Origin of the sequence: Candidatus Blochmannia vicinus (assembly GCF_023586525.1) — a bacterium.
GTDB classification, from domain to species: domain Bacteria; phylum Pseudomonadota; class Gammaproteobacteria; order Enterobacterales; family Enterobacteriaceae; genus Blochmanniella; species Blochmanniella vicinus.
Genome location: NZ_CP097763.1, coordinates 288,357 through 346,027 on the forward strand (window position 1 = coordinate 288,357; position 57,671 = coordinate 346,027).

Genomic DNA, 57,671 nt, shown 5'->3' on the forward strand with positions numbered 1-57,671 from the left:
TAACATTGCTTGCACTCCTTTATTTTTGAAAGCAGATCCGCATGTTACTAGTATAATTTCATTATTTAATACTCTTCGACGTAATGCTTGTTTAATTTCTTGTTCTGTCAATTGATGTCTGTCTGACAAATATTTGTCCATCAACTCTTCAGATTCTTCAACAGCAGATTCTATTAAATGTTTATGCCATATATTTGATAGTTCTATTAAATTTTCAGGTATTTTGCTATAAATAAAAGTGACTCCTTGATCAGCTTCATTCCAATGAATTGCTTTCATTTTGATTAAATCGATAATTCCAGTAAATTTGTCTTCTGAGCCTACAGCTAATTGAAGAGGTACAGGATTAGCAAACAATCTGGTTTTTAGTTGCTCTACAACTCGTAGATAATCTGCACCTATTCGATCCATTTTATTTATAAACGCAATACGTGGTACTTTATATTTATTTGCTTGACGCCACACAGTTTCAGATTGAGGTTGGACTCCACCTACGGCACAATAAATCATTACTGCACCGTCAAGTATACGCATAGAGCGTTCTACTTCAATGGTAAAATCAACATGTCCAGGAGTATCTATTATATTAATACGGTGCGAGTCGAATTGATTAGCCATACCTGACCAAAAACATGTAGTAGCTGCAGAAGTAATTGTTATTCCTCGTTCTTGTTCTTGTTCCATCCAGTCCATAGTTGCAGAACCAGTATGTACTTCTCCAAGTTTATGATTCACACCTGTATAAAACAAAATTCGTTCAGTTGTAGTAGTTTTTCCGGCGTCAATATGCGCGCTTATTCCAATATTACGATACCGTACAATCGGTGTTACACGAGTCATTAATATCCTCAATAATATTTGTTATTATTTCAACAGTAATGTCTATTATGTTTGAAAAATACTATTTTTAAGCAATTCTAAGTATATTCAAAAGATAAACAAAACTTAATAGTTGAATAATTGTTAAGAGTTTTTAAAAATTAAATGATATCATATTTTATGTGTATTAGTATGATTGAGATGCAATTACCAACGATAATGAGCAAAAGCCTTATTGGATTCTGCGATACGATGTATTTCTTCACGTTTTTTAATAGCGTGTCCTTTGCCTTCTATAGCATCTAAAAATTCATTTGCTAAACGTAACTCCATAGAGTGATCATTTCTTTTACGAGCAGCTTCAATAATCCACCTCATTGCTAAGGTATTTCTACGTATAAGACGAACTTCTACTGGTACTTGATAGGTAGAACCTCCAACACGCCTAGATTTTACTTCTACAATTGGACGTACATTATTTATAGCTATTTCGAATGTTTCTAAACAATCTTTATTAGATCGTTTGAATAGAATATCTAACGCGGAATATACTATTGTTTCTGCAATAGATTTTTTCCCGTTTAACATTAATAGATTGATAAATTTTGCTAATAGATCAGATCCAAATTTTGGATCTGGGAGAATATTTCGTTTTATAACAACGCGACGGCGTGGCATGAATTATAATTCCTCTTTAATTAATTGATATCATGTTTAAATATAAAATTAATTATTATATTAATTACAATTACGGTTAATTAATTGTGTCTTATGTTTGAAATTTAACTTAAATCAGAAATAAAAAATAGAACCGTCATATCTTTTGGTATATTATTATTTTGGTTTTTTTGTTCCATATTTAGAACGACTTTTCTTACGAGAGTTAACTCCTGCGCAGTCAAGAGTTCCACGGATAACATGATATCGGACGCCGGGTAGGTCTTTAACACGTCCACCTCGAATTAAAATTGAAGCATGTTCCTGTAAATTATGGCCTTCTCCTCCAATATAGGAAGTTACTTCTAATCCATTAGTCAAGCGAACACGACATACTTTTCGTAATGCAGAATTTGGTTTTTTTGGGGTAGTAGTGTATACGCGCATACATACACCTCTTTTTTGTGGACAAGATTCTAATGCTGGCACGTTACTTTTAAAAGTTTTTGCAGTTCGCGCCTTACGAACAAGTTGATTAATTGTTGTCATGTTAATATCTCCGATATTTTTATGATCGAAATTATTTTAAATATACGTAACTTAAATATTGATTAACTATAACAATAGCGCGTAATGCTGTTATTTTTAAGTTACTAAGTTAGAACAAAATTATATCATATTTACTAGGATTATTCACTCAGTTTAACATCTAAATATAGAATCATTTAAATATGAAAATGTATAACAATACATTTATTTTTTAATTTGACCATTAAGAAATTAATGTACAATAGTTTTTATTATTTATAATAAGTCAAAGAGAAAATTGTTATCATCAATAGCGATAATAAAGTTTATTTAATTACATGGAATAGTAACAGTACAATATTTGATTCCAATATTATTCTATTTTGGGTTTAAACTAAGTATCTCTTATCGTAGATAAGAGATACTTAGTTGTTTTTTATTTTTATTTATAAATCTTATTATGGCTATTATATGGACAGAAATTAGTAGATTCAATAAATTACAGTTTTGTTAATTTTTATCTGATATATAAAACGAAAATCAGGATAATTTATATAATAGAAGTGTAAACATATATGCGACTTGAAGTACATTATATATTGCAAGTATTATCTTCTCGGTGTCTAGCAGATAATGCCGGTAAGAGCAAGGGAAACAATGGAAATAAACAAAATAAATTTGATAAATAACGATTTCATAGCTTCTTACCTTTTAAAGATAATTTAATTTTAATACGATGATAGTATATTGCATGATTATTAATTTTTTAATACACATAATTTTTAGAGTTATCTTAAAAATTTTACATTAAATGTAATTTTATCAGAAAGGTTTATAAATAATAATAGTAAAAAATAAAATACTTAAAAATAAATATTAATTATTTTAATATAAATAGACGAGATTTAAATTAGAGTAGTGTAATTTAAATTAAATTTAATAATTCTAATTTTGATTTTTTATACAATTTTGTATTTACTATTATTCAAATTTTGAAATATTTTTATTAAAGTATTATGTATTTTATGTATACACAATATTTTATTGAAATTAGTAATTAATATACTTTTTTGTTGCTTAATACTTACGATATTTTTATACATAATATTTATAATTAATTTAATCTTTATAGATTAAATTAATTAGTAAAGACAATTAGTAAGTTTAATATTGAAGATTAGTGTAGTTTAATAGTATATGAATAGATTTTAGAATAAAATATATAAATTTTTTATATGGGACCAATAATTTAAAATAAAATATTATGTTGTGTATCATAAAAGTATAACGTATAAAATTATAATAAATAAAAATTAATTTTATTTTAATTTATAATCAAAAAATATTTAATCTAATTAAGAGTTGTTTTATCTTTTATTAATCACAAACTTTAATAAAAGCAAGATTTTTAACATTTACCAATGTATTCGTCATGCTATGTTAGCATATAAAGACATATGTGGTTGTTGTACGTTGTATGTATTTTTAAAATTATTGCTGTTTACTTTATAATGTGTAGGATTTAATGCGTTTATGCTTTATTGCTCAGAATAGATATAAATTATTCGAACTTAAATTTTTTAATAAAACTAATTATAGAATAAATATTTTATTTTCATGTATAAATAATAACAAAAGCAAAGATATGTTTGTTATTTTGTAACATGTTTTTATTTTATATTATATAAAGAGAGTAGAAGAAAATTTCTATGGTTGTAATAATGAGGTTTTTGTAAAAACTATAAAATTAATTAAAAATTTTTTTATATATAATTATATGTAAAATTACAAACAATTTTTTTAATGGTTGATGATTAATTGTTTTATACAAATTAAATAAGCAATGAAATATCTTTAAAATTATATGATATGTATCAATGTTCGATATATATTTATTTGAAAAAAATAAAATAACCATTTTTAATTTTTTATTTTTAATAAATTTACTTAATTTTTTAATTTAATATTTCATGAAATTAGCCAGGATGCGATGTCCTTGTTCACTTAATATGCTTTCTGGATGAAACTGCACACCTTCTATAGCTAATTTACGATGGCGTATTCCCATAATTTCACTATATTGATTATGATCGGTATGTGTAGTATTATTGCTCCATGCGGTTACTTCTAAGCAATTTGGAACAGTATTTGAATCTATTACTAAGGAATGATATCGTACTACATTTAAAGGTTGTATGATTTTAGTAAATATCCCGCTTTCGTTGTGATGAATTAAAGAAGTTTTACCGTGCATTATTTTTTGTGCAGATTTTAACTTAGCTCCGAAAAATTGGGCTATAGCTTGATGACCAAGGCATACTCCAAGGATAGGTATTTTATTGTGAAAATAATAAATAGCATCCAAAGAAATACCAGCATCATCCGGGGTTCCAGGTCCAGGAGAAATCACTAAACGTTCAGGAGATAACCGTTCAATATCTATAATACTTAAAGCATCGTGTCTTTTGACTTCTACTATACCACCCATTTCTTGAAAGTATTGATAAAGATTCCAAGTGAAGGAATCATAATTATCAATAATAAGAATTTTATTCATTATAAATTTATCATGGTATTTTATTTTTCAATGAATTATATACAAAAATTTTTTATTATTTTATAATCAATGCAATATTCAATAATATTATTAAATATTATGCGTGTTTTGATTATAAATTAAAATAAAATTTTTGTTATTATAAAATAATAACTTTAATAAATGTAAGAATTAATTATTTCTTAATTAATATTGTTGAGTAAATCCCATCGCTTTATGTACCTTTTTTAAGGTAGTATTAGCTTGTTTTTGTGCTTTTTTTGCTCCCATGTGCAATATATAGCGTAATTTATCTTCATTAATACGTTCAGTGTAATAACGATTTTGTAGTTTTATCAACATCGATGATATTGATTGAATAATTTCGTTTTTTAAATAAAAATATGTTTTCTTTTTAAATAGTTTTTCTAAATATTTTATTGGTTGTTCATTTATTCCAGAAAGAATCTCTAGTAAATTAGAAATACCAGGTTTGTTAATAGGATCATATTTAATCGTTGGGGGGTTATCAGTATCAGTAACAGCACGTTTAATTTTTTCTGATACTGTATTAATATCGTCTAAAAGAGTAATAATGTTATTAGAATTATAATCTGATTTGGACATTTTTTTATTTGGCTCTGATAAAGACATGATACGAGAGCCATATGTAGGAATAAATATTTCTGGAATCGCAAAAATTGCGCCATACTTATAATTAAAACGTTTAGCGATATTACGTGTTAATTCTAAATGTTGTTTTTGATCTGATCCTACTGGAACTAAATTAGTTTGATATAATAGAATGTCTGATGCCATTAGTACTGGATAGTTAAATAAACCGATATTAATACTTTCTTTTTGTTGTGCCAATTTTTCTTTGAATTGATTCATACGATGTAGTTCTCCGAAATATGTATGACAATTTAATAACCAGTTTAATTGACTATGTTCTGGAACATGGGACTGAAGAAATATAGTACTATTATTTGGGTCAATCCCACATGCTAAATATAAAGCTAGTGTATCTAATGATGCTTTATTTAACTGATGTAAATTACTGCAATTTGTAGCTGAATGTAAATCTACTATGCAATATATGCATTGGTAATCATGTTGCATTTTTACCCATTGACGTATTGCACCGATGTAGTTTCCAATAGTAAGTTGACCTGATGGTTGAGCTCCACTAAACACAATCGGTTTGTTTATATGACTATTTTCCATAGTTTTTAAAATAAAATAAGCAATATATTATTATTTTAAGATTTGTATTATACAATAATATATTGATGTGGGTTCGTAATCATATGAAAAGTACAATTTTAAAATAAAACTATTCTAGTATATCATAGTATCAAATAATACTTGCCTTAAATAGAGCAACTATTTAATAAATATAATATATTTTTAATTTTTTGTTTAATGCAATATAATTTGATCAATGTTTTTATTATTAATTTGATAGAACAGAGCGAATCATGTGTATGGTGTCGTAGTAATTTGGAGACCCAAAGATAGCTGATCCCATAATGAATGTGTTTGCGCCAGCTTCTAAAATTGAACGTATATTTTTTATATTAATTCCTCCATCCACTGCTAAATTAATATTATAGTTAGAATTTTCTATTAATTTTCGTGTTTGACTTATTTTTTTTAAAATAATAGGGATAAATGATTGTCCGCTAAATCCAGGATTTACTGACATTAATGTAATCATATCAATTTTATGAATTACATATTCTAAACAACTGAGAGTAGTGCTAGGATTAAAAACTAATCCTGCTTTACATCCGTGTTCTTTAATTAATTGCAATGATCGATCAATATGTTTTGTTGTTTCTGGATGAAAACTGATATATGTTGCTCCAACAGAAGCAAAATCTGATATTAGTCCATCTATTGGCTTCGCCATTAGATGGACGTCAATAGGGATACTAATTCCATAATTACGTAATGATTGTAATACCATGGATCCTATGCTTAGATTAGGAACATAATGATTATCCATAACATCAAAATGTAACAAATCTGCGCCGGCGGATATGACATCAGTTATATCTTCTCCTAATTTGGCAAAATTAGCTGATAAAATAGATGGAGCTATTAAAAAGTGTTTCATTGAAATTTCCAATTAAAAATTGCAACGCTATAAATATAAAGTTTCTTTAAATAAAGAAATTTTATATTTATTAATTTATATTTTAAATGAACTAAATAATAATCCAATTCTGTATTGAAGTTATATTGTTATCTTTATGTCAACAATATATTTAAATACTCATGTACTATATAAATAAAATAAAAATTTTTTAATAGAGTTGATATGTTGTCTAATTTTTAGTGTTAGATTGATTTAGTTATAGTTTGAACTTTATTTAATATTGGATTTATACTATAGATCACATCTATAGTAGTCAAAAATGGTCTGATGAAAATATCAAAACGTACAATTATAATCGTATGTTTTGATATTTTCAAGAATAGTTTTAGCTATAAGTGTCTTCGATAGATAGAGATACTAATTTGTGGTTTACGTTAGAAATAGTCTTTACGCATCCTATGGAGACAGGCAAAACTAAATTAAGTTGTCCTGATATTGATTTTTTATCGCGTGTCATGTATCTTAGATAATTATTGGGTGTCATTTCTTTTGGGCCGTGTATAGGCAGACCAGCACGTATTAATAATTGTTTTATACGTTCTGCGGCGCTGTAATTGAGTTGCTTTAAACGTAAAGCAGTATTTGTTGCTATCATGATACCTGCAGCTACAGCTTCACCATGAGACCATTTTTTGTAATTTAAATAAGATTCGATGGCATGACCATAAGTGTGCCCAAGATTAAGTGAACTTCTAATACCTTGATCGTATTCATCAATTGAAACTATAGATGCTTTTAATTCACAACAACGGCGAATACAATACATTAAAGATGATATATTTAAAATTAATAAGTTTTCTAAATTAGATTCCAACCAATTAAAAAAATCAGAATCCAGAGCAACAGCATACTTAATTATTTCAGCTAATCCAGAAGAAAACTCTTTTACAGTTAATGTACTTAAGACATCTAAATTGATAATAACAGCATTAGGTTGATGAAAGGCTCCAATCATATTTTTCCCAAGCACATGGTTGACACCAGTTTTTCCGCCAATAGATGCGTCTACTTGTGCAAGCAATGTTGTTGGGACTTGAATAAAACGTATCCCACGCTGGTATGTTGCAGCTGCAAATCCAGTGATATCTCCAATAACACCACCACCAAGTGCGATAAGTATCGTACTGCGATCGTAATTTTGCGTTAATAATTTAGTGAATATTTTATTCAGTGTTATTAAAGTTTTATTTTGTTCTCCATCTGGTAAAATTAGTTGGTCAGTGACAATACCTGCATGAGTGAGTAAATTACATAATATATTTAAGTAAATTGGCGCTACTCGATCATTGGTGATTAGTACTACTTTATCACCAGCATGTAGCGACCAAAGAGATGAGAAATGATTAAATAATTTATCTGATATGACAACTGGATAGCTTCGTTTATGTAACTTTATGATAATTTTTTCCATAAGAAAATTATGATAACTTTTAATTAATAATAAATGACTAATATATGATTTGGGCGTTATATAGCATTCTGGTTACGAAAACTAATAATTTTACCAACGACAGTTCTGATGTTTTGTTCGTCAGTGGAAATTTTTATATCGGCGATTTCTTCGTATAGCGGGTTTCGTTCTTTAGATAATATTTCTAACAATTCTCGAATATTTCCTGACATTGATGATGATCTTAGCAATGGGCGTCTCTTATCATGTTGTGTTCGAATTAATTGTTTTTCAATAGTTGTTTCTAAATATATTACTAGCCCACGGGTAGCAAGATTATTTCGTGTTATGCTAGATTTAATAGAACCACCTCCAGTAGCTAATATTATTCCCTGTTTTTTTGTTAGTTCATCGATAATTTTTTCTTCACGATCACGGAACCTAATTTCTCCCTCCACATCAAAAACCCAACTAATATTTGCCCCAGTGCGAGTTTCGATTGCTTGATCAGAATCAAAGAATTTCATATTTAGTTGGTTTGCTAATTGACGCCCAATAGTGCTTTTTCCAGCCCCCATAGGTCCAATTAAAAAAATATTATGTTTTTTTAGTATATTGTTATTATATGAAAATAACTTCTTCATCGTATATATTTCATCGCTTTGTATTAATATTCAACTGATCTAGAAGTATACAATATAAAATATGAAGCATTTTATTACCGTATTTTTATAAATATACGTTTGATATATGATAACACGCTATTATTGTAATACAAATTTTTATTCGGGCGCAATGCAGAAACTTATTTCTTATTACAGGGTATAATAAGAAATAATGATCAATGTATAGAGGTATATATCATATGTAAGTATATGTGTTGCGTTTAGTTTTGTGCTGACAGTACTTATATATAGAAAAAGTAAATACTATTTTTGTTTAGTTTTATAAATAAAATACATATATGATTTTAATGCTATTTTTATAAAGATGGCTTTTATTTAAATTAGTAATTATTATATTTAATATATTAAAAATATAACGGATAATCTTAATAATTATGATCGTTGATATCATATTTTATGTATTTTATATAAAAATATGAAAATCAATATTCATTATTAGCCTACATATTATTGCATCTATAAGCTATAGATATATGTGTTTATTGAATTAAATGTATACTAATAATAGTAAAAATTATTTACATGTTGTGTGCGTTGTACTAACTTGGTATATTTATAATCTTAAAATACATTATTCTAATAATTATAGATAATTCTTAAACATTACAACTAAAGTAGTTTTACTGTCAGTAAGATTAGTTTATATAAAAAAAGAGATAGGATATTATCAAATGTTTAATAATTAGAATTTAACAATTAAAATTAATTTCTTTAATTTTTTTGTTGATTATATATTGTGACATAAGTTTCTATTTATTTAGAATTAATTGATTTTTTAGGGAGCAATTTTATAACGTGCGATGTTTGCATGGCGTTTTATGTCAGTAAAAAATCGTAGTTTATAGCCAAATAATAAAATAATCATAAATTTTATATTAATAAACTTAATGATTTGTAAATATTTTAATTTTTTATTGTTTATATTTTAGATTAATTAATAATTAGATAGTGAAAAGATATAATTGTGCTTTATTTCGTGTTGTTTATTTTGATAGATAGTAAATTATTTAAAAATACTGGATATATAAATATATAGTTATTTAAAAATTTTATATAAATTTTCTGTCTTTATATTATTTGGTGTTTTAAAGTAAATTTGTTAATGCAATTTAAAAATTTATTTATATAATTTAAAATTTTTTTAAGTTCTATTAAATATATAGAGTATATTAATTGTATGTTATATATATATAAATGTAAAATTAATTATCAATAATACAAAAAACAATATATATTGAAAATATATAAAAATACATATAGACTTGATTGAAGTGATTTCGTGCTAAAATAAATTTTTTAGCATTATCTATAATGCAATAATTTTGGTGTATGTCATAAAATGATTAATGTAACTTCTGCCGCGCAAGAACATTTTGTTAGAATTTTAAAGAACAAAACCCCAGGGACTCAGATACGAGTATTTGTAGTTGATCCAGGCACTGTTAATGCAGAATGTGGTATTTGTTTTTGTTCACCAGAAGAATTCAAGTCCAGTGATGTTATCATTGAATTTGAATTGTTTTCTATATATGTAGATCGATCGTGTACTTATTTACTTAAAGATGCACGAATCGATATTATAGTTAATGAATTAGGCCATCAGCTTACTATTAAGGCCCCTAATGTTACTAAAAAATATAATGATACAGAAGAAAGTATGAACAGTGATTCGTTAGAGGATCAAGTAAGACATGTATTACAATTTCGAATTAATCCGCAGTTAGAGATGCATGGCGGTAGCGTATCTTTAGTGCATATTACTAAAGATTTGTTAGCTGTTATTAAATTTTATGGCGGATGCAATGGATGCGCGATGGCTAGCTATACTATAAAAGAAGGTATAGAAACTACTCTAAAGAACTTATTTCCAGAATTAAAAGGAGTGCTAGATATTACTCAACATAAACATGATATACATTCTTATTATTAAATATAAGAATTTTATTGTTTCATTTAAAAATATTGGACTACAGTAGCTGTAATATTTATCATGTAATTATGATCCATTTTTTGGGGTTTTTAATATTTATAGTTTGTTGTTTTATGCTTATTTGAGATCATGTTTGCTCTAATCGTAATAGTAGTAGTACTATATAATTTTATACAAGTTTATAATAGTTGCCGTAACATTCTTCTTAATGGTTCAGCCGCCCCCCAAAGTAATTGGTCACCCACGCTAAAAGCTGCAATATGTTTGTTGCTGGTATGCAATTTGCGTAGTCGACCAATTGGTATTTCAAGCGTTCCGGAAACCATTATAGGAGTTAAATTTTCTAGTGATTGTTTCATATCATTTGGAATAACTTTCACCCATTCATTATGGGACTGAATAAGTTCTTCTATTTCTGTAAGACATATATCTTTCTTAAGTTTTAAGACGAATGCTTGACTATGACAACGTAATGATCCAACACGTACACATAAACTATCTACTGTTATACTTTCGGAAGTATTGAGAATTTTATTAGTTTCTGCTTGACCTTTCCATTCTTCTTGAGTTTGACCGTCGCACATATAATTACCAATCCATGGGATAACGTTGCCTACTAAAGGAACTTTAAAACAATCTACTAATAAAGAATCAGTTTTGCTAAATTTAGTAATTGTATGTTCAATATCTAGAATTGTTGCCGTAGAAGAGGTTAAGAAATCAGTTACTGTATTGTACACTTGACCCATTTGTATTAATAGTTCTCTCATGGCTCGCGCTCCGTATCCAGAAGCTGCTTGATAAGTGGACGCAAAAACCCATTCAATTAAATTTTTAGAAAATAATCCACCTAAAGACATTAACATTAAACTTACAGTACAATTTCCACCTATAAATGTTTTGATGCCATTATTTAGACTTTTTTCTATAAATACTTGGTTGACAGGATCTAAGATAATAATTGCATCATCATTCATTCTTAAAGACGAAGCGCTATCAATCCAATATCCCGCCCATCCGGTTTTTCTTAATTTTGGATAAATAATATTACTATATGTGCTACCTTGACATGTAATGATAATATCTAAGGAATTAAGAAGTTCTATATTATAAGCATCTTGTAAAAATAGTTCCTGTTTTCCTTGAATGCTTGGAGCGTATTTTCCTATTTGGGACGTAGAAAGAAACGTTGAGTGAAAATAGCTAAAATCACGTTCTTCTTGCATACGGTTCATTAATACTGAACCTACCATTCCTCTCCAACCAACAAACCCAATATTTTTCATTATTAATCTCTCAATCATTATTAAATGTTGTCATAAAAACATATGTATTGCAAGTATTGTAAGATATTAAACATTTATTAAAATATGCTGTATATTGTAAAAATTATTTGTACAAGTGTGTGTACGATACATTATGAACAATCTGGCATGATGATATGCTTATGATAATATTTATAATTTACTGTATAACAAGCATGATGTATATAAAATATAAATAACTATTAGGAAAATAATAATGAATGAAATGATATCAGCTACAGTTTTGTTATTTTTAATTATGGATCCTATTGGAAATTTACCAATTTTTATGTCGATATTAAAAGGTTTAGAACCAAAACGGCGCCAAATTATAATAATTCGAGAAATGGTGATTGCTTTATTATTAATGTTAGGATTTTTATTTGTTGGAGAACACATTTTAATTTTTCTTAATTTGCATACAGAAACAGTTTCTATTTCTGGCGGTATTGTTTTATTTTTAATTGCCATAAAAATGATATTTCCTTCAGAAGAGGGAAATAGTACGGGTGTTTCAGAGGGAGAAGAACCTTTTTTAGTTCCGCTTGCTATTCCTTTGGTTGCGGGTCCTTCGATTTTAGCAACCTTATTACTACTATCTCACCAATATCCTCAGCAAATTGATTTGTTAATTTTAGCATTGATTATTGCCTGGGGGTTATCCATGTTAATTTTGATGTTATCTAATATATTTTCTCGTTTATTAGGAAGTAAAGGTATCAGTGCTTTGGAGAGATTAATGGGCTTGTTGTTAGTAATGATTTCTACTCAAATGTTGCTTGATGGAATACATAGTTATTTATGTACATGATTATTAAAAATTATTATGTATTATATAAGTAGATTGTAATATTGGTTCTATTTTTAATAGATTATTTCAAATTCATTGATAATAAATATTTTTAGAAGTTAAACAAAAAATAAAATTTTAAAAAATTAAATTTTATTATATTTATAAAATAATGATTATTATATAAATTTTACAATTTTACATCTTAAATCAATTTTTTAATAAAATATATTATCGCAAAGTATATAATATAATAACCATATGTATATACATTTATATTAGATAAATATAAGTTGGTCATTCTATGTACAAGTCTGTTATGAATTGATAAAATTATAGTTGTTATTTGAATGTAGAATATTATTTTTAACGAAAGAATATAGTTAATATTGTTAATATGAATATAAAGTTATTACATATTTAACATGGCCTTGAAAAAACTAGTGGTTTATAGAGTAAGGATATATACCCCTATGGGTTTGATAAAATGTTGAAAAAATAATTATTTTATCAAAGATATATTAGGTAGTTTATTGAGATAAAGACGTTTTAAATAGTGGGGAACTGCATCATTTTTATTATTTCCAATAATTTCTAGTAATGGAAGTGTATCTTTTAGTCGTTGTTGTGCGTTACTCATTATACACCCTTTTCCTGTCATTGATAACATTTCTTTGTCGTTCATACCATCACCAAATGAGATGCAATCTTTAAGTTGATATCCTAATAATTTAACCACTTGCGCCAAAGCATGGCCTTTAGAAACTCCTCCTGGCATTACTTCAAGGCATGTTGGAAGTGAAAAACTAATATTAACATGATGATTCCATCGTGCGTTTAATTCCTTTTCTAAAGATAATAACCGTTGGCAATTATTACTAGTAAAATATACTTTACAGATCTTATCTAAGGATAATGTATCTTTCTGATAAATACAATAATTAGATTCATATCCGTTAGTAAAATAATTTTGATTTGATACTGATCGATTGATCAACCACTGATCATTGCGGAAAATATTAGTAATAATTTCAGAATCATAATGTGCTACGGATAGTAAGTCAGAGACAATTGCTGTCTCTAAATTATAAGAGGAAATTAATTTTCCATCAGCATTGTGTATTCTGGCTCCATTAGAAGTAATCATGTAGATGTTGATTTTTAAATTATCACGGATGCTCATGACATTTGTGTGATGTCGGCCGGTAGCAAAAATAAAATGAATTTTATGATCAGTTAATAGTTTCAAAATCTTTTTAGTGAAGGGTGTTAATCGGTGATTTGGTGTTAGCAGGGTGCCGTCTAAATCAGACGCAACGATGCGAAACATTTGTACCTCGCTTTATTTTTTATTAAAGTTTGCAATTATAGCGATGATTATACACCAATAATTATAATATAATATCAATAAAATTTTGATATATTATGGATATTATTTTAAATATTGATTTATTGCACGTTATTTTCAGCAACATTGTTATTTGAATAATACAATGTTCTTATATGGAGATATTTTTTAAAAATATTTAAATTTATTGAAATTAATATTTATTTGTAAAATTCTATAAACAGTATTATTGTTGTTATTAATGATTTATAACCAATTTTTATATTTAAAATAGATATACGGAGCTAATCCTGCTAAAATCATTAAAATAATGGCGCTAGGATAACCAAATGACCACTGCAATTCTGGCATAAATTCAAAATTCATTCCATAACTGGATGCTATTAAAGTTGGAGGTAAAAAAACTACTGAAAAAATTTTTATGATTCTATTTTGTTCGATATTAATAAACCCCATCGCTGATTGAGTTAAAGAACTAATCTGATGAAATACGTATTCGTTGTGGGGTAACAATAATGCAATATCGTTCAAAATTTCCTTAGCATATTGTCGTTGTGTTATGGGCAGTTTCACTTTGCGTATTAAAAATTTTATTGCTCTTTCAGAATCTAGTAAATTAACACGAATTTTCCAGCCTATGTTTTCTAATGCAGCTAAATCAGAAAGCGCATGGTCATATTCATCAATTTGTTGTCCATTCATGATGACAAAACTTAATGTTTCTAAAGTGGAGTAAATATGCTCTATTTTGTTTGCTAGATCGTCAATTTTTACTTCAAATAAATTTAATAATAATTCATAGGCGTTTCCATCTATTAACAAATGATTATGCAAGTATTGTTGATATGTATAAAATGCTGGAAATTCTTCTTTTCGTGAAGTGAATAGACATCCATTATATATGGTAAAGGATACAATAGAGTTATTTATTTGTTCTTTTTCGTCATATGAAAAGAAAAAAGAACGGATATGTAGTCCATTTTTATCTTGAAAAAAACGTATAGTTTTATTGATATCTTTTAGTTTAAAAAAATTTATTTTTTGGTGAAGTAATATATTTTGTATATAACTGTATTCATCGTTATTTGGATTTATTACATCTACCCAAACAATATTGTTTAAAAATGATATTTTTTCTTTTTCATCAACGCGGAGTAAATGATTATTTTTTAATTGAAATATGTTAAACATATATCATTTTTCCTTAACGATACAAAACAAGAATACATTAGATCACAATAATTAAGATTAGATAATAAATAGTTATTCTCCTTATATAATTTTTGTAATGATATATTACATAATAGAAAATAATTACAAAAATTGTTGTCAGGTATTAAGTATCAAAATATCTATAACGATTCAAATAATTTGTAGGAATTTATCTATTTGATTATAAATATTATTATCATGATAGTGAATTAAATATTCTTCATTGTGAAAGTATTATAAATTAAATTTAGAGATTGTCTGCGTGTATAGTTATTCCTAAGCATAAAAGGAGATTTGCAAATTTCTAGTTTTTAACGAAAATAAAATAATATAGGTGTGTTTGTATTATATAATAATTCAATAAAATTAGGATATTAACTTTCAGAAAATTTAAATATAATAGAAATATAAATTTATAAAAAATAGTAACATGTATTTCTGATAAGAAATATTAAGACACTTCTAAACAATCTATTGGTAATTCGTTAATAAATCTAGACGGTGATTGAATTATTGTTTCTTTTCCATAGACATGACGGGTTTCTGAATAACTAATTGTTAATTTATGCATAGCGCGTGTGATGCCGACATAAATTAATCTACGCTCTTCTTCTAATAGCTCTTTATTAGTCAAAGCAACATAACTTGGGCAAATTCCTTCTTCTAGTCCTACAATAAATACCTGGGAAAATTCTAATCCTTTTGCAGCATGTAGTGTCATTAATTGAACTGAATCTGTATGTGAATTAGATAAATTTTCTTCGAATTCTAAAGAAATATATGACAAAAATTGTTGTAATGGAGACTCATGTATTGTTGATTCTAATGAATTGTCATATTGTTTGCTCATTATAATTAGCTCTTGAATATTGTGTATATGTTCATGATACGTTGGTATCGACGTTTTTTCTTTATATGTGTTCCATAATCCGACTTGTCTAATAATATGATAAATTTGTTCGTGTAAGGGCAATATAGTTAAAATTTGTTTTTTTAATGAATCTATTAATGTAATAAATTTTTTTAGAGCAATAGCAGATTTTCCTTTAATAATCTTTTTGTTTGAAATAAATAAGCTACTGTCCCATAGACTTAAATGATTTAAATTAGCGTATTTATTTATACTTTCTAAAGTACGTGGCCCAATTCCTCTATTAGGTGTATTAATTATTCGCATATAAGCAATATTATTATTTTGATTAATAATAAATTTTAAATAAGCCATGATATCTTTAATTTCTTTACGTTCAAAAAATTTTATTCCTCCATATATTTGATGAGGCACATTTTTTTTTGATAGAATTTCTTCCAATAAACGAGATTGAAAATTATTGCGATATAAAATAGCGCATTCATTGAGTGAACCATGTTTTTTTTTCCAATTTATTAAATTGTTTGCTACAAATAAAGCTTCATCTGCTGAGTTAAAAGCACAATAAACAGAAATTGCATCCCCTTTGTTTTCGCGTGTCCATAATTTTTTTTTTAGACGTGTGTGATTTTTACAAATAAGAGCGTTGGCAGCTTTCAAAATATTATTAGTAGAACGATAATTTTGTTCTAATGTAATAATTCGTACATTTTTAAAATCTTCTAAAAATCTTTGAAAATTTTTTACTTGTGCCCCTCTCCAACCATAAATAGATTGATCATCATCACCAACAATCATTAAATTATTACTTTCCCTTGACAACAGGCATAACCAATCATATTGTATTTTATTAGTATCTTGAAATTCATCTACTAAAATATTAGTAAATCGTTTTTGATAATAATGCAAAATATTTGGATAATTTAAACATAGCAAATATGCGCGTTCTAATAATTCATTAAAATCTATTAACCCAGAACGGTGACATATATCACGATAAGATTGATAAAGTCGTATCCATGTCGTTTTTATTGAATTATTATTTATATTAGTATTTTGAATGTCTGAAATTTTATTTTTTTCTGTATTGACATAATGCATAGCCTGATGCACGCTGTATTTTTTTTCATTTAAATTAAGAGAACGTATTAATTGTTTTAAAAGTCGAATTTGATCATTCTTGTCAAGGATTTGAAAATCTTTTGGTAAATTTGCATTTATATAATGAGTGCGTAACAAATGATTTGCTAATCCATGAAAAGTACTAATCCATATATCACTTTTTTTTTGAACACCAATTAAAGATTGAACACGATTACGCATAACTAAAGCAGATTTGTTTGTAAAAGTTACCGCCATTATTGACCATGGTGTGCATTTTTTTACTAGTTGCAGCCAAGCAATACGATTCACTAATACCCGAGTTTTTCCGCTTCCGGCTCCAGACAATACCAATATATTTTTGTCATTAGAAGTGACTGCTTCTTTTTGTTTATCATTTAGTTTGCTAAGAATATTAGAAATATTCATAAAGTATTGAAATATATGTTTATAATAATTATTATAAAGTACGTTATTAATGTAATTAATAACATTATAGTAAGTATGTTAATGATGTTAACTTTGAAATTTTCAAATGTGGTAATAATTTTGTACCTATTGAGTAAAATTGATCTGCGTTATATTGATTGATCCAGCAAGCTTGCATTCCAGAACGCATTGCGCCTTTTACATCTGTCTGTAAGTCATCACCTACATGTAAAATATTTTTGCAAGGCAATCCAAAATGTTTTGAAGCTAAATAATACATATCTGTGTATGGTTTGGCTCGGCCATTAATTCCAGCACGTAGTATATATTGAAAATATGGTTTTAAACCACAGGTAACAGGATTTGCATTGCCATTAGTAATTGCAATTAATGGCCACTTAGTATTTAATGCGGATAATGTGTTATGAGTACTAAGAGGTATATCAATTTTATTGCGCCAACGTATAATGATGTCCATAGCATAATCAGCTCCTGCTTGCGCTTCATTTTTATTTAATCCTGCCTGCAGCAAAGTTATCTTTAAGGATTTCCAGCGCCAATAATTTACATCATGATAAATGTCTGGTTCTGCAATTTTTAGTATTTTACGTGACTGATAATAGTCGGTCTTTTTTATTTTAGACAATGCGGGATGATATTTTTGTAAAAATAATACTGATTGTTCTTCAGCTTGATTCATAACCGAGTAATTATTGTACAATGTATTATCTAGATCTAAAGTTATAGCGTAGAAAGGGCGTAACACGCGATAAAAATGCATAAAATTATACCTTTAATATAAATTAAAGTATTAATTGATGAAGTATTTATATTTTTATCAATTAATAAGCACACATATTTGATTGTGCAAACAATATAGTTTATATAGAGCACTCTGAGTTTATAAGTCAATATCTCCATCGTATACGTACGATGTTGGTCCAGTCATATATAATGGATTTCCTATACCTTTCCAGTGTATAGACAAAGTGCCTCCGGGTAATATTACGTCTACTGTTTCACATAACAGCTCTTGCTGAATGCCTATAGCCACAGCCGCACAAGCGGCAGTTCCACAGGCTTGAGTTTCTCCTACCCCCCGTTCGTATATTCGTAATCGGATGTTGCTACGATCAATAATCTGCATAAAACTTACATTGACTTGTTCCGGAAAACAATGATGATTTTTTAATGTTGACCCTAATGAACTAACTTGGACGGTTTCTATTGTTTCAACTAAAATGACACAATGAGGATTACCCATGGATACTATACCACATAATATTGTTTGTGTAGGTAAAAATAAAATATAAGTTTTTTGATATTGTGATGCATAAAATGGGATAAGTTTTGGATCAAATATTGGTGGGCCCATGTTGACAGATATATGATTGTCATCCATTATGGATAGGACTGTATGATGAGTTCGAGTGCTAATGTGAATATTTCGTTTGTTAGTTAATTTTTTTAAGTAAACAAATTGCGCACAACAACGAATACCGTTTCCACATTGATTGACTTCTGTTCCATTTGCATTATAAATTCTGCAATGAAAATCTATTTTTGGATCGTAAGGAGGTTCTACTATTAGCAACTGGTCACATCCAATTCCATAATATCGATTCGATAGATATTTTATATTTTTAGGAGTGAGATGTATATTTTGTGTTATAGCATCTATAATGATAAAATCATTACCTAATCCATTCATTTTTGAAAATCTCATATTTGCCTCATATAATACCAACGAATAAAATTAGATATGTATCGTTAACTTTTTAAAATAGGTTTATTTAACTAAATTATTAATATATTTCCATAATAGTGAATGATATTAATTTAATTTTCATTAAATGAAAATTAAATTAATATCATTGTATCTTAATAATTGATAAAAATATAGGTTTATTAAGAACATTAAAATTAATTTCTAAAAGTACGATGTTTATTTAAAACAGAGCATATTTTATATTTTTAAAATAAGACTAATAATATTTAAAATAATTTAAAAAATTAATTTTAAAAATATTTAAATATTATTTTAATTAATAATTAATAATTAATAATTAAGGTATTACAATATAAATAATTAAATTGGTTTGTACCATATAACATTAATAATGATATAACATGATTTTTATTATAAATTTTTTATAAAAAGAGACATGAATAAAAAATTTAAAATATAAATGTAGCAATATTGAAATATTTTAGGTAATAATCTGAAGAAATAATTTTTTCTACAATTAATTATATTAATTCTTATAATTAATCTATCTTAAAATGTTAAGATTACATAGAATTAAAATTTAAGATCAATATATTATTTTTGTTATTTAATTTTTTAAAATAATTACAAGTATATTAATTAAGTTAGAAGATCATATATTCTGTTTTTAACATAATTATACTGATGAATACTAGAATTTTAAGAATCGCTACGCGAAAAAGTCGACTGGCTATTTGTCAAGCTCAATATGTTTGTAATGAATTAAAGCGTTATCATCCAACTGTACAAATAGAATTGATACCTATTATGACAACAGGAGATAAATTTTTAAATGTTGCTTCAAAGGATAAAATTAAAAGAGGTGCATTTATTAAAGAATTAGAACACGCATTGATAGATTTTCGTGCTGATATTGCTGTTCATTCTATGAAAGATATTACAGTACCTTTACCAGCTGAGTTAATTCTTCCAATTCTATGTGAACGCAATGATCCACGTGATGCCTTTGTTAGTCTAAAATACTCTAATATAGATACGTTACCTATTGGTAGTACAATAGGAACATCAAGTTTACGTAGACAATGTCAAATACGCGCTCAACGTCCAGATTTAATAATAAATAACTTACGAGGCAATATAGATACTAGATTAAAAAAATTACATTATGATCAGTATGATGCAATTATTTTAGCTGTAGCTGGTCTGAATCGATTAAAATTAAATGAATATATTCGTGTTCATATTGATCCATCCGATCTATTACCAGCTATGGGACAAGGTACTATAGCTATAGAATGTCGTTTAGATGATACTGATATTTTATCGTTGTTATCACCTTTATATCATCGGGAAACTTCATTGCGTATTAAAGCAGAACGTGCTGTCACTACTTATTTAGAAAGTTATTGTCAATTACCAATTGCTAGTTATGCTGAAATTGAAGGAGATCAAATATGGCTACGTGCGCTTATTGGATTGCCTGACGGAAGTAAAATTACTCGTATTGAAGGACGAGCACCTTTAGATCAAGCAGAAAATCTGGGATTGATTCTTGCTGAAGATTTATTAATTCAATTTACAAAATGATATATTTTATAATAAATGTATATTAATAAAATTTAATATAGTTAAGTATGAGCATTTTAATCACTCGACCATCTCCATATGGAGAAAAATTAGTAAATAAATTACTTTCTGTCGGTAAATTTGCACATCATTTACCGTTAATTTGTTTTTCTACGGGGAAAACGCTGTCTTTTTTGGAACAACGATTAAATCTACTTTCTACAGGTGATTTATTATGTATTGTATCGCAGAATGCAATTAAGTATGCCCACAGCCAGTTACTTAGTCTAGGAGTATCTTGGCCTACTAAATTAGTATATTATTCCATTGGTCGCGCAACTAGCATAAAGATGTATAAATTATCAGGAATTGCTTCGAAATATCCTAAAGATAAAGAAACAAGTGAAAATTTATTACAACTACCTGAATTAATTGATAGTTATGGGAAACGTGTTCTTATTTTGAGAGGTAGTAATGGACGTACTGTTTTGGACGATACTCTTCAGAAAAGAGGAGCGTTAGTGTTATCTTGTGAATGCTATCGTAGGCAATTGTTGCAATATAATGGAGAGGAACAATCATGTAGGTTGTTAGAATTGAATATTAAAACGGTGGTAGTTACTTCTGGAGAAATACTAAAGCAATTATATTATTTGATTCCTAAATTTTATCGTACATCTTGGTTAATACGATGCAGGCTTATAGTGGTAAGTTTGCGTTTGGCTAAATTAGCTAAAAGTTTGGGTTGGACAGATATTATTATAGCATGTTCGGCAAACAACGATGTGCTAACTCATGTTTTAATTAAAAACTCTTAATCTTATGATATGGATACTAAATTTTATATTAAAATAGTTAAGTTTGATTAAAAATACGAATTTTAAGAAACATAATCGCGGTGGAAATATTTAAAAATTCTCATGTAGTTTATGAAAATCGGCGAGAGAGGATTTGAACCTCTGACTTCCTGGTCCCAAACCAGGAGCGCTACCAAACTGCGCCACTCGCCGATAATTTATTAAATTTTTATCTAGGTTTTGTGCATTTATATTGTCTCTCTATTAATATTTGAGTCTAATAATTAATTGATCAATTGTGTATAATTGATAATTATTTTTGCGAAGGAAGGGGTTTGAACCCTCACGTCTTTATAAAGACACTAACTCCTGAAGTTAATGCGTCTGCCAATTCCGCCACCTTCGCTTTGTAGTGTTTGGTTTTATTTTTAAAATGGGTGATTGATGGGACTCGAACCCACGACTGCTGGAACCACAATCCAGAGCTCTACCGACTGAGCTACAATCACCACGGATCAATCCTCTAATTTTTTCATAAAAATTTTAATGAATCAATGCGTCCGACAGGATTTGAACCTGAACCCTTTGTCTTCGGAGGACAATACTCTATCCAATTGAGTTACGGACGCATTGATTCAGTGTATACATATTTAATTTATCTTTATATCAAATAAGATGCGTTTAATTAATTGCATATAGTTGGTTTTGCATTAAATAATATTTAATTTAATGTTATTAGTCAGAATGACATAAAAAATAAGTATTTTATAAAAAAGTTTATTTTATAAATTTTGTGTGTTTCTTTAAAATTATTTATGCGATATAGTTATATATTATTTAAAAATCTTAATAAGATAAAGCAAAAAATATAAAAGTACTCGCATCCTATATTAGGATAAAATTAATTAAATTTATTATTTATGTATAAATGCATTATTAAAAAATTTATTTTATATTATTGTATGCTATTTTGATACTTTTTTAAAATAATTGATTGCATAAAATGCATATATCTTTGCCCAACATTATATTTATAGTGCATAACATAAAAACATAAATGGATCTTAAATAAATTTATAGTGCAATTTTATTAAACAGATTAGCAATAAAATATTGTGGTAATTTATTTTTTAAACACATTCTAATATAGAAATGATAATTGTTATAATAAATTAACATCGTTTCATCATATCAAAAAATTCATCATTAGTTTTAGTCATAGATAGTTTATTCATCATAAATTCCATTGCGTCAATTTCGCTCATTGGATGAATAATTTTACGTAAAATCCATATTTTTTGTAGTTCATCTTGAGTAGTTAACAATTCTTCTTTTCTAGTTCCAGATCGATTATAATCGATTGCTGGGAAAACACGTTTTTCAGCTATTTTTCTTGATAAATGTAGCTCCATATTTCCAGTTCCTTTAAATTCTTCATAAATTACTTCATCCATTTTTGATCCGGTATCTATTAAAGCAGTAGCTATAATAGTTAAACTTCCTCCTTCTTCCATATTACGAGCAGCTCCAAAAAATCGTTTTGGACGATGTAAAGCGTTGGCATCGACTCCACCTGTTAATACTTTTCCAGATGAAGGTACAATAGTATTATAGGCTCTAGCTAATCGTGTGATAGAATCTAATAAAATAATGACATCTTTTTTATGTTCCACTAGTCGTTTAGCTTTTTCAATTACCATTTCGGATACTTGTACATGACGAGAAGCTGGTTCATCAAAAGTAGACGCAATTACTTCTCCATGCACTAAGCGTTGCATTTCAGTAACTTCTTCTGGGCGTTCATCTATCAAAAGTACTATCAGTACACAGTCTGGATGGTTATGACTAATACTTTGTGCAATATTTTGTAAAAGTATGGTTTTTCCTGCTTTAGGAGGTGCTACGATTAATCCTCGTTGACCACGTCCAATCGGTGATGCTAAATCTAATACTCTTGCGGTTAGATCTTCTGTAGAACCGTTCCCTCGCTCCATACGTAATCGTGAGTTTGCATGCAATGGGGTGAGATTTTCAAATAAAATTTTATTACGGGCATTTTCTGGTTTATCGTAATTTACATCACTTACTTTAAGTAACGCAAAATAACGTTCACCTTCTTTTGGAGGTCTAATTTTCCCAGAAATAGTATCTCCAGTACGTAAATTAAAACGTCGAATTTGGCTAGGAGATACATAAATATCATCTGGACCTGCAAGATAGGAGCTATCACTAGACCTAAGAAACCCGAAACCATCTTGTAAAATCTCTAATACGCCATCCCCAAAAATATCTTCTCCAGTTTTAGCATGCTGTTTAAAAATAGCAAAAATAATATCTTGTTTACGCATACGTGCTAAATTTTCTAGACCCATACTTTCCCCAAGGTGTACTAACTCAGAAACTGGTATGTTTTTTAATTTTGTAAGATTCATAATTATGGATTCTTAAATTGGAGGTATACAATACCGTTGGTATTAAAGAGATGTGGTTTATTTGTATAATACAATATAAGTATCCCCTTTATAGTATGATGGCGCTTAATCGTATACCTATCCCCAACATTGTTGAGAACAGGTATATAACTAAATATCATTTACTTTATTACCGGATTATCATAAAGAAATAGATTTTTTAAAATTCACAGTAAATTTTATAACTATATTAGAAAATACATCTATATTTAATCTAATCTTATTTATATTGTACAATCGCTATCATTATTATTACAATGGTTGCTGTGTGTCTAATTATTATTACAAAATCATATACTTATAATCAATTATGAAACAATAGGTCGTTATTCTACTATAATTTTAAAGATACGTCTACTAACATATAAGATAAATTTTTTTAAAAACTATAAATATTAAAATAAGCGAGAAAATTATATATATTTTTTTAAAAATTCTTGTAAATTTTGTTTAGATAACAATCCTATTTTAGTAGATAATACTTTTCCGTGGTGCATCAACAATAACGTTGGAATACTTCGAATGCCATAGTTTTTAGTAGTTATTGGATTTTTATCTATATTTAATTTTGCTATTTTTAGTTTATCATGAAATTCAGTAGCTATATCTTCTAAAATAGGTGTCATTGCTTTACAAGGATTGCACCATTCAGCCCAAAAATCAATTAAAAATGGTTTATTGTCTTGATTGATAGAGTTTAATACTTTTTCTTTAAAATCAGAATCTGTCAAATGTATTATATAATTCATTTATTCTCCTTATAACCTGTTTTTTGTTAATTATTATATACGTATATAATAATTATTTATTTTAGTGCATATCTTAAATTAATCGGTATTTATTATTATCTACATAATGAGTCATGTAATATCAATTTTTATTATTTTTATTTTACATTATTTATTTTTACTTAGATCATCAGCTAAATGATCCTTCATGATAACAAGATAAACTTGAAATCAACGTATGATCACAGTTTTGGTTTTAATTATTAATAAATGATAAATTTTTCATGTTTTGCATATGACTTCTTAATTTAATTCCAACTTTTTCTATTGCATGATTTCTAATCGTTTCATTAGTATTACGTAAAATAATATTGTCTATTTTAATTTCTTCGGGAGATGTACCTAAATCTCCTTTTTTCAAATTAGGTATTATAGTTTTTTTTAATAAAGGCACTACTGCATTACAAAACAAATAATTTCCATATTCTGCAGTATCGGAAATTACCGTATTCATTTCATATAATTTTTTTCGAGCTATAGTATTTGCAATCAAAGGTAATTCATGTAATGACTCATAGTATGCTGATTCTGGCGCTATACCAGCTTTTGTCATTGTGTCAAAAGATAGCTCTACCCCTGCTTTTATTATAGCCACCATTAATATTCCATGATCAAAATATGTTTGATTCAAAATTTCTTGTTGATAGTTTGGCGCTTTTTCTAATGAAAGTTGACTGGTTTTTTTTCTCCAAGCAAGTAATTTAGAATCATTATTTTTCCAATCCGACATCATTTCTGCAGAAAATGTCCCATTAAGTATATTTTCCATGTGTCTTTCAAAAATTGGTTTTAATATATTTTTTAATTTTTCAGATAATATAAAAGCACGTATTTTAGCAACATTAGACAATCGGTCCATCATCAATGTGATACCTCCGTGTTTTAATGCTTCGGTCATGACTTCCCAACCATATTGAATAAATTTTCCCGAATATCCAGAATCAATACCATTGTTTATCATATAGTCAAAACAAAGAATTGATCCTGCTTGCAACATTCCACATAAAATGGTTTGTTCTCCCATAAGATCTGATTTAACTTCTGCTACAAATGAGGATTCTAACACTCCAGCACGATGGCTGCCAAGCGAAAATGCCCAGGATTTTGCCAATTCCATCCCTATATTATATGCATTGTTTTCTTTATGTACAGCGATTAAGGTAGGCACTCCAAATCCTCGTTGATACTCTTGACGAACTTCTGTACCAGGACATTTTGGAGCAACCATTATGACAGTAATATCTTGACGAATTTTTTCTCCAACCTCTACAATATGAAATCCATGTGAATAACCTAATACAGACCCATGTTTCATTAAAGGCTCTATTTTTTTTACTATTTCTGTGTGATTTTTATCTGGAGTTAAGTTAATAATAACATCTGATTTTGGAATAATTTCTTCATAAGTTCCTATAGTAAATTTATTTTGTGTCGCTCTTAACCAAGATTCTTGTTTGTTAATAATAGATTCTCGACGTAAAACGTATGAAATATTTACACCTGAGTCTCTCATATTTAAACCTTGATTTAATCCTTGAGATCCACAACCTATTATAGCTATTTTTTTAGATAACAAAGCTTGAATTCCTTCAGAAAATTCATTATGACTCATAAATCGACATTTTTTTAAATGTTCTAATTTTTGTATAAAAGTTAATGTATTAAAATAATTAGCCATAAAATACCTTTTTAAATAATGTTAAAATAATTGAATAATTTTGTGTAAAAATAACTTTTAATTTAAAATACTTTGAACACTGGATTAGTTGTGACATCATGCCATTCATATCCTAATTTAGATAGGTATTGTTCAAATTCTTCTTCTTCTTTTTGGTTAGATAATTCAAATCCAGCTAGAACACGTCCGTAATCAGCGCCATGGTTTCTATAATGAAACAGAGAAATATTCCAATTAGTACCTAAAGTATAAAGAAATTTTAATAATGCTCCTGGAGCTTCTGGAAATTCAAAACTGAAAATTCGTTCCTGTAAAGACTGGAATAAATGTGCCCCTACCATATATCTAACATGTAATTTTGCCATTTCGTCATCAGATAAGTCTACGACGTGAAACCCATTAGCGAGTATTTCTTGTATTATTACTTTTCTTTCAGCATGTCCGTTTTTCAAACGTATACCAATAAAGATACAAACTTTTTTAGATCCATTATAACGATAATTAAATTCTGTTACCGATCTGTTGCCTAATATTTTATAGAATTCTAAAAAACTACCTTTTTTTTCTGGGATAGTAATTGCCATTAATGCTTCTCGTTGTTCTCCTAGTTCACAACGTTCTGAAATATAACGTAATTCATGAAAATTTAGATTAGCACCTGAAAGAACATGAGCTAATCTTTCACCCCGTATTGCATATTGTTGAATATATTTCTTCATTCCAGCTAAGGCTAAAGCGCCCGAAGGTTCAGCTATAGCGCGTACGTCTTCAAACAAATCTTTTATTGCAGCACAGATTGCATCATTATCTACTGTAATTACGTCATCTAGATATTTTTTGCACAAACGAAATGTTTCATTTCCAACACATCGTACAGCTACTCCTTCTGCAAATAAACCTACTTTATGTAACCATACTGGTGTTCCGGCTGATAATGCCGCGCATAAAGAAGCTGATTCTGCTGATTCAACTCCTATGACTTTTATTTGGGGCATAAGATGTTTAATTAAAACAGAAATACCTGCAGCTAATCCACCTCCTCCTACTGGAACAAAAATACGGTCTAAATGAGCATCTTGTTGTAACAATTCCATCGCTAATGTTCCTTGGCCTGCTATAACCGTTGGATGGTCGAACGGAGGAATAAAAGTTAATCGATGTTTATCAGCTAGAGACATAGCTTTAATTTTAGCTTCGTCAAAATTAGCTCCGCACAATAATGGTTTTCCACCAAAATTGCGCACTGCGTCTATCTTTATATCCGCAGTGTTTGTAGGCATTACAATTACAGATGTTATACCAAGATGAGTAGCAGAAAAAGCTACTCCCTGAGCATGATTACCTGCTGATGCTGTAATAATTCCAGAAGATTTTTGTGATTCATTAAGACTTGAAATCATGGCATAAGCGCCACGCAGCTTAAAACTATGTACTGGTTGTCTATCTTCGCGTTTTACTAATACTATATTTTCGAAACGTTGTGATAATTTGCTCATCATTTGTAATGGAGTTATTTGAGCTACTTCATACACATGAGAACGCAAGGCAGTTCGTAGATATTCTGCGGGACGGGGCACATTGGAAAAATAATTCAATTTTTTCATTTATAATATTATTCCAGTAACTTAGATTTATCACGAACAGCGCCCTTGTCCGCGCTTGTTACTAAGTGGGCATATGCTTTTAAAGAAGTGGATATATTTCTACTTCTGTTCATTGGAGTCCATGCTTTAATACCTCGAGCAATTTCTAATTTATATCTTGTTTTTAATATATATTCAGGTACTTCTAAAATAATACTACGCGCACTAATATCAATATTAATTATATCTCCGTCATGAACTAAGCCGATTAATCCTTTATTAGCTGCTTCTGGAGATATATGTCCGACAGACAAACCAGATGTTCCGCCTGAAAATCTACCATCTGTAATTAAAGCACAACATAAATCCAAACTCATAGATTTAAGAAAAGATGTTGGATATAACATCTCTTGCATACCTGGCCCTCCTTTTGGTCCTTCATATCGAATTACAATTATATCCCCAGGATGCACATTTTTTGTTAAAATCGCTTGAACAGCTTCTTCTTGACTTTCATAGACTTTAGCTGGCCCATAGAATTTTTGAAGCCTTATATGAACTCCAGCTGTTTTCACAAGACAACCATCTTCCGCAAGATTTCCATATAATACTGCTAAACCGCCATCCTGACTATAAGCATACTCGCGAGAACGAATGCAACCAGAGCAACGATCTATATCCAATGAAGCCCATCTGTTTGTTTGAGTGAATGCTTGTGTAGTACGTACCCCTCCTGGCGCTGCAGCGTACATGTTTTTTGAATCAATATTATCGCAGGAAACAATGTCATATTTTAATAGTGTTTCTGATAAAGATTGATTCAATACATTACGTGTGTTCTTATGTAATAGACCGCAACGATGTAATTCACCAAGTATACCCATTACTCCTCCAGCGCGATGAAAATCTTCCATATGATATTGTTTAGTGTTTGGAGCTACTGTACACAGATGTGGTACTTTTCGAGACAATCTATCAATATCTGCCATAGTAAAATCTATTTCTCCTTCTTGTGCGGCCGCAAGTAAATGCAATACAGTATTGGTGGACCCACCCATTGCAATGTCTAACATCATTGCATTTTCAAAAGAAGATTTATTAGCTATATTACGAGGCAAAACAGAATAATTATTCTTTTCATAATAAGATTTGGCTAAGTGGACGATATATTTACCAGCATTCAAAAATAATTTTTTTCGATCAGAATGGGTAGCTAATAATGACCCATTTCCTGGCTGAGCTAATCCTAACGCTTCTGTTAAACAATTCATAGAATTTGCAGTAAACATTCCTGAGCAAGATCCACATGTTGGACACGCTTCTTCTTCTATGTTTTGTTTATCAATATCAGAAATATTAGGATTTGCGGCGTAAGTTATTGCATCAACTAAATTAAGTTTAATATCTTTATTAGATAGAGTTACTGTACCGGACTCCATTGGGCCACCTGATATAAAGATAGTTGGAATATTTAAACGCAGTGCTGCCATTAACATTCCGGGTGTTATTTTATCGCAATTAGAAATACATACCATAGCATCAACACAATGAGCATTGATCATATATTCTACTGAATCAGCAATAAGATCTCTAGATGGTAAAGAATATAACATACCGCTATGTCCCATAGCAATTCCATCATCTATTGCGATAGTATTAAATTCTCTTGCAACTCCTCCATTAATATTAATTTGTTTAGAAACTAATGTACCTACATTTCGTAAATGTACGTGGCCAGGAACAAATTGGGTAAATGAATTAACTACAGCAATAATCATTTTATCAAAATCTTTGGTGGTCATTCCTGTAGCGCGCCATAATGCTCGAGCACCAGCCATATTACGACCATGTGTAGTAGTAGTAGAGCGATATTGAGGCATATGTATTTAAACTCCAGTATTTTTCTCTATAAATGTTGAGTGTTCAATTGTTAATTAACTGGATCTAACCAGTCCCATAGATCCTCAGTTACTCCAGTAAATAAGTTAAAAAATAAGTCTTGTAACTTTTTAGTAATGGGTCCGGGTCTACCAGTACCTACTTGAATGCCATCTACACTACGTACTGGGGTTATTTCTGCAGCAGTACCTGACATAAATATTTCATCAGCTGTGTACAAAGATTCACGAGACAATACTTGTTCTTGTACTTCTAAACCGATGTTTATTGCTAATTTAATAATAGAATCTCGTGTAACTCCAGGTAAAATAGAAGAAGCACGTGGTGGTGTTAAGATAATTTTATTTTTAACTTCGAATAAGTTTTCACCAGCGCCTTCTGAAATATAACCGTATATATCTAACCCGATTCCTTCACGATAACCATTTCTGCAAGCTTCATTACTGATTAACATAGATGATAAGTAATTTCCGCCAGCTTTAGCTGAGCTCGGAAGAGTATTCGCTGGAACTCTGTTCCAAGAAGATATCATCGCATCAATCCCTTGTGTTAGAGAATCTTCCCCTAAATAAGATGACCAAGAGAAAGCTGCTATAGCAACGTCTGTGGTGTATTCAGGATCCGGATTAATTTTCATTCTTACGTCTCCAATAAATACTATAGGACGAATATATGCATTAATTAAATTATTTTTACGAATAATCATTCTGCATGCTTGCATTAAACTATCGATACTCCAAGAAATGGGTATACGATAAATTTTTGCGGAGTCATGCAATCTTTGTATGTGTTCGCGATGACGAAATATAACAGGCCCCTTATATGAATCATAACATCTCATACCTTCAAACACTGATGATCCATAATGCAGAGAATGAGACATTACATGTATTTTAGCTTCTTGCCATGGTATGATATCTCCATTAAACCAAATAAAATTTGTTGTATTCATTTGATTTCTTCCTCGGTGATATAATTAAATATAATATTAATTTAACAACGATTAAATTTATTGAATTTCAATATGATATATATCTATTAGTTTATTTAATTGAGCAGATAATAAGAATATTGCTCTATTACTGGAAACAGTCAAAAAAATATTTATTTTTTTGTTATCAAATTTGTTATGTGACGACATATTTAATGTGTTCAATTCAAAACCACGATGACGTATGACCCGCAGGATACGTTCAAGTACTTCTGGGCAAAATCTAGCTTTAATACATAACGAATAACATGTCATATTACTGCTCCAACATAGCGTCATTTGAAGCACCGGGCGGAACTAGTGGCCAAACATTTTCATATTCATCGATTAGTACATGCAATAAAAAAGCTTCTGTGTGCATAAATAGTGCATTGATTGCATTTGATATTTGGGATTTATGAGTAATACGTAATCCATGAATGTCAAATGCTTTAGCTAAAACAAGAAAGTTAGGATTATCTGTTAATGTAGTTTCACTATAACGTTTATTAAAAAATAATTGTTGCCATTGACGAACCATTCCTAAACGTTGGTTATCTAATAAAACAATTTTAATGGGTAGATTTTTGCGTTTAATAGTGGCAAGTTCTTGTATATTCATCATAAATGATCCATCACCAGAAATACATATCACCATACAGTTGGGCCGGCCAATTTGAGCACCGATAGCTGCTGGTGTTCCGAATCCCATAGTTCCCAGTCCCCCAGAAGTAATAAAATTTTCTGGACGATTAAATTGCATGTGCTGGGCAGCCCACATCTGATGTTGCCCAACATCTGTAGTAACGATAGTATCGTAAGGGGCATTTTCACTAATTGCTCGTAATAAGGCTGGCGCATAAATTTTGTCATTAGTCGATTGATAACACCAACGGTACTTTAATTTCAAAGATTTTATTTTTATTCTCCATTCATCAATAGATAAGGATTGTGTTAATGAAAATAGTAAATCGCTTAAATTTCCTGACAAAGAAACGTGAGCTAAGCGTAGTTTACCAAATTCTGCAGGATCAATATCTAAATGAATTACTTTTGCTTGTGGAGCAAAAGTATGCAACTGCCCGGTTACTCGATCATCAAAACGAGCTCCAATTGCAATTAGTAAATCACATTTTTGTACTGCTAAATTAGCTGCTTGATTGCCGTGCATTCCTAACATTCCTAAATAACAATCTTCTGTATAATCTGCTGCACCAATTCCTTTTAATGTTACTACAGTAGGTATTTTTGTTTTAGAAATGAATCTACGTAGCGATGTTACTGCTTGCGCCATTCCAACTCCTCCACCTATATAAAGTATTGGTTGGTATGATTGAAGCATTAATACACGAGCTTTTTCTATGTCACCTGTGACGCTACAAACATGTTTTTTATTATTATTAACATAGTATTTAGTAGGTATTATTTTTTCGGTAGATAATTGAATATCTTTTGGTATATCTATTAATACTGGACCTGGTCTTCCTTTAGAAGCAATAAAAAATGCTTCATCAATAATACCAGGTATCATATTTAATGAATGTACTAAAAAGCTATGTTTAGTGCAAGCTAAGGATAATCCTAATACGTCTACTTCTTGAAATGCGTCAGTACCAATAAATTCTAATCCTACTTGTCCAGTAATCGCTACTATCGGAATGGAATCTAACAATGCATCAGCTAGCCCAGTGATAAGATTGGTAGCGCCTGGGCCAGAAGTTGCAAAGCATACCCCAACTTTTCCGGTGGCTCTAGCATATCCTATAGCAGCTATAATCGCTCCTTGTTCATGTCTACATAATAAATGTTTTACTTCAGAATCAAATAATGCATCGTACATTGGCATAATAGCCCCACCTGGGTAACCAAAAATAATATCTACCCCTTTGTCTCTCAGTGCTTTTATTATCCACTGAGCTCCGTTCATATTTATTTCCTCGTGTGATTTGTATGAATTAAACAACAATTAAATTAGATTATTTATAAATAAGTGATCAATTTTTAAAATTAATTGTAACCCATATGGAAATTACATATTTTCTTAGATTTAAGTAGGTTTGAAATATTTATAAAAATATTGCGTATATCATCAAAAACATTTTTATTTTAGGAAAATCCTTATGATATTAATATCTTTGATATCAATATACGCTTCCGTTGTGTATCGATTAAATTATAAAATATAATTGGTTTAAAGTATAATACTGTTATTGATAAAAATTTTTCTATATATTTTAAATAATCAAATAATTATATTAAAAATAATTTTTGTGACATTAATGCTGATATTTAATTGTCAAGAATACTATATTCTATAATATGTTTTATTAAAAACTAGCAGTAATTTTTAAAACAGTAATTTCCATGTGTTTTAAACATAAAAATTTTTATGACAAATATGTATCATCGTCACGCGAACAAAACACAAAGAATTTGATATTCTTAATATTCATAATGGTAAATTCTGTTTTGTTTTAACGTTTTTGTTCTAGTGGATACCTTCAATAAAGCAAAATACATATTTGATTATATATATATGCGTTCTATTTATATTCTTATATGTTATAGATACGGTATTTTAAAAAGTGATGTTTTGTAGATAATATTATTTTTAATAATCATCAGTATATAATTGTTATTTCAGTTTATTGTTATAGGATTGTATATATTTTTTAATTATTTTAGTATATAAATAGCGGCTAACTATTCGTATTTATCAAAAATTTTAATTTGGTATCGTTTACTTATTTTTGAAAAGAACGATATATGATATTAAGATTTTAATTATATTATAGTAAATACTTATAGATTTCAGTTTATACAATTAGTTTTATATTAAAAGTGCTAAAAATCTATAATATATAGGATGATGCTTTTCATTTTTAAAAAATAAATAATAAACATGTAAAAGACACGATATTAAAGCGCACATATTTGATATGTGCGCTTTAAGTTATATTATAATTTTAACTTATGTTATTTTTACACTCTTGTAGATAGACTACAGGGGTGAAGAGACTTGAACTCCTAACACTCGGTTTTGGAGACCGACGTTCTACCTATTTGAACTACACCCCTTATATTATTAATAATTTAATACGGTATGCGGTGCGGACGGGACTTGAACCCGTGACCCTCGGCGTGACAGGCCGATGTTCTAACCATCTGAACTACCGCACCGTTATCAATTAAATGATCATTAAAATTAATGATTAACTACGTATATATCATATTTTATTGATAAATGCTGTGAATTTTGTTCTGCTAGGTTCATTATTTTTAACGGGTTACATTTAAAAATTTGTTTAATATAAAATTACGTTACACATTTAATTATGGAGCTAAGCGGAATCGAACCGCTAACCTTCTGCGTGCAAAACAGATGCTCTCCCAGTTGAGCTATAGCCCCAAACCTATTAAATGTACTACTGTAACAAGTTTAAAATAAAGATGCAAACTAAAATAATATAATTACAAATTTTTATATTTTATTGAATGCAAATAGTTTCTAAAACAATGAGTTTTAATTTTTTAATTACACTAATTTTAAATTATTAATTAATTTTTAATATTAATGTGATTAAGTCAACAATTATTTCTTATAACAATTTTATTGTTATTTGAGATAAATTAATTTACTTCTTATAGAAGTACTAGATCAAAGTTGATAAATGTTTATAAAAATTAGAATTTTTTGATGTTTTGAGTTTATAAAATATTTTTACAGATAAAGTTTAATAGTTAGTTTAATCATTAAGTAATGATTATTATATGTTGAGCACATATTTTATATATATTTATATTTCTTAAGTATAATTAAGTGAATGTTATATATGTGGTAAAAACTTAATAAATATATGCGTTTATAGTAAGAAGTTCAAATTTTTTATAATTTATATTGATAAGATTTCTAAAGAAAAAAAATTATAATTGGACAATAAAATAGATTTTAGTTTAATAACTTTTGTAGTGTCCATAGAACAATAGATTTTGTTTGGTCTGATGGAATAATTAACGTTATTTATAGGATCTTTAATTAGGGTCTCATTACGTTGTAATAAACGTAAACTATATTTAGCGATGGTGCGTCTAGAATCTACTAAATAACTATTTGAAGATAACGTTGTAATTAATTCTTTTTTTAGTAAGGAAAAATGAGTACATCCTAGTACTATAGTATCAGGAGGTTGTTTCATTTCTAACCAGGGGGCTAGAATATTACGAATCATTGATAAAGATATTTTTTCGCCATATATTTTGGATTCAGCTAAGTGTACTAATTCAGATGTGCCTAATAATAGGACTTTGTATTTACTTGCAAAACGTTTTATAAGACTCCAAGTATAGTCATGATTTGCAGTACGATGTGTTGCTAATACTCCAATAATGCCATTTCTAGTTAATTTAGATGCTAACTTGATCGCAGGTATTGTTCCGATAATAGGAAATAAAAAGTGATTTTGTAATATTTTTAATGAAACTACACTGGCAGTATTACAAGCAACAACTACAAGATCTAATTGATGTTGATTTTGAACGGTTTTAATTATAGAAGTTACGCGATTTGTGATAAATATTTCTGAATGTTCACCATAAGGAAAGGCTTGATTATCAAAAAAATATAGATACCATACGTATGGTAATAATTTGCGCATCGCGGTATAAATGGATAAACCACCTACTCCAGAATCTAGTATTAAGATTGTTGGTTGTTTGTATTTGTATATATTTTTACAGAAATATGTCATTTACTTTATTAAATATTTACTTGATATAAGCATTATATAAATTTGGTGGAATTAGGTATATATTTAGTTTACGATTTTGTTTGTAATTTTTTATGTAACGTGATATTAAATTTTTAATAAAATTTTTTATTTTTTAATCAAAGATATCACATTGAATGATATGTCCATAATAATGTTAGTTTTATTAAAATCATACATTTTTATTAATTTTTATTCGTAATTGATTAGATATTGCCGGGTATAGGAGATATTATGTATTATATTGATAATATGTAAGTAAATATAAATTATTTTTATCTGCTAATTAATAATTTTGTTGGCAAAATAAGCATTTTTATATAGAAACTGTTTCTTAAAATACATATTTTAGGAGTGTATAGACAATAAATTTATATAAAAATTATTATTTGTATATAAAATATATTATGTTAGTTTTTGTTTTTTATTCCTAGACTATGACATATTGCATATGTTAAGTCTGATCTATTAAGAGTATAAAAATGAAAATTTCTTACTCCTTCTTTAATAAGAATTCTAATCATGTCTATTGCTACAAATGTTCCAAGCATTTTTTGTGTTTTTAGGTCATGATCTAGCCCGTGAAAAATTACGTATATCCAATGTGGTATTTTAACTTTAGTAAAAGTAATAAAATTCTGTACTTGACGAAAATTAAAAATAGGTAATATTCCGGGAATAATTTCTGTATCAATTCCAACAGATATACAAAGATCTCTAAATCTTAAATATTGTTCTACATCGAAAAAAAATTGAGTAATTGCACGATTAGCGCCAGCATCTATTTTTTTTTTCAAATTAATTAAATCTGATTGCGCGTTCTTTGCTTCTGGATGTACTTCTGGGTAAGCAGCTACAGAAATATCAAAATTTCCAACTTTTTTTAGTAAATATACTAAATCTGCAGCATACATAGATGATTGATGATTTTTATTGATTTGATCACCTCTTAATGCAACAATGTTATGAATACCATTGTTCCAATATTCTTGCGCAATGATCTGTAATGCTTGAGGAGTTTCGTTAATACATGTTAAATGGGGAGCTACTACTAATTTAGTATGTTTTTTTATATCATTAATTGTTTTATCGGTATAGTCTCGTGTTCCAGAATTAACACTGTATGTTACAGAAACAAAAGCAGGATTGAGCTTACTTAATTTTTTTATAGTTTTCCATAATATTTTTTTCATTTCATTGGTACGTGGAGGGAAGAATTCAAATGATACATTAATATTGCCTTGTAATTCTGCTAAATATTGATTTAATATTTCTTGTTGAGCAGCATGGAACATGCTCATATTTTCCTCTCGTGGATTTATAAAATAATATGTATGATATGTTATGTATGCTATACTACAAATAAGTGTTATTATATTTACTATTTACAGTTATGTTTTTATAAAGAATTTTTTATTTAAGTTACGTGAAAGAATGGTTTCTACTTATTATAAGTGGCATTTTTTAAATTAATAAGTCAAAAATGTTATCATTACTATTATGAGTTCTCTGTTTTGCAGCAATATATATGCTGGTTAAGGTTCTATCACAACTAAAGTGTGCATTCAGTAATTAATGGTGTATATTTTATATCAATTTTTATATGTTAAATATATTATTTTTTAAATTTTATGGATGTTTAATTAGTTACTAAGGTTTGCAATAGTATGTCTATATATTCATTAATCATCTTGATTTATTAATTAGTATAAGTATTAGTGTCACACTAATATCGGAATATTTCATTCTATTGATTTAAATGCTTGTGCTAAGTCAGCGATAAGATCATCACTATCTTCTAGTCCTACTGAAATACGAAGTAGCATATCATTAATGCCAGCACGTTTTCGAGCGCTTTCTGGCATAGCGGCATGCGTCATAGTAGCTGGATGGGCAATCAGACTTTCTACACCTCCGAACGATTCTGCTAATGTAAATAATTTCAATGATTGTAAAAATTGTAGTAACATATTTTTAGTTCCTTTTAGCTCGAAACTAAATATTGATCCGAATCCACTTTGTTGTTTACAAGCAATCCTATGTCCAGGATGACTGGATAACCCTGGATAGTATAACGTATTGATTTGAGATTGTTTTTGACAGAAAGAAATAATGTTTTTAGTATTCTTTTGTTGTTGGTAAACTCGAGGCATTAAAGTACGTATACCACGTAATAATTGGTAGCTATCAAAAGCGCTACTAGTAATCCCAAGTGTGTTTCCCCACCAAGCTAATTTATCGGAAATGTATGTATCCTTAGATACCACCGCGCCTGCTATTAAATCTGAATGTCCGTTTAGATATTTACTGCAAGAATGTACTACTAAGTCTGCGCCTAGCATTAATGGATTTTGAAAAACTGGAGTCATAAATGTATTATCTACGACATATAATATATTTTTTTGGAGTTTACAAATATTGTAAATATCTACTATTCGAAGCATAGGATTACTTGGAGTTTCTATAAAAATTAATTTAGGTTTATATATTAATGACTCTAGTAATATTTTTGTGTCATTTTGATCAATAAATAATACTTTACATATGCCTTTTTTATGTAATGCATCTAATAGTCGGTAAGTTCCTCCATAACAATCATGAGGTGCTATTAACAAATCGTGTGGCTCAAGAAAAGCGGAGCATATTAGATAAATAGCAGACATACCGCTACTTGTCATAATTGTATTTTTTCCATATTCTAAATCTGATAGAGTTTGTTGAGCTATATCTCGAGTAGGATTTTTGCGTCGTGAATAATCATACAGACGTGGTTGATTTAATCCAAAAAAATTATAAGTAGTTGAAAGAGTAATAGGAGGCACAACGCATCCATGTTGCTCATCAATATTCAAACCACTTCTAACACTGATTGTTGATTTTTTAATATCCATAGTAAATAATTAATTTAATCATTTATCCTTTTTAATATATCATTAATATCATTAATATACTAATATTATTTATGTATCTGATAATGTTTTTATGTATTTATTATTTATCACAACTAAAATAACAAATGCACTTTATTATTAATTATGTGTAATAGTAATAGGAATGAAATTTGATAATGTATGTTTACACGCTGTAATATATTTTGTTAGTCACATGTTTTGATGCGTACAAATGCAGATGTAAGAACGTATATGTTTATATTTTATTCATTTTTTATTAATGGGAAAAAAATTAGTGTGAGCAGCAACATTAAAGCGTTTATTAAAGAGATTTACACGGCCACGCGTATCTACTATACGTTGTGTACCTGTATAAAACGGATGACATAGATTACAAACGTCTAAATTTAAATTGTGATTCAAAGTTGATTTAGTGTTAACAATATTTCCACACGAACAATGCGCAGATATTTCATTATATTTTGGATGAATATTTTTCTTCATGGTATATTCTCATATTAAGTAATATTGTATTTTTAATAGTTGATAGAATATCATAACAAATGATAAAAATCATAAATTCTATTCTATAGAATTTAGTAAATTAAATATTAGTATATAATTATACATATAACCAGACAATTTGATCTATTAATTATGTGCATATATATATCTAAAAATAGATGAATAAATAAATTAATAATTTTTTTTATAATATCTATTGATAATAGATATTGTTTTGTATTTTATATAAAATTTATAATATTTAAATATATTTAAATGCAACGTATCTAAATTTTAGGGATATCATTATATAATATATAAAAATTGTATTATCCTGTAATAGGATCGAATTAATTTATGAAATATTATAATTATATTTAACAAATATAATTATAATATTTCAGTTAAGAATTACTATTTTTTGGTTAAAAAATAATTATGTTTATGTTCAGATAAATATAGAATTAACGTTTTATTTGATGACATATATCAATATTGATTTAGTTAATAACTATACTATTATTAAACAAATATTCATATCTATAATTGTTCATTAATATTTAGGTGTATAATCATATTAAGACATATTATAATATATGTTGTAATAATTAACAAATAGTAATTTTATTAAGTTTATTAATTATACTAAGATAGTGACCTTTTAATAGAGAATTATTTACATAAGTATTTTTATCAGAGATATAAAAGTTAATCTAAAAATTAGAGTAATAATTGTATTTATGTTGTGGTTATTATTGATGAAGATTAAATAGACTATTTGTAATTTGGTTTATCAAATATATAAAAGATAAATAAAAATTATAATTTAGTATAGGTAAAACATTTATTTCATTTATATTGACATTTCGTTTTAATAATTTCTAGGAATTATTACATGTTTTCATAATGTTAATTTTATTAAGTAAAAGTAGCAATTATAATATTTGTTATGGCGATAGTATTTATAAAAAATTATAATTAAATGCCTGAATTTACATTATCACCAATAAGTTTTTAATAATAATATTAAATCATTAAAATAACTTTGATTTAATCAATTTAATTTGTTGCTATAGATTAACTCGTGATTTTTTGTATATACGCTTAGAAATATCAGTACGATTTAATAACATATATATAATTCTATGAATGAATTATATATATGTTATTAAATGAAATATTTGTGCATATAAGATATTTTCATAATCGTAACGATGTTAAAATAATTGCTCGGAGATATAACTTTAGTATAATAAATCGTTGTGAAGTAAAACAAAAATTTTTGAAGATATTATACTGATTTTATAAAAAGTTTGATATATCAATATTATAATCGAAGATCTTATAAAAATAAGATAGCAATATATGTGTGTTTTAATTTAATATTAATCTTGGTTTTCTTAGTGAAATAACTTAAATAAAAATTAAATAATTTAAATTATAGGTTAACTTTATGTCTACATGGGTTGTTGGAAAAATTGTTGAAGTAAAACACTGGACAGATCAGTTATTTAGTCTTATTGTACAAGCTCCAGTTAATGCATTTGTTGCCGGACAATTTACTAGAATAGGAATGTATGTAAATAGCACAATTATACAGCGTGCTTATTCGTATCTCAATGCTCCTAACAATCCCAATTTAGAATTTTATATAGCTACTGTGTTAGAAGGAAAATTTACCCCATTATTGCGTGCTTTATGTTCTGGCGATACTGTTATGCTTACTAAAGAAGCGTATGGACGCTTTGTACTTGATGAAATTCCAAGTTGTGCAAATTTATGGATGTTGGCTAGCGGGACAGGAATTGGTCCATATTTATCAATACTTGCAGATCATGACGAAAGATTAGATCAATTTTCAAATATTGTGTTAGTACATGCGACACGGTTTTATAAAAATTTAAATTATTTGTCTCAAATAAAAAAATTGAAAAATATTTATTCTAGTAAATTACGCGTGCAAACAATTACAAGTCAGGAAAAATCTTATAATTCGCTTTTTGGACGTATACCTACTTTGATAGAGAATAATTCTTTAGAAAAAAAAGTGGGATTGCCATTGAATATTAGTAATAGTCATGTAATGTTATGTGGTAATCCACACATGATATCTGATACTAAAGAAATATTGAAAAAAAAATACGGAATGAAAGATCATGTACGACGTAATCCAGGCCATATTACTCAAGAACGTTATTGGTAACATAATAATAATATTATTGATATTATTATATAATGAATATTATGTATTGTAGTTCATAACGTATTTTAAATTTATTATTAAAACTATCGCAATTTTTAGTATCAGCATGATGTTGTAATTCATATTACATTATATTTGTAAACATGTGTATTTATTATCGTGCGGTTATATATATTTTCTTTATTTTTTATTTATTTTATTAATATTGATGTATGATCATCATCATATAGGGGGATTTTACAGGAGAGACAATATGAGACGCCTATTAGTAATAGGAAACTGGAAATTAAATGGTAACAAAAGTACCATAACCAATCTAATAATTAGATTGGTTGAGGAATGTGCTAATATTTCCAAATGCAACATGGCTGTGGCTCCTCCTGTGATGTACTTAGATTTAGTTATGCGTTATTTAATAAATAGTAATATTTGGTTATGTGCTCAAAATGTTGATATTCATATATCTGGAGCGTTTACCGGGGATGTTTCTGCAGTAATGTTACAAGACCTGAATACTCGATATGTTCTGATCGGTCATTCTGAACGAAGAATACATCATAAAGAAAATGATGCATATATTGCTAAAAAGTTTTTTATCTTAAAAAAAATCGGATTAATTCCTATTTTATGTATAGGAGAAAATAAAAGAGAATATGATGCTGGCCATACTCAATCAGTATGCCTTAATCAGATTCAATCAGTCATTAGATTACTTGGTGTCGAAGCGTTTAAGGATTCAGTTATTGCGTATGAGCCTATATGGGCTATAGGAAGTGGTATGAGCGCGTCTCCGGAAAGTGTACAAATAATTCATGAGTTAATTCGAAATTATATTGCAAATTATAATGTGTCTATAGCTAATGAAGTGCTCATTCAATATGGAGGGTCTGTAACACCAGAGAATGTTACTCAATTTTTTAATCAAAAGGACATTGATGGTGTACTGGTAGGATCTGCTTCTTTAAATGCAGATAGTTTTTCTATAATTGTGCGAGCAGCCGAAAATCATGAGAAATCATATTATGCTTAAATAACAATAATATATATATAAATATGTTGATTCTGTTCGTACAACAGACAGATAGTATTTTTCAGAAACGAATAAATAACAATAGAGAAAATTTTATATTTGGTATTATAGTATTATATAAAATTGGAATATGTACTATATTGTAATTTTACTATGATAGAATTGAATGATAGTGATTTATTTAAATTTAAAATAGTTTTTTAGCTGTTTTTAATAAATCTTGACGAAAAGGACGTTGTATATGCTGTATTGCATCATTGATGTCATGATGTACTAATTTTTCGTTTTGTACCCCAACGCAACGTCCTTTATAACCTTGTAATAATAGCTCAATAGAATATGCTCCCATTCTAGATGCTAGAATACGATCGTAAGCTACTGGTTTTCCTCCGCGTTGGATATACCCTAAAACGGTAGCACGAGTTTCTCTACCAGTTTTTTCTTCAATGTATTGTGCTAGGTAAAATATATTACAAATACGTTCAGTAATAGTTACTATTGCGTGTTTTTTTCCTTTAGAGATACCAGATTTAATTTCATTTACTAAATCTTGCGCGTTAAATTCTACTTCAGGGACTACAATAAACTCGCAACCTCCAGCTATTGCTGCTGCCATAGTTAAATCACCACAACAACGTCCCATTACTTCTACAATAGAAATACGTTGATGTGAAGACGATGTGTCACGCAATCTATCAATTGCATCAACAATTGTTTCTAAAGCTGTGAAATAACCAATAGTATAATCTGTTCCAGCGACATCGTTATCTATAGTGCCAGGTAATCCTATACAGGGGAATCCTATGTCACTTAATCTTTTGGCTCCTAAATAAGATCCGTCTCCTCCAATTATTATAAGGGCATCAAGTTTGCGTTTGTATATATTATTAATAACTACTGTTCTAATGGTATCTTCTTTAAATTCAGGAAAACGCGCTGAACCAAGAAAAGTACCTCCTCGGTTGATTATCTCTGAAACGCTACGACGACTTAATTGTATCATTCGGTCTTGAAATAATCCTAAATAACCATCATATACTCCATAAACTTCTAATCCTTCAGAAAGACCTGCTCGTACTACACCTCGAATAGCTGCATTCATTCCTGGTGAATCTCCACCGCTTGTTAGTACTCCTATTTTTTTTATCATATATATATAGAGCTCTATTATGTTGTTTGTTGGCAAAGCACATCACAACTATGTGCTTATTTAATTATCATAATTAAATAAGCACATAGTTGTGATGTGCAATATATAAAAATGAAAACTACATTAAATATATATAATTGTATATAAAATTATAAAATATTTGAGTAATAGTATTTTTATGAATTGAATACTGAAATATTATTTTTATCGATTTGGTTTATATTTGTAGTAAATAGTATTAATTTTTTTGCCTATCAAAATATGGAAATCTTTTTATATACCATATTATATACTAATAAATGTCAATTTATTAGTATATAATATGGTATATAAAAATTTTTATTGCGCTCCATAGTTAACTTGCGCAAAATTACATATTTTTATTTTCATGTGGTAAATTGTTATAATTTTTTGATTTTTTAACAAGTTTAGCAGGGTTTCCTGCCACTGTAGCATAAGGCGGTACGGAATGTAGCACAACAGATCCGGCTCCAACTTTAGCTCCGTATCCTATCTCAATATTACCTAAAACAATGGCACTGGCTCCAATCATCACTCTTTGCCTAATTTTAGGATGACGATCACCATTTATTTTACCAGTTCCTCCTAAAGTGACAGATTGCATTATAGATACATTATTTTCTATAACTGATGTTTCTCCGATTACCACTCCAGTGGCATGATCTATCATAACACCACATCCAATACTTGCAGCAGGATGAATATCGACGTTAAAAACAGCGGAGATATGGTTAGAAAAATACATAGACAATTCTTGACGATTATTATGCCATAACCAATGAGAAATACGATGTGCTTGTAATGCATGAAACCCTTTAAAGTATAAAAAAGGAGTAAAATACTTAGTTACAGATGGATCGTTCAAGTGTATTGCATAAATATCTTGTGCTGCAGCAGTAATTATGCTTTCATCAGAATTATATATGTCTTCTAATATTTTGGATATATCAGTTATAAGCATATCCACATTATTCAATTTTTTAGATAGTATGTGAATTAGCGCATTCTTAAAATTTTTATGTTTTAATATAGTCATATATATAAAATTAGCTAATATAGGCTCGGATTCGGTTAATAATTTTGCTTCAACCTTAAAATTATTCCAAACTATTTCTAATATATTTAAAGGCATAAGTTTACCGTATTTTCATAATATGAATAATAACTAAAATAGATATATTATTAATTATTTTTAGTTATTAATTTTTCTTTTTGTGTACGTTGCAATAAAGAATAAGCTGCATCATGAACATTTTTATTTTGATATAATATTTGATATATTTGTTCAGTAATGGGCATATCTATTTTATATTTAATAGATAACATATATACTTCTTTTATGCTTAAGAGTCCTTCTATTGTTTGTCCAATATTTTTTTGAGCATGACGTATATTTAAACCTTGTCCTAACAATATTCCAAAGCGACGATTGCGTGATTGATCATCAGTGCAAGTTAATACTAAATCTCCTAATCCAGCCAATCCCATGAAAGTTTCTGGCATTGCTCCAATCGCTGTTCCAAGGCGCGACATTTCTGCTAAACCTCGCGTAATTAGCGCTGTTCGTGCGTTGGATCCAAATCCTATCCCATCAGAAATACCTGCTCCAATAGCAATAATATTCTTTACTGCTCCTGCTATTTGAATGCCAATAGCGTCAGTATTGGTATATATTCTAAAATTTTTATTGCAATGTAGTATATTTTGTAAATCATAATTTAATATGGCATCGGTGGAAGTTAGTGTTATTGCAGTAGGCAATCCTATAGCGAGTTCTTTAGCAAAAGTTGGACCAGAAATAATTGCAATAGGCACATTATTTCCTAAAATATCACGTGTCACATCTTTTAAAAAACGACCAGTTTTAGGTTCTAATCCTTTAGATGCTATAATAATACGAGTATTGTTCTTTAAGTTTGGTTTTATTTGCATTAAAACATGACTAAATACATGACTTGGTACCGCAATTAATAAGTTTAAACAGGTAGCTAAGGTTACTGATAGAGATTTTTCTAAATATAATGATGGCGGAAAAGGTATATCTGGTAAATATGCTTGATTGCATCGATGAGTTTTAAGAGTTTGAATGTGAGTACTATTATGTCCCCATAATAGTACTCTATGACCATTTCTAGATAACGCAATAGCTATGGCTGTACCGTAGGATCCAGCCCCAATTATTGTAATGGTAGGGTATACAATAGACATAGCCATGAAACTCAATTATTTTTAAAATACTAATTTTTAAGGTGTATTATCATGTTTTTGTAAAGACTTAATAAATAAAACATCGAAATTAATTGGATCTAAATTAAATTGAGGGAAAGTTCCTCTAGATATTTGGTTACTTATGCATTCACTGGCGTAAGGAAATAAAATGCCCGGACAATATGCACTGAGACAATGTATCATTTGTGTTGTATTAAGCCCTGAAATATTAAAAATTCCAGCTTGTTTTACTTGACACAAAAAAGCCGTATTTTCCCCAATTTTTGCAGTAACAGTGATGTATAACACTACTTCATATGCATTAGTATGGAGTTCAGCTGAATTGCTACGTAAATCTACCGTAATTTTTGGATTCCAGGTTATTTGAAAAACTTCAGGAGTGTTCGGAGCTTCAAATGAAACATCTTTGGTATATATTCTTTTTATGTGAAACGACGCGTTACTTTTAGGACTTTCTAGCACATAAATACCCTATAACCTTCGATATTAATAAATAATTATTATTTTTTATGTGTTTTAAATTTAAATTAAATTTAATTTTCCCTGGTTATCTAATGATATCAAATCATCTGATCCTCCAATATGTAAACCATCTATAAAAATCTGTGGTACTGTAGTGCAACCATTAGATCGTTGTTGCATTTCTATATACACACTATTTAATGAGTTATGATTATCTATAATAATCTCTTTAAAATCTAATGATTTTTTTATTAATAATGATTTAGCGCGTTCACAATAAGGACAGTTTCTTTTTGTGTAAATTTCAATATAAGCCATTTTTACTCTCATTATTTTAATATTTTGTTTGTTAACAGCAGGGGAAAATTATCAGATTTCCAATCGACTATGCCGCCATGAAGTACATACACTTCTTCGAATTTTAATTTGTACAAGTGCTGTTTAATTGAATGAGCCAGTGAATTATTATCATGTACTACAATTAATGGATATTTTTTAAATCTTTTTAATTTACAAATATTATTATTTTTAATGTCCTTAATTGACACATTAATGCTGTTCGTTATGTGTCCTGAGCAATAATCATCTTGACTTCGAATATCTATTACTATTGCTTTTTTTTTGTTTATTAATAAAATCGCTTGATCACGTAATATTTCGGAAGATTTGAATAAACAACTACTAATTGTGGTATATAACGTTGCGATTAATAAGAGTATCCATACAATACTAAGTACTGTATGTTGTTGTAAAAATATTATTATTTCCTGCATATACATAGGTTGTAAACCTTATTTAAAACAACATCATAATCATAAAAATATTTATAACTGTGAAAAAGTATAATACAGTTTTTATTAAACCAAAACAGTATTGTTAACAATTATAGCAAAATTAAGAAATATATGTTTTAGTTTTTATAATATTTATGTAAATGAATCAAAACAATATTTAATCAGTTCAATGCATAAATGTATTGTATTTTATTGTAGTAGATATTACATACATATAGCATATTTTGTGATTAATAAAATCTGGCATATTCTATTATAAATGCATTAATAAATGAATATTATTAATGATATATTTCGATTTTCAGTTTTTGTTAATCACATCATAATTGATGATTGCTCTATATTAGTATTTATTATTTTATAATAATGTATAAAATAATATAACAATATAATTGCATAAACAATATATATAATCATATTTTTATATGAAAGTATTAAAAATGATTTTAAGTGGTTGTGTTCATTATGCCGAATATGTAATTTATGTGAGTAAATGTATGATTATAGTTACTGGCGGAGCGGGGTTTATAGGTTGTAATATTATTAAAGCATTAAATAATATTTCACACAAAAATATTTTGGTAGTAGATAATTTAAAGAATGGAATAAAGTATAAAAATTTAACAAATGTATATATTTCAGACTATATGGATAAGAGTCGTTTTATTAAAAATATAGTTGATAGTTCTGTTGGTTCTTATATTAAAAATATAGATGTAGTGTTTCATGAAGGGGCATGCTCTTCTACTACTGAATGGGACGGTAAATATATGATGGAAAATAATTACCAATATTCTAAAGATCTATTATTGTATTGCATTAAAAAAAATATTCCTTTTATATATGCTTCTTCTGCATCAGTATATGGGAGAGATACTAGTATCCTTGTTAACTCTCAGAAATATGAACGACCTATTAATATGTATAGTTATTCTAAATTTTTGTTTGATCAATATGTACGCGCTATGCTGCCAAAAGTTACATCTCAAGTTTGTGGATTAAGATATTTTAATGTTTATGGGCCTTATGAGGCACATAAAGGTAGTATGGCGAGTATAATATTTCAATTATATAGACAAATTAAAAGTAAAAAACATCCAACATTATTTGTTGGAAGCAAAGAGTTAAAACGAGATTTTATACATGTTGAAGATATCGTTGATATAAATCTTTGGGTTTGGAGTAATAATATGTCTGGAATTTTTGATTGCGGCATCGGTAAGACTGCATCGTTTGAGATAATCGCTAATATTGTATTAAGTTTTTTTCATAAAAATATAGCCATTAAATATATTTCGATGCCAAATAAAATCCGTGATCATTATCAGGTTTTTACTCAAGCAAATATTTATCAGTTAAGAGAAGCAGGGTATAATAAGAAATTTATTGATATTAATAAAGGTATATACCGGTACTTAAAATGGTTGTCATATAACGATGTTGATCGTTGTTGTATGAAATAAGTAAAGTGTGGTTTGGTTATGAAAATGTTAGTGGTTAGTCCTTCATGGATTGGTGATACTGTGATGTCGCATAGCATGTATCGTTTGCTTGCTAACAAGTATTGTTCCAATATAAAGATTGATGTTATTACTTCAATGTGGTGTAAAGATCTTTTTAATTATATGCCTGAAGTTAATCGCACGTTATTTATTCCTTACAGACATGGGGTATTAGAGCTTGAAAAATGTTTTCGTTTGGGAAAAATTTTAAAAAATGAAAAATATCAACAGGCAATAATATTACCTAATTCGTTTAAATCAGCTTTAATACCATTTTTCGCAGATATTCCAATTCGTACTGGATGGCGCGGGGAAATGAGATATGGTGTAATAAATGATTTAAGGATACTTAAATCTGCATCGTTGCCGTTAATGGTACAACGTTATGCTGCTTTAGCATATGACAGTAATGTCATAAAACATTTTTGTGATTTACCTTATCCGCTACCGTGGCCTCATTTAAATATAAATAAAAAAGAAATTGAAGATGTATTATATAAATTTAATTTAGACAATCATAAAAAATTATTGATTGGGTTATGCCCGGGTTCAGAGTTTGGATTAGCTAAAAATTGGCCGCACTATCATTATGCAACGTTGGCTATACAATTAATTTATTGCGGATATTATGTAGTGATATTGGGATCATCTAAAGATCGACTTATTAGTACATTTATTGAATACAGTATTCTTGAAAATTTGAAACAATATTATAACAACCTTATAGGGATTACATCTTTAAGTGAAGCTATTGCAATAATAGCGGCGTGCAAGGGAATTGTCAGCAATGATTCTGGTTTGATGCACATAGCTTGTGCGCTGAAATGCCCTGTAGTAGGATTGTACGGTCCTAGTAATCCTAATTTTACTCCTCCTTTATTTCATCAATCTATTGTGATGTGTTGTATTCAAGGATGTTATACTATTCGTAAAGATAATATTTTATATGATGGTTATCATAGCAGTTTAATAAATATTACTCCAGATCAAGTTTTAAAAGCATTAAAGAAGTTATTAAATTAATTAATATAAATATATTCATGAAGGTTTTAATTATAAAAGTTTCTTCTATGGGAGATATTATACATACTTTACCTGCGGTTACCGATGCATCAGTTTCTGTACCAGATGTATCATTTAACTGGGTTGTAGAAGAAACTTTTTCTGAGATTCTTAAGTGGCATCCGGCAATACATCAAATTATCCCTATCAATCTTAGATTTTGGATAAAAAATTGGTATAAAATTTCTTCATGGGATAAATATTATGAGTGTATTCGAGAATTAAAAAAAAAAGAATACGATGTAATTATTGATGCTCAGGGACTATTGAAGACATCTTTGTTAATAACATGCCATTCACGTGGTGAAAAACATGGAATGGATTATATAAGTACACGGGAACCCGTTAGTTCTTTGTTTTATCATAAACGACATTATATAAAGAAAAGCCAACATGCTGTAGAACGTATTCGTCAGCTTTTTTCGTTTAGTTTAAAATATCCTGTACCGCCTTGTATAGGAAAATATAATATTGAGCATTTATTTCCCCTTCAAAAAAATAGTGTTCCTTATTTAATATTTTTTCATTCTACTACTAAAATAAAAAAGCATTGGCCAGAACTTAATTGGAGCATCATTGCACGATGTGCTATTAATGCAGGCTATCATATTAAGTTACCTTTTTGGACAAAAAGTGAAGAATTACGTATTAATCGCTTAGTAAAATTATCTTATAATCAGATAATAATTTTACCAAAATTAACATTACAAGAGATTGCTGTGCAAATATCTGGAGCAACAGCGATAATATCTGTTGATACTGGACTGAGTCATTTAGCAGCAGCACTTGGTTGCCCTAATTTAACATTATATGGACCAACTAATCCTGAATTAATTGGAACATATGGACAAAATCAAATTATTTTATATTCTTCAACTAAAAAAATGGAACACTTGAGTCCTATGTATGTTTGGGAAGTATTTCAAAAGATTTTAACTTCGATATCTATTTAAGAATATTTTTTAAACCTATGTATTATTAACGTTATAATAATGTTATTTTTTGAGCATAGATCATTTTAAGTTCAGAAATATTATTATTACTTATAGTTTTGATATCTATATATTCCTAATAATTCAGAGTTGTTTTATTTTAAAATAGTTGATATTTAGAGATATATATTGTTTATGATAGCAATATTATTCCTTTTAAAAAATTAGAATTATACAATATCTGGTACTGATTGTTATAATTAGTGAATCTGGCATATAAATTCCAGATATTTAATTTTTAATAAGAGTTATTAGAGTATGTTTAATATTTTCAGTTTCTGCTCTTATATCTATAAAATTAGATAGTGATTGCGTAGAGTTATATTATATTTTCAAAATATTCAAATATTTTTGAATATTGTTGAGTTACGTATATTTAATTGTTTAAATATTATTTAAATAAAATCAAAAAATCTTGTTTAATAACAAATATTACTTTTTAAGTAAACAATGATTTTATATATTTTTAACAATTGAATTTATAGTTCACATAAAAATGGATTGTTAAATTGTATTTTATTAGATATATCAGTATTGATATATGGTTAAATTTTACATACACTTCTGACAGTGGTAATTATAAATATATTAACTGATTATTTTGAGATGTCATATGTTTGTACTATATATTAGCATATATAGTATTATTATGTATATAGCTCAGCCTGTAATATGGATACGGTTATTATGGCGTAGCAGGAAATCGCCATCATATCGTAAACGTTGGTTGGAGCGTTATGGCTTCCATCATAAAAGTATTAAATCTGATGGTATAGTTTTGCATGCTGTGTCTCTTGGAGAAACATTAGCAGCTATTCCTCTGATACGTGCTTTACAGAAACGTTATCCAAGAATAACTATTACATTAACTGCAATGACTCCAACAGGAATAGAATTAGCACAGTCTAGGTTTCATGATAACACATATTGTAGTTACTTACCATATGATTTACCTGGTTCTATGAAACGATTTATTGACCAAGTTAAACCTAAATTGGTTATTGCTATGGAAACCGAATTATGGCCGAATCTTATTAATATATTGTATCAACGTAATATTCCTTTTGTTATTGTTAATGCTCGCCTCTCATTTCGTTCTTTTATTGGCTATAAGAAGTTTCGTTATTTTATTTCGTTAATTATGGAACGTATTACTTTTATTGCTGCTCAAAATAAAGGAGATGCTATTCGATTTCTTAAGTTAGGATTAAAAAAAAACAAGTTATTTGTTACAGGTAATCTGAAGTTTGATATTGAAATATCTCAGGATTTATTAAACAAAATTTCATTTTTAAAAAAAACCTGGATTAAAAATCGACAGGTATGGATTGCTAGCAGCACTCATAAAGGAGAGGAAATATTGTTACTGCAAGCACATAAACATCTTTTGACAACATTTCCTAATTTACTGATGATTTTAGCTCCGCGCCATCCAGAACGTTTTATTAATGTTAGAAGCATTACTGAAGAAGCTGGGTTTTCCTACATTATGAGAAGTGATGGAGTTGCGCCATCTCAAGAAACACAAGTAATTATTAATGATACTATAGGAGAATTGATGTTACTGTATGGTGTCTCGGATATGGCTTTTATTGGAGGTAGTTTAGTAAAACATGGAGGACATAATCCATTAGAGCCAGCAGCACATTCCATTCCGTTGATTATGGGGCCATATACTTTCAATTTTCATGATATTTGTATCAAATTATATGAGTCAGATGGATTAATTACCGTAACCGATACTGAATCTTTAATAAGTACTATTACTATGTTGCTTACAAATAAACAGAGTCGTTTAAATTATGGTTATAGAGCTATTAAAGTCCTAAAACATAATCAAGGAGCTTTACAACAATTATTATATTTATTAGATAATTATTTATTAATTAGAAGATAATTTTTTTATTTAAAAAAATTATTGATTGTTGACTTAATTATGTGGAATTTAAGGGTTATTATTGTTTTGTTATTATTTAAAAATATATTAGTATCTATGTGTAATATTATACATTGCAACCATCTTTATATAATGTAATTAAAATATAAAATTAAATTAGGAAATACAGTAATTGAAAGATTATAGCATCATGGTTTGATATATTTACTCTTATTATCGATAGACTGTAATTATAAACGAATAGTCTCATATATTGTTATATATGACAGAAAGGAGGGTGTTGTTTTAATTTTTATAAATTTATGTATAATCATTATATACATATTTGTATAACACAAAATTGTTTGTATTGGCATTTATAATAGTATGTAGATATATATGTTTTAGATAGTGATTATGATTAATTAGGACTTGTGATATAAGAGTTAATTATTTATCTTTGATAAATATTTGTTAAATTTTAACATATTTAGTTTAAAGATGTAGGAAGTATAAGAATTAAAGATATTTTTTAAAATGTGTTTAATAGTTATTATGTAATCTTGATTTTTGAAATATACTTATGTTTTAACTAGATATTTAAATTTTAAAATATAAACTATATTGTAGTACAAATAAATATTTAGTTTAGTCTATTTATATAGATAAATTTATTTTGTAGTTTTACTTTAATCGTCGACAAGTATAATTTCTAATATATGATGCTAACTCATGCGATGTATCCAGGAACTTTTGATCCATTAACGTATGGACATTTAGATATAATTGTTAGAGCCCATAAAATTTTTGGCGAATTATTTTTAGCAGTAGCTGAAAATCCACAAAAAAATCCTCTGTTTAGTCTTAAAGAGCGTGTAATATTTGTAGAACAAGCAACTGCAACATTATCCAATGTAACAGTATTTGGATTTAATGATTTAACAGTAAACGTTATGAAAAAAAAACAAATAAATATTTTAATTCGGGGCTTAAGAACTAGGTCAGATTTTGAATATGAAATACAACTTGCAAAAATTAATAATTATTTCGAAAAAGAAATAGAAACGATATTTATGACATCTACAGGAATTTGGACGTATCTTTCTTCTAAATTAGTGAAAGAGATTGCTCAATATGGAGGAAAAATAGATCAATTTATTCCTAATTTTATTGCTGAAAAAGTAATAGAAAAGTTAAGAAACACCCCGAAAGATATGAAGATCTTATGATTATTTAAAAAACATTATTGTATGTATATCATTTATTTGATCCCTGGTATATATCTAATAATGTGGATAGTTATTATTTTTTAACAGATAATCGAAATAACCAAATACAACCCTGATTAATTCTAGATTAGAATTAAATATATGCTTTTAAAAACATTTTGTACACACATTATAGTAAATTTTTGAGATGGTCTTCTTTGAATTTATTTTAATAAAGTATCGGCGAATATTTAGTTCTTTATTTTATTTAATTGCTTTTCTTTTCTATGTATATTACATGTTTTTGTATAAAAGGGTCAAACTTTTTTAATTTTATTTTTTCAGGGTTAGTACGCTTATTTTTAGTAGTGCTATAATAATGCCCATTATTAGAGGAGGAAAATAAACGGATTGTTTCTCGTATTTCTTTAGCCATTATATAATTCCTTTTTAATATTATTTATTTTTAGAATATAAATTAGATAGACAGTATTCGATTCCTAATTTATCAATCAATCGCATACCTTTTGTAGATATCCGTAACGTAAAGTAGCGCTTTTTACTGTCGATCCAAAAACGATGAGAATGAATATTAGGTATAAACCAACGTTTGGTCGCATTCATAGCGTGAGAACGTTTATTTCCATTCATAGGGCGCTTTCCAGTAATTTGGCACACTCGCGTCACAATTACTCTCCTAATCGTTATTATTAAAATAATTATTTAAACAATAATAATAAGAAAACTATTTTTATGTTTTCCTATAAATTTTGTTAATTCTTTTATTTATATTTTCATGTCTTGTTTTTTAAATATAATTAATAAAGAATTTTTTAAAAATTTATTTATATACATCTAATAAATACAATATCTTTAATATCGCAAATACTGGTTTTGTTATTGTTTGCTCATATATTACAAACATTCACATTTCCTATAGATTTATTAAGATGTATTATATAGGAATTTGCATGTTATGTGCAAGACTATTATTCTACTGAAATATTGAATTAATAAAAATTTATTAATTTTATTTATATTAATAAAAACTATCAATTTTTATGATATAACACATAAAATAAATAATCATTAAAATTATGTGAATATAATATGACGGGATTAATTGATAAACGTATCATATTAGGAGTAAGCGGTGGTATTGCTGCATATAAAACTATAGACCTAATACGACTTCTAAAAGAAAGAGGTTCAAAAGTTAGAGTGATTATGACAAAATCTGCAAAAAAATTCGTTACTCCTTTAAGTTTACAAACAATATCCTGTCATCCAGTTTTGGATAATTTTTTTTCTCCTCAAATAGAGATGACGATGCCTCATATAAAATTAGCTAAATGGGCTGATTTAGTTTTACTTGCTCCAGCTACAGCTAATTTATTAGCTAGATTATCTGTGGGATTGTCTAATGATTTATTATGCAGTTTGTGTTTAGCTACAACAGCTCCTATTGCTGTTGCACCATCTATGAATCAACAAATGTATAAAGCTATCGTAACTCAAGCTAATTTAGATATTCTGCGAAAAAGAGGGGTGTTAGTCTGGGGCCCAGATTATGGATATCAAGCTTGTAATGATATTGGTTATGGGCGCATGACGGATCCAAAAATACTTACTGAGTATATAGAGCATTATTTTTCTCATGACAGTTCTTTAAGTCATCTTAATATTATGATTACTGCTGGTCCTACTCATGAAGCTTTAGATCCTATTCGGTTTTTTACTAATTACAGCTCAGGAAAAATGGGATTTGCTATTGCACAAGCTGCCGCAGACAAAGGAGCAAAAGTTACATTAATTGCAGGACCAGTACATTTGCACACTCCTATTCGAGTGAGACGAATTAATGTTATCTCTGCATTAGATATGAAAGAAGCAGTGATGCAAGATATTAAAAATCAGCAAATTTTCATTGGTTGTGCAGCAGTATCAGATTATCGTATTAATCATTCTTCTTCTGAGAAAATTAAAAAGGATAAAAATACCTTAAGAATAATTATGATTAAAAATCCTGATATTGTATCAGAAGTAGGGTCATTAATTGATAAACGTCCCTATGTTGTTGGATTTGCTGCTGAAACTAAGAATATAGAAAAATATGCTCAAGATAAACGTATCGGTAAACATTTAGATTTAATTTGTGCTAATAATATTTCTCATGCGAATCAAGGATTCAATAGTGATAATAATGCTTTATATCTGTTTTGGAATAAAGGCAGCGTTGTATTGCCTTTAAGGAGAAAAAATTTATTGGCGCAACAACTTATTAATGAAATTATTAAGCGGTACAATGAAAACAATTAACATTAAAATTATTGATAATCGTGTTATTAATTATTTTTGTTTTCCGAGATATGCTACAGCAGGGTCTGCTGGATTAGATTTGCCAGCTTGTCTGAGTGAACCGTTGACCATTTATCCTGGAGAAACTCATTTAATTTATACTGGTATTGCAATACATATCTCTGATATAAAGATAGCGGGTGTTATTTTGCCTCGTTCAGGGTTGGGGCATAAGTACGGTATTGTTTTAGGAAATTTGGTTGGGCTCATAGATTCAGATTATCAAGGAGAATTAATGGTATCTTTATGGAATCGTGGATCAAAAAAATATGTCGTGTATCCTGGGAAAAGGATAGCACAGTTGATTTTTATACCGATAATTCAAGTTAAGTTTTCTGTAGTTAAATCATTTATTCCTACCGAACGCGGGTCTGATGGTTTTGGTCATTCGATGTAAAACATTACTTACTACATGAGTATAATGAAAATTATACTTTTTTATTCAAGTTATAATATACATATTCTAAATAATTACGTAAATAAAGTATATTATTAATTTATTGAAATAAACAGTATAGTATGTTTAATGAATTGTTATATTTATAAATAATATATAAATATTCTGATTAGTATCTATATATAGCAATGGTCTTTATTTTTAAAAAAGACGTACTTATATTGATTTTATATTAATTTTAGAATAAAAAATTAACACAATATATTGTGTATATAGTTCTATAATATATATGTGCAATGGTATTAAACAATTTTAATATTATTAAAATTGTTTCTATATAATTTTTACTTATTAATTGATTTTATTTTGTTATAATAACTTATATTAAAATAACAAAAATATTATTTTAATATAAGTTATTATAATCTATTTTTAATAGTTGTTATATGATTTATATATAAATCATATAACAACAGTAGTATTTATTATGCACAGAATATAATTCTCTAGTTTAGAAGATTGTATTTGAAAATAAATAAGAATTTTATAAATTATTATCAGTTATCGTATTATTATATTGTTATTATTGAATTAAGTAATATAAGTTTCATAAGCACTAAATTAATTCCACAAATTTTTAATAAATTACATCTATATATTCAGTACATAATTAAAATTGGATTTTTATATGCATGATGGGATTAAATTATTTACTTATTTAAATTTTTAAAATTTTATTTTTATTTTTTGATAAAATTTAGGTGCTTGTTATGGTTTATAGTATGACCGCTTTTTCAAGACATGAAGTAAAGTATACATGGGGTAATGTTATCTGGGAAATTTGTTCCTTAAATCAACGTTATTTAGATATTCATATTGATTTACCTAAATATCTTTATGATTTATCGTGGATGATTCGTAAACAAATTAAAGATTCTCTTACTAGAGGAAAAATAGAATGTTTTTTACGCATTAAAATG

48 protein-coding genes and 7 tRNA genes (2 of these 55 cut by a window edge) are annotated in these 57,671 nt (G+C 28.0%); 14 read left to right on the top strand and 41 right to left on the bottom strand.

The features are described from left to right. The 8 genes from fusA to aroK form a co-directional block, all read right to left on the bottom strand. Positions 1–840, bottom strand: the 5' portion of a protein-coding gene (gene fusA, locus M9408_RS01195; RefSeq protein ID WP_250257373.1) for an elongation factor G. Its footprint begins 1,275 nt before the window's first position; 840 of the gene's 2,115 nt are visible here — the first part of the coding sequence; it begins with the start codon at positions 838–840; its stop codon lies off the left edge, out of view. Positions 841–1,026: 186 nt separating this feature from the next. Continuing rightward, entirely contained in the window at positions 1,027–1,497 is a 471-nt protein-coding gene (gene rpsG / locus M9408_RS01200; protein ID WP_250236006.1) for a 30S ribosomal protein S7, read from the bottom strand. 156 nt (positions 1,498–1,653) lie between these two features. Beyond that, entirely contained in the window at positions 1,654–2,025 is a 372-nt protein-coding gene (gene rpsL, locus M9408_RS01205; protein ID WP_250236008.1) for a 30S ribosomal protein S12, read from the bottom strand. Positions 2,026–3,964: 1,939 nt separating this feature from the next. Beyond that, entirely contained in the window at positions 3,965–4,561 is a 597-nt protein-coding gene (locus tag M9408_RS01210) for an anthranilate synthase component II (protein ID WP_250257375.1), read from the bottom strand. Positions 4,562–4,747: 186 nt separating this feature from the next. Continuing rightward, entirely contained in the window at positions 4,748–5,752 is a 1,005-nt protein-coding gene (gene trpS, locus M9408_RS01215) for a tryptophan--tRNA ligase (protein WP_250257458.1), read from the bottom strand. A gap of 244 nt (positions 5,753–5,996) precedes the next feature. Beyond that, on the bottom strand, positions 5,997–6,662 hold the full coding sequence (rpe, locus tag M9408_RS01220) for a ribulose-phosphate 3-epimerase (RefSeq protein ID WP_250257376.1): 666 nt from the start codon (positions 6,660–6,662) through the stop codon (positions 5,997–5,999). Positions 6,663–7,029: 367 nt separating this feature from the next. Continuing rightward, positions 7,030–8,115, bottom strand: a complete 1,086-nt coding sequence (gene aroB / locus M9408_RS01225) for a 3-dehydroquinate synthase (RefSeq protein WP_250257377.1) — start codon at positions 8,113–8,115, stop codon at positions 7,030–7,032. A 56-nt stretch (positions 8,116–8,171) separates the two neighbouring features. After that, positions 8,172–8,708 (bottom strand): shikimate kinase AroK, encoded by a 537-nt coding sequence (gene aroK, locus M9408_RS01230; protein ID WP_250257460.1) that lies wholly within the window; start codon positions 8,706–8,708, stop codon positions 8,172–8,174. A 1,411-nt stretch (positions 8,709–10,119) separates the two neighbouring features. Between aroK and M9408_RS01235 the strand changes: the two genes are divergently transcribed. After that, positions 10,120–10,710 carry an NfuA family Fe-S biogenesis protein gene (locus M9408_RS01235; RefSeq protein ID WP_250257378.1) on the top strand — a complete coding sequence of 197 codons (591 nt, stop codon included), beginning with the start codon at positions 10,120–10,122 and terminating at the stop codon, positions 10,708–10,710. A gap of 179 nt (positions 10,711–10,889) precedes the next feature. On the opposite strand, the gene asd is transcribed toward M9408_RS01235, so the two are convergent. Then, complete coding sequence (asd, locus tag M9408_RS01240) at positions 10,890–11,996, bottom strand: aspartate-semialdehyde dehydrogenase (RefSeq protein ID WP_250236739.1); 1,107 nt, start codon at positions 11,994–11,996, stop codon at positions 10,890–10,892. 235 nt (positions 11,997–12,231) lie between these two features. Here asd and M9408_RS01245 point away from each other — a divergent pair, with 235 nt between their 5' ends. Further along, on the top strand, positions 12,232–12,825 hold the full coding sequence (locus M9408_RS01245; protein WP_250257379.1) for a YhgN family NAAT transporter: 594 nt from the start codon (positions 12,232–12,234) through the stop codon (positions 12,823–12,825). 481 nt (positions 12,826–13,306) lie between these two features. Here M9408_RS01245 and yigL read toward each other — a convergent pair whose 3' ends face one another. The 5 genes from yigL to dapF form a co-directional block, all read right to left on the bottom strand. Continuing rightward, positions 13,307–14,134: a sugar/pyridoxal phosphate phosphatase YigL gene (gene yigL, locus M9408_RS01250; RefSeq protein WP_250257380.1), complete on the bottom strand. Its 828-nt coding sequence runs from the start codon at positions 14,132–14,134 to the stop codon at positions 13,307–13,309. A gap of 264 nt (positions 14,135–14,398) precedes the next feature. Beyond that, complete coding sequence (corA, locus tag M9408_RS01255) at positions 14,399–15,343, bottom strand: magnesium/cobalt transporter CorA (RefSeq protein WP_250257381.1); 945 nt, start codon at positions 15,341–15,343, stop codon at positions 14,399–14,401. Between the two features lie 472 nt (positions 15,344–15,815). Beyond that, complete coding sequence (locus M9408_RS01260) at positions 15,816–17,765, bottom strand: 3'-5' exonuclease (protein ID WP_250257382.1); 1,950 nt, start codon at positions 17,763–17,765, stop codon at positions 15,816–15,818. A gap of 64 nt (positions 17,766–17,829) precedes the next feature. Further along, positions 17,830–18,546 carry a 5-amino-6-(5-phospho-D-ribitylamino)uracil phosphatase YigB gene (gene yigB / locus M9408_RS01265; protein WP_250257383.1) on the bottom strand — a complete coding sequence of 239 codons (717 nt, stop codon included), beginning with the start codon at positions 18,544–18,546 and terminating at the stop codon, positions 17,830–17,832. Positions 18,547–18,666: 120 nt separating this feature from the next. Then, positions 18,667–19,491, bottom strand: a complete 825-nt coding sequence (dapF, locus tag M9408_RS01270; RefSeq protein WP_250257385.1) for a diaminopimelate epimerase — start codon at positions 19,489–19,491, stop codon at positions 18,667–18,669. Positions 19,492–20,178: 687 nt separating this feature from the next. On the opposite strand from dapF, the gene hemC reads away from it, so the two are divergent. Together hemC and hemD are read left to right on the top strand one after the other, a co-directional pair. Then, positions 20,179–21,081 carry a hydroxymethylbilane synthase gene (hemC, locus tag M9408_RS01275; protein ID WP_250257386.1) on the top strand — a complete coding sequence of 301 codons (903 nt, stop codon included), beginning with the start codon at positions 20,179–20,181 and terminating at the stop codon, positions 21,079–21,081. A 47-nt stretch (positions 21,082–21,128) separates the two neighbouring features. Then, positions 21,129–21,878, top strand: coding sequence for a uroporphyrinogen-III synthase (gene hemD, locus M9408_RS01280; protein ID WP_250257387.1), 750 nt, complete (start codon positions 21,129–21,131; stop codon positions 21,876–21,878). A gap of 118 nt (positions 21,879–21,996) precedes the next feature. Here the strand turns inward: hemD and M9408_RS01285 are convergent. From M9408_RS01285 to rpmE, 19 genes are all read right to left on the bottom strand, one after another. After that, a tRNA-Pro gene (locus tag M9408_RS01285) sits at positions 21,997–22,070 on the bottom strand. Positions 22,071–22,177: 107 nt separating this feature from the next. Continuing rightward, positions 22,178–22,263 (bottom strand) — tRNA-Leu (locus tag M9408_RS01290). A gap of 30 nt (positions 22,264–22,293) precedes the next feature. Then, positions 22,294–22,366: transfer RNA gene (locus tag M9408_RS01295), tRNA-His, on the bottom strand. A 46-nt stretch (positions 22,367–22,412) separates the two neighbouring features. Further along, positions 22,413–22,486: transfer RNA gene (locus M9408_RS01300), tRNA-Arg, on the bottom strand. 543 nt (positions 22,487–23,029) lie between these two features. After that, positions 23,030–24,289 carry a transcription termination factor Rho gene (gene rho, locus M9408_RS01305; RefSeq protein ID WP_250236033.1) on the bottom strand — a complete coding sequence of 420 codons (1,260 nt, stop codon included), beginning with the start codon at positions 24,287–24,289 and terminating at the stop codon, positions 23,030–23,032. 452 nt (positions 24,290–24,741) lie between these two features. After that, the gene (gene trxA / locus M9408_RS01310; protein ID WP_250257388.1) at positions 24,742–25,077 is read right to left on the bottom strand and encodes a thioredoxin; all 336 of its coding nucleotides are present in this window, start codon (positions 25,075–25,077) and stop codon (positions 24,742–24,744) included. Positions 25,078–25,312: 235 nt separating this feature from the next. Further along, entirely contained in the window at positions 25,313–26,794 is a 1,482-nt protein-coding gene (gene ilvC, locus M9408_RS01315) for a ketol-acid reductoisomerase (RefSeq protein ID WP_250257389.1), read from the bottom strand. Between the two features lie 62 nt (positions 26,795–26,856). Further along, positions 26,857–28,398, bottom strand: coding sequence for a threonine ammonia-lyase, biosynthetic (gene ilvA, locus M9408_RS01320; protein ID WP_250257390.1), 1,542 nt, complete (start codon positions 28,396–28,398; stop codon positions 26,857–26,859). A gap of 8 nt (positions 28,399–28,406) precedes the next feature. Beyond that, the gene (gene ilvD, locus M9408_RS01325; RefSeq protein WP_250257391.1) at positions 28,407–30,257 is read right to left on the bottom strand and encodes a dihydroxy-acid dehydratase; all 1,851 of its coding nucleotides are present in this window, start codon (positions 30,255–30,257) and stop codon (positions 28,407–28,409) included. Positions 30,258–30,307: 50 nt separating this feature from the next. Further along, positions 30,308–31,228: a branched-chain amino acid transaminase gene (locus M9408_RS01330; protein ID WP_250257393.1), complete on the bottom strand. Its 921-nt coding sequence runs from the start codon at positions 31,226–31,228 to the stop codon at positions 30,308–30,310. Positions 31,229–31,285: 57 nt separating this feature from the next. After that, complete coding sequence (gene ilvM / locus M9408_RS01335) at positions 31,286–31,522, bottom strand: acetolactate synthase 2 small subunit (protein WP_250257394.1); 237 nt, start codon at positions 31,520–31,522, stop codon at positions 31,286–31,288. A gap of 1 nt (position 31,523) precedes the next feature. Next, complete coding sequence (gene ilvG / locus M9408_RS01340; RefSeq protein ID WP_250257395.1) at positions 31,524–33,173, bottom strand: acetolactate synthase 2 catalytic subunit; 1,650 nt, start codon at positions 33,171–33,173, stop codon at positions 31,524–31,526. A gap of 1,077 nt (positions 33,174–34,250) precedes the next feature. Next, a tRNA-Trp gene (locus tag M9408_RS01345) sits at positions 34,251–34,324 on the bottom strand. Positions 34,325–34,352: 28 nt separating this feature from the next. Further along, positions 34,353–34,426, bottom strand: a tRNA-Asp gene (locus M9408_RS01350). 156 nt (positions 34,427–34,582) lie between these two features. Continuing rightward, positions 34,583–34,655, bottom strand: a tRNA-Ala gene (locus M9408_RS01355). Positions 34,656–35,139: 484 nt separating this feature from the next. Further along, a complete protein-coding gene (gene murI, locus M9408_RS01360) occupies positions 35,140–35,994 on the bottom strand; it encodes a glutamate racemase (RefSeq protein ID WP_250257396.1) in 855 nt (284 codons plus the stop codon). A 428-nt stretch (positions 35,995–36,422) separates the two neighbouring features. Further along, entirely contained in the window at positions 36,423–37,313 is an 891-nt protein-coding gene (gene metF / locus M9408_RS01365; RefSeq protein WP_250257397.1) for a methylenetetrahydrofolate reductase, read from the bottom strand. A gap of 441 nt (positions 37,314–37,754) precedes the next feature. Beyond that, positions 37,755–38,903 (bottom strand): cystathionine gamma-synthase, encoded by a 1,149-nt coding sequence (gene metB / locus M9408_RS01370; RefSeq protein ID WP_250257398.1) that lies wholly within the window; start codon positions 38,901–38,903, stop codon positions 37,755–37,757. Positions 38,904–39,170: 267 nt separating this feature from the next. Then, positions 39,171–39,407: a 50S ribosomal protein L31 gene (gene rpmE / locus M9408_RS01375; RefSeq protein ID WP_250257399.1), complete on the bottom strand. Its 237-nt coding sequence runs from the start codon at positions 39,405–39,407 to the stop codon at positions 39,171–39,173. Positions 39,408–40,860: 1,453 nt separating this feature from the next. On the opposite strand from rpmE, the gene M9408_RS01380 reads away from it, so the two are divergent. Both M9408_RS01380 and tpiA read left to right on the top strand, forming a co-directional pair. Then, entirely contained in the window at positions 40,861–41,610 is a 750-nt protein-coding gene (locus M9408_RS01380; protein WP_250257400.1) for a ferredoxin--NADP(+) reductase, read from the top strand. A gap of 253 nt (positions 41,611–41,863) precedes the next feature. Beyond that, positions 41,864–42,640 (top strand): triose-phosphate isomerase, encoded by a 777-nt coding sequence (gene tpiA / locus M9408_RS01385; protein ID WP_250257401.1) that lies wholly within the window; start codon positions 41,864–41,866, stop codon positions 42,638–42,640. A 187-nt stretch (positions 42,641–42,827) separates the two neighbouring features. On the opposite strand, the gene pfkA is transcribed toward tpiA, so the two are convergent. The 6 genes from pfkA to M9408_RS01415 form a co-directional block, all read right to left on the bottom strand. Further along, positions 42,828–43,790, bottom strand: coding sequence for a 6-phosphofructokinase (pfkA, locus tag M9408_RS01390; RefSeq protein ID WP_250236077.1), 963 nt, complete (start codon positions 43,788–43,790; stop codon positions 42,828–42,830). Positions 43,791–44,160: 370 nt separating this feature from the next. Continuing rightward, positions 44,161–44,943 (bottom strand): serine O-acetyltransferase, encoded by a 783-nt coding sequence (gene cysE / locus M9408_RS01395; protein WP_250257402.1) that lies wholly within the window; start codon positions 44,941–44,943, stop codon positions 44,161–44,163. A 50-nt stretch (positions 44,944–44,993) separates the two neighbouring features. Next, complete coding sequence (gpsA, locus tag M9408_RS01400; protein ID WP_250257403.1) at positions 44,994–46,019, bottom strand: NAD(P)H-dependent glycerol-3-phosphate dehydrogenase; 1,026 nt, start codon at positions 46,017–46,019, stop codon at positions 44,994–44,996. Positions 46,020–46,055: 36 nt separating this feature from the next. Next, on the bottom strand, positions 46,056–46,502 hold the full coding sequence (gene secB / locus M9408_RS01405; protein ID WP_250257404.1) for a protein-export chaperone SecB: 447 nt from the start codon (positions 46,500–46,502) through the stop codon (positions 46,056–46,058). A gap of 60 nt (positions 46,503–46,562) precedes the next feature. Continuing rightward, complete coding sequence (grxC, locus tag M9408_RS01410; protein WP_250257405.1) at positions 46,563–46,820, bottom strand: glutaredoxin 3; 258 nt, start codon at positions 46,818–46,820, stop codon at positions 46,563–46,565. Between the two features lie 11 nt (positions 46,821–46,831). Then, on the bottom strand, positions 46,832–47,281 hold the full coding sequence (locus M9408_RS01415; protein WP_250257406.1) for a rhodanese-like domain-containing protein: 450 nt from the start codon (positions 47,279–47,281) through the stop codon (positions 46,832–46,834). A 512-nt stretch (positions 47,282–47,793) separates the two neighbouring features. On the opposite strand from M9408_RS01415, the gene rfaD reads away from it, so the two are divergent. The 5 genes from rfaD (at position 47,794) to coaD (ending at position 53,957) form a co-directional block, all read left to right on the top strand. After that, positions 47,794–48,759, top strand: a complete 966-nt coding sequence (rfaD, locus tag M9408_RS01420; RefSeq protein WP_250257407.1) for an ADP-glyceromanno-heptose 6-epimerase — start codon at positions 47,794–47,796, stop codon at positions 48,757–48,759. Between the two features lie 18 nt (positions 48,760–48,777). Next, positions 48,778–49,821, top strand: a complete 1,044-nt coding sequence (gene waaF, locus M9408_RS01425) for a lipopolysaccharide heptosyltransferase II (RefSeq protein WP_250257408.1) — start codon at positions 48,778–48,780, stop codon at positions 49,819–49,821. 17 nt (positions 49,822–49,838) lie between these two features. Continuing rightward, entirely contained in the window at positions 49,839–50,813 is a 975-nt protein-coding gene (gene waaC / locus M9408_RS01430; RefSeq protein ID WP_250257409.1) for a lipopolysaccharide heptosyltransferase I, read from the top strand. Between the two features lie 652 nt (positions 50,814–51,465). Continuing rightward, positions 51,466–52,749, top strand: a complete 1,284-nt coding sequence (gene waaA / locus M9408_RS01435) for a lipid IV(A) 3-deoxy-D-manno-octulosonic acid transferase (protein WP_250257410.1) — start codon at positions 51,466–51,468, stop codon at positions 52,747–52,749. A 698-nt stretch (positions 52,750–53,447) separates the two neighbouring features. Beyond that, positions 53,448–53,957, top strand: coding sequence for a pantetheine-phosphate adenylyltransferase (coaD, locus tag M9408_RS01440; protein ID WP_423775072.1), 510 nt, complete (start codon positions 53,448–53,450; stop codon positions 53,955–53,957). A gap of 247 nt (positions 53,958–54,204) precedes the next feature. Here the strand turns inward: coaD and rpmG are convergent, their stop codons facing one another. Both rpmG and rpmB read right to left on the bottom strand, forming a co-directional pair. Continuing rightward, a complete protein-coding gene (rpmG, locus tag M9408_RS01445; RefSeq protein WP_250236116.1) occupies positions 54,205–54,372 on the bottom strand; it encodes a 50S ribosomal protein L33 in 168 nt (55 codons plus the stop codon). 20 nt (positions 54,373–54,392) lie between these two features. Then, positions 54,393–54,623 carry a 50S ribosomal protein L28 gene (rpmB, locus tag M9408_RS01450; protein ID WP_250236118.1) on the bottom strand — a complete coding sequence of 77 codons (231 nt, stop codon included), beginning with the start codon at positions 54,621–54,623 and terminating at the stop codon, positions 54,393–54,395. 423 nt (positions 54,624–55,046) lie between these two features. Between rpmB and coaBC the strand changes: the two genes are divergently transcribed. The 3 genes from coaBC to M9408_RS01465 all read left to right on the top strand — a co-directional run. Further along, positions 55,047–56,255: a bifunctional phosphopantothenoylcysteine decarboxylase/phosphopantothenate--cysteine ligase CoaBC gene (gene coaBC / locus M9408_RS01455; protein WP_250236120.1), complete on the top strand. Its 1,209-nt coding sequence runs from the start codon at positions 55,047–55,049 to the stop codon at positions 56,253–56,255. Then, positions 56,242–56,691 (top strand): dUTP diphosphatase, encoded by a 450-nt coding sequence (gene dut, locus M9408_RS01460; protein WP_250257411.1) that lies wholly within the window; start codon positions 56,242–56,244, stop codon positions 56,689–56,691. The genes coaBC and dut overlap by 14 nt, the downstream gene beginning before the upstream one ends. Before the next feature lie 782 nt (positions 56,692–57,473). Beyond that, a protein-coding gene (locus M9408_RS01465) for a YicC/YloC family endoribonuclease (RefSeq protein WP_250257412.1) crosses the window boundary here: on the top strand, positions 57,474–57,671 show its beginning. It continues 669 nt past the right edge of the window; only the first 198 of its 867 coding nucleotides appear in the window; its start codon is at positions 57,474–57,476; its stop codon lies beyond the right edge, outside the window.

What these genes read in the sequence shown, in the direction of transcription:
- rpsG (WP_250236006.1), bottom strand. Translation starts at nt 1,497, where the DNA reads ATGCCACGCCGTCGCGTTGTTATAAAACGAAATATTCTCCCAGATCCA.
- rpsL (WP_250236008.1), bottom strand. Translation starts at nt 2,025, where the DNA reads ATGACAACAATTAATCAACTTGTTCGTAAGGCGCGAACTGCAAAAACT.
- M9408_RS01210 (WP_250257375.1), bottom strand. Translation starts at nt 4,561, where the DNA reads ATGAATAAAATTCTTATTATTGATAATTATGATTCCTTCACTTGGAAT.
- rpe (WP_250257376.1), bottom strand. Translation starts at nt 6,662, where the DNA reads ATGAAACACTTTTTAATAGCTCCATCTATTTTATCAGCTAATTTTGCC.
- aroB (WP_250257377.1), bottom strand. Translation starts at nt 8,115, where the DNA reads ATGGAAAAAATTATCATAAAGTTACATAAACGAAGCTATCCAGTTGTC.
- M9408_RS01235 (WP_250257378.1), top strand. Translation starts at nt 10,120, where the DNA reads ATGATTAATGTAACTTCTGCCGCGCAAGAACATTTTGTTAGAATTTTA.
- asd (WP_250236739.1), bottom strand. Translation starts at nt 11,996, where the DNA reads ATGAAAAATATTGGGTTTGTTGGTTGGAGAGGAATGGTAGGTTCAGTA.
- M9408_RS01245 (WP_250257379.1), top strand. Translation starts at nt 12,232, where the DNA reads ATGAATGAAATGATATCAGCTACAGTTTTGTTATTTTTAATTATGGAT.
- yigL (WP_250257380.1), bottom strand. Translation starts at nt 14,134, where the DNA reads ATGTTTCGCATCGTTGCGTCTGATTTAGACGGCACCCTGCTAACACCA.
- corA (WP_250257381.1), bottom strand. Translation starts at nt 15,343, where the DNA reads ATGTTTAACATATTTCAATTAAAAAATAATCATTTACTCCGCGTTGAT.
- M9408_RS01260 (WP_250257382.1), bottom strand. Translation starts at nt 17,765, where the DNA reads ATGAATATTTCTAATATTCTTAGCAAACTAAATGATAAACAAAAAGAA.
- yigB (WP_250257383.1), bottom strand. Translation starts at nt 18,546, where the DNA reads ATGCATTTTTATCGCGTGTTACGCCCTTTCTACGCTATAACTTTAGAT.
- dapF (WP_250257385.1), bottom strand. Translation starts at nt 19,491, where the DNA reads ATGAGATTTTCAAAAATGAATGGATTAGGTAATGATTTTATCATTATA.
- hemC (WP_250257386.1), top strand. Translation starts at nt 20,179, where the DNA reads ATGAATACTAGAATTTTAAGAATCGCTACGCGAAAAAGTCGACTGGCT.
- hemD (WP_250257387.1), top strand. Translation starts at nt 21,129, where the DNA reads ATGAGCATTTTAATCACTCGACCATCTCCATATGGAGAAAAATTAGTA.
- rho (WP_250236033.1), bottom strand. Translation starts at nt 24,289, where the DNA reads ATGAATCTTACAAAATTAAAAAACATACCAGTTTCTGAGTTAGTACAC.
- trxA (WP_250257388.1), bottom strand. Translation starts at nt 25,077, where the DNA reads ATGAATTATATAATACATTTGACAGATTCTGATTTTAAAGAAAAAGTA.
- ilvC (WP_250257389.1), bottom strand. Translation starts at nt 26,794, where the DNA reads ATGGCTAATTATTTTAATACATTAACTTTTATACAAAAATTAGAACAT.
- ilvA (WP_250257390.1), bottom strand. Translation starts at nt 28,398, where the DNA reads ATGAAAAAATTGAATTATTTTTCCAATGTGCCCCGTCCCGCAGAATAT.
- ilvD (WP_250257391.1), bottom strand. Translation starts at nt 30,257, where the DNA reads ATGCCTCAATATCGCTCTACTACTACTACACATGGTCGTAATATGGCT.
- M9408_RS01330 (WP_250257393.1), bottom strand. Translation starts at nt 31,228, where the DNA reads ATGAATACAACAAATTTTATTTGGTTTAATGGAGATATCATACCATGG.
- ilvM (WP_250257394.1), bottom strand. Translation starts at nt 31,522, where the DNA reads ATGACATGTTATTCGTTATGTATTAAAGCTAGATTTTGCCCAGAAGTA.
- ilvG (WP_250257395.1), bottom strand. Translation starts at nt 33,173, where the DNA reads ATGAACGGAGCTCAGTGGATAATAAAAGCACTGAGAGACAAAGGGGTA.
- murI (WP_250257396.1), bottom strand. Translation starts at nt 35,994, where the DNA reads ATGACATATTTCTGTAAAAATATATACAAATACAAACAACCAACAATC.
- metF (WP_250257397.1), bottom strand. Translation starts at nt 37,313, where the DNA reads ATGAGCATGTTCCATGCTGCTCAACAAGAAATATTAAATCAATATTTA.
- metB (WP_250257398.1), bottom strand. Translation starts at nt 38,903, where the DNA reads ATGGATATTAAAAAATCAACAATCAGTGTTAGAAGTGGTTTGAATATT.
- rpmE (WP_250257399.1), bottom strand. Translation starts at nt 39,407, where the DNA reads ATGAAGAAAAATATTCATCCAAAATATAATGAAATATCTGCGCATTGT.
- M9408_RS01380 (WP_250257400.1), top strand. Translation starts at nt 40,861, where the DNA reads ATGTCTACATGGGTTGTTGGAAAAATTGTTGAAGTAAAACACTGGACA.
- tpiA (WP_250257401.1), top strand. Translation starts at nt 41,864, where the DNA reads ATGAGACGCCTATTAGTAATAGGAAACTGGAAATTAAATGGTAACAAA.
- pfkA (WP_250236077.1), bottom strand. Translation starts at nt 43,790, where the DNA reads ATGATAAAAAAAATAGGAGTACTAACAAGCGGTGGAGATTCACCAGGA.
- cysE (WP_250257402.1), bottom strand. Translation starts at nt 44,943, where the DNA reads ATGCCTTTAAATATATTAGAAATAGTTTGGAATAATTTTAAGGTTGAA.
- gpsA (WP_250257403.1), bottom strand. Translation starts at nt 46,019, where the DNA reads ATGTCTATTGTATACCCTACCATTACAATAATTGGGGCTGGATCCTAC.
- grxC (WP_250257405.1), bottom strand. Translation starts at nt 46,820, where the DNA reads ATGGCTTATATTGAAATTTACACAAAAAGAAACTGTCCTTATTGTGAA.
- M9408_RS01415 (WP_250257406.1), bottom strand. Translation starts at nt 47,281, where the DNA reads ATGTATATGCAGGAAATAATAATATTTTTACAACAACATACAGTACTT.
- rfaD (WP_250257407.1), top strand. Translation starts at nt 47,794, where the DNA reads ATGATTATAGTTACTGGCGGAGCGGGGTTTATAGGTTGTAATATTATT.
- waaF (WP_250257408.1), top strand. Translation starts at nt 48,778, where the DNA reads ATGAAAATGTTAGTGGTTAGTCCTTCATGGATTGGTGATACTGTGATG.
- waaC (WP_250257409.1), top strand. Translation starts at nt 49,839, where the DNA reads ATGAAGGTTTTAATTATAAAAGTTTCTTCTATGGGAGATATTATACAT.
- waaA (WP_250257410.1), top strand. Translation starts at nt 51,466, where the DNA reads ATGTTTGTACTATATATTAGCATATATAGTATTATTATGTATATAGCT.
- coaD (WP_423775072.1), top strand. Translation starts at nt 53,448, where the DNA reads ATGATGCTAACTCATGCGATGTATCCAGGAACTTTTGATCCATTAACG.
- rpmG (WP_250236116.1), bottom strand. Translation starts at nt 54,372, where the DNA reads ATGGCTAAAGAAATACGAGAAACAATCCGTTTATTTTCCTCCTCTAAT.
- coaBC (WP_250236120.1), top strand. Translation starts at nt 55,047, where the DNA reads ATGACGGGATTAATTGATAAACGTATCATATTAGGAGTAAGCGGTGGT.
- dut (WP_250257411.1), top strand. Translation starts at nt 56,242, where the DNA reads ATGAAAACAATTAACATTAAAATTATTGATAATCGTGTTATTAATTAT.